A 57201-nucleotide genomic window follows, 5' to 3' on the forward strand; every position below is an offset into this window, starting at 1 on the left:
GTTTATGGTTGGCCGTGAACGTATCAATCCGATCCTGCAACAGATCAATTCCGCCTACAGTGACAAACCTTCCGGTTTGCTCAAAACCATAAGACAACCCCCCAGCACCACAAAATATGTCGAGAACGCGACGCCGGACCTCATTTCTCTCTAAAGGCTGCGCCGGATAGGTTACATCTACATTGCCTGCCTTACTTGTTACATAGCCCTCACCAGGCGTTGCAGTTTCCAAAAAAGCCTTATGTACAGATTGAACTAAAGAATCAGAAACACCCAGGGCCGCTCCGAGGCGGGTCGCGACATCCGGAGAGATCCCCCCAAGGCCTCGCTCAATCTTCTTTAAAGTGTTCAACGAGACTCTGGCTGAGTTAGCCAGATCTTCCAATTTAATTTTAGCCTGCGTTCTCAGTGATCGAATTCCGCCAAGGCCGTCGCCTAAATTAAAAAAATTATCTTCAAGCATTCTCTTTTCTCTATTGCTAATTTGGTTGACTTTCTTTTTGCAAGAAATCACAAACGCCCAGAACTTCTAACAAGAACTCTTCAGCCGCATAGCAATAATGTCGTATTTATTTGATTCCAAACGCCCCATAAGGATGAATAGACTCCTTATCAGCATTTTCCCACAGGAGCGTCTGACTGACCATCGACACGTCCAACCACGCGACGACATGAAAAGAAGGGGATGAATCTTTGGCATCTGCTCCACAACACGGCTTAGACACCACTCAACCGAGGCCTCCAATCGGTCAGTGGGGCGAGCGCGGGCTTCCGACGTGCCACAGGACGGGCCTGTTGGTAGCCTTAGCGCTGGGGATGACCATGGTCACGATCGTTGATTCCGATAGCTCGCAGGCTCAAGCAAGCGCCGCCCGACGAGCGCCCCATGCCAAAGCCCGCATGATCTTCAGTGTCTCTTCCATGGCTTCGGCCAACGTCAGTCCGCGGCTCTATTTGCTGCTCGAGAGCCTCAGATCGTTCAATCTGCCGGAGCAAAGCAAAGTCGATGTTTGGGCTTTAACCACGGCGACGATTCGTTCGGTCATCTGGCATCGAGTCGCAAAGCCCATGGGGCCAGGCGGTACATCGAAGGTTCATTGTGCTGGGTCAGCACGTCCTACATACACATTTCGACAAGGCCCATGGCGCTCTCCTACAAGTACGGGTCGTAGGTGCATCGTGTCGTGACGTGCCGAGTAAGGGAGCGGGGCAACTACTTGACTCCCACAATCTGCCGGTATAGTTGAGCGAGCCTCCGTTCGCTGATGCGACATTCCCACACGACGAAGACGTGCCAACCCAACGCTCTAAGTTGCCGGATTGAACGCCTATCGCGCGCGGAGTTCGTCTCGATTTTGTTCCGCCAGAACGCCTCACGGGTCTTAGGAACACGCGCCTTCCTGCAACCTGGGTGCCCATGCCAGAAGCAGCCGTGAACAAAAACCACTACCTTACGGGACTTGAAAACCAGATCAGGCTTTCCGACCAACCTGCGATCATGGAGCCGGTACCGTAGTCCTCGGGCATGCAGGTATAACCGCACCGCCATCTCAGGCTTCGTGTCTTGCCCCTTGATTTGGGACATCAGGCGACTGCGGGCCTCTGGGGTTAGGCGATCCATAAACTTGGTTGCGCTGGGCTATCGCAATTGAAGGCATTCCAATTTCAAATTAGCCGTTCTGGGCTGCCAAGCCTATGAAAATGAAGGGGCCGCCCGAATGGACGGTCCCCTCGAACACAGCCTAGCAACACCTGCTAGGACACGAAGGCCAGGTGAGCCAGATTGAAGGGCAATGCGTCGGCCTTGCACTTGGTGGCACGGTCCACGTACAGGTCCAACTGCCGGCAGTACGGCAAGCCGGTCAGCTCGGCGGCCTCGTCGAACGGCTCAGAACCGAACGGGACGCCGACCCGAGCAGCATGGTCGGCCAAGGCCTCCAGCAAACAGGTGCCAGTGCGCAGAACGATTGCAACGCCCACTAAGGCGATTGATACCGGATCCTGCGGCCCGTATTCATTCTGTCTAGTCACCATGTTTCAGCTCCTGGAGCACCTGAGCATCGATAGCCTGTGTCCGCATCGCCAGGGCCACGGTGTCGTATCCGTTGGACCTGCCTTGCTCCCAGGCGCGCACGGCAAGCACGATGCCCTGGAGGCGGGCGTCGCCGATCTTCAGATACTCGTGCACCTTCCTGAAATCATCGAGCAGCATGGCCGAGGCCAACGCCTGCGGGCTTACGGGACGATCCTTCGTCGGCATCGCGTCGAGCAGAGAGAGGACAGCAGCGGCAAGAGCCTCGTTCTTGGTACCCACGGCAACCTGGGCCATGTGGCCCAACTCGGCGGCTCCCGCATGAGCAAGCTGTTGTAGGTAAGCAGTACGGCGGGCATCGCCCAAGGCGACGCGGGACAGCACTTTGACCGGGCTGTCGTAGTACGGGCGTTGCGCGATGAGTTTCGAATGGGATGGCCCGGCCTCCTTGAACAGGCGGTCCAACTCGGCGCGGGAGTTGTCCTTGATCTGGCGGATGGCGGCCAGGGTTTCGGACTCCGCGAAGCGGGCACGATCCGCCTCCCCAATGCCGGCGGCCTTCCAGCGGCTCGCAATCTCAGCCTTACGGGCTGCGACATCCTTCTGCAGGCGCTCGATGGTCTTGAGAACACGGCCGTGGAGGGTATCCAGGGCGGAGGCGAGTTCGCCGATCTGCTGCGGACTCAGTAGTGGGATGTTGGTGAGTTCGATCTTCATGCTCGTTGGCTCCTCTGAGGTTGGTCTCCTCCGGTCGCAAGTAACGAGCGCATCCCCCAGCCGGGGTGGTCACGCGCCTATGCGCGACCGGATGCTTGCAATGTGTCGCGGTGCACTGGAGGCGCATGCCATCGATCATCGAGCCTGTTCCAGCCATGTTCACCCTCCGTCAGCCGCAGGTGCGGAACCTTGCGCCCCTTGGGTTCAGCTCTACTTGGCGCCCCGATTCGGTATCAGAGCATCACTCACGAGGGCTATTCCGCCGGCATTCATACTCCAGGCTGGCACGCTCCCAGGTCTCCTGGTCGAGCCGTGGCACGGGACCGATGCAGGTCATTTCGCTCAGATGAGGCAAAGCATCGCGCCCGCCCAAGTCGCGGACGACGTCGGGCGCGGTGCATTCCCAGACGTCCAGGTTGCGGTCGATCATCTCAGCTCGTTCTAGAACCTCAGCCACGGTCAATCTTTCAGTCCTCGCCATCGTCTTCCTCCTCCGACTTGTTGGCCTGGTACTTCGCCAGCAGTGCAGTGAGCTGCGCCCGCTCTTCGCTCGGCATCCTCAGCAGCGCGTCGGCATCGAGGCCCACCGAGTCCACCTTGACCTTGAGCCTGTCGGCCATCTGGTCTCCGTAACGAAACTTCAGCAACACCTCCAGCAGTCGGTCGCTGTGCTTGCGAACGGTGAGGGGACGTTCCTCGCCGCTCTCGGGATCGATAACCGTGGAGAGTCTGCCACCGTGAATCACCGGTTCTTCATAGCCCAGGGCCGCGCGCCGGTATGCCTCCTCCAGCAGCGCGTCGAGTGCGACCTCAAGGGCTTTGTCCCAGCGGCTGCGGAACTCGGGATCGTTGGCCTTGTGGTAGAACGCCGTCTGCCTGCTGATGCCCGCAGCGAGCGCCGCCTGCTTGGGCGAGCAGGTGTCTTCCAAGACCTGGAAGAACAGTTCGCGCCGCTCGGGCGTGAAGATGTTGGGAATCATGCCGCCGTCTCCAAAAATGGCTTACGGCGTGATCGTGTCGTGTCAGGCGCAAGCAAGGAGCCACTGTTCTCCCATGCAGATCAAGGGCATATAGGGAGCGGGTGCACTGCCTGACGATCAGGGGGCAAGTTCGGCCTGGCATTCGGCTCGCGCGCGAAGGACAAGACGAGCAGGGTCGGGCGGAAGTCCGACATCTTCCCCCCATCGGTCGCCAAGCCCGCCACGGTCGGCCAGGCTCTGGCCACGCCGATGCGGGGTCAGGCCGTCACGGACTGCCGTCCGTGCTGCCGCGGCATGTCCGTGCGACTAAAGGTATTGTTTTCATTGTCTTTCCATATTCTTCACAGCCTTCACAGACAATAAATATGATCAGACAAGAAAGCCCCTCCCAAAGCTAAATGCCCAAATGCTAAAGGCCGGCTCGGGCCATTTAGCATTTGGGCATTTAGTTCCGGCTCGTTATCTGGACGAACGCGGACGACGCATGAGAGTTCGATCGTCCGTGCCCGCGTACGGCAAGACCATGATCCGCAGAGAAAAAACGGCCGCCCAATCATTTCGATGGGGCGGCCGCAATGTCCGAGTCCGTGGCCGATTATGCGCTCTCAGCCGAGCTAAATGCCGCGGCCAGTGGCCCTGGCCCAGGTGGCCCGAGCGTCGTCGAGGCGGGGGAGCACCCACCGCCACACCCTGCGCCCGTCTTCGAGCGAGACCTGCCGATCCTTCCAGCCCGCCTTGCGCTTGAGCCTCATCGCGAAGCCCTTCTTGTCGGTCGGCCGCGCACCGAGCATCTTCGCGTGGGCCACGTAGTCGGAGTGGAGCTCGTCCCTGTCCACCTCAACAGCGGTCGAATGCCAGGCCTCATCCGAGAGGAAGTTCGGCAGACAGCCCGAGTCGAGCAGCCCGTCCCACCACGACTCCTCGGGGCCCTGGCTCCGCTCGATCTGCTCGACCAGGGCCTCGGTGCGCGGCACGCTGTCGCGCGGGTGCCAGTCGCGGATGTCCCGCCTCAGCATGTCGTGCAGCAGGCCGGCGAGCCCGCCCTCGTCGAGCTGGCGGTTCAGAGCGAGGAAGTACACCCGGTCCCCGCGGCGGCGCTCGTTGACGTTGAACACCGCGAACCTGCGTTCCCCATCCATTCCAGCCGGGACGACCCAGTCGTTGTTGGAAGCCATGATGATGTGCACGTGGTTCCGGCCCGTCACGGCGTCGCGGCCCTTGCCCTCGTAGGTCAGCGTCGGCTCAGTCACAAGCTGCTTGAGCACGGCCTCACCTGCCTTGTCCCCGGCCCAGAACGCCTCGTCGGCGAACAGGCACACGCAGTTCTGCAGGTGCGAGTTGAACCGGCCGACCAGGTGTCCCGGCGAGCTGACGTGGAGTCCACTAGCACCGGCCAGCTTGAACAGCGCGCGGCCCAAAGTGCCCTTGCCAGTGCCCTTCATGCCCTTGAATGCGATCGCGACCTCTGCGACCTTCTCGGGGTGCTGGAACATGAACGCCATCCAATTGAGCACGTACTCATAGGACGCAGCGTCACCGTCGGTCAACACCTCGCGGATCAGGGAGTCCAGCAACGACCAGTCGCCGGGCTTCTGATCGAGGGCCCAGCCCTTCCACATGTTGAGCCAGCCCTCGTGCTCGCGCTCGAGCGCCGGGTCGAAGATGACGCCCTTGTAGGCGCGACGATGCGAGCTCTTCAGCCAGACGTCGGCCTTGCTCACCAACTTGTTGTTTACCTCGACGAGTTGGTTCTCATAGGCGTAGCGGAAGTCGCTCCTGGACAAGCGCTGATAGCGGACGCGGCCGTCGAATATTGGGTCGGCTTCCTCGGTGAAAACCTGGAATCCACTATCCTGCACGACGTAATGCTTGGCGTTTAGCTCCTCGACGATGGCGTCAACAGAGCCGGTGACGGTCTTCGGCTCGGCGCGCAAAAGGTCGTCGTCCACGCCCCGGCCGAGGTCGGCCGTATCCTCCCAGACCTCGAAGTCGTCCTCGGGGGCGGTGCGCGCAACCGCACCGCCAGCTTCCTGCACAACCTTGTGGAGGTACTTCACGGTGATGGGACGACCCCGGCGCCCGCCAGTGGGACTCGCGTGCAGCGAATCCCACCGGCGGCCGATGATCCAGGCGTCGTCCTGGTACTTGGCGTCGCCGGTGGACCACTCGATGAACTCCTGCCGCCCCTCGCCGTTCGTGGCGTGGTGGCAGGCCATCATCAGGTCGCGCCAGCGGTCCTGGTTCTGGAAGTCCTCGGGGTCGAGCTGCTCCAGGGTCTCGGCGAGCATCTCCGGCGTCAGGTCGCCCAAGCCCGCGGCATCGCCGTGCGCCCTGGTGGGACGGCGGATGAGCCGGAGCAGCGACTCCGGCAGCGGCGGCATCTGCGACAGTGGCGGGGCCAGGTCGTCCCACTCGTAGTGGACGCCGCAGGGGTGCACGGAGCCGGTCGCGACGACCTGACGGCCGATGCTCTTGAACTCCACGCCGGGATAGTCCTCCAGGGAGTCGAGCAGCGACACGCCGGCGGGCTTGACGAACCAGTAGTGGTGACCGCCCGAGCCGGTCACTGTGTGGGGGCACAGGGAGAGGTCCAGGCGGGCGACGGCCACGAGCTCGGCCAGGCTGTCGCGTCCCTCGGGGAAGTTGCGCGGGTCGACGTCAAGGACCATCACCGTGGCGGGCAGCCGGACGCCGACGTTGGTGCCGTTCGCCTCGCAGCCCTTCAGGACGGCGTGGGAGTCGTAGTCCTTCGCCTGCCAGGCCCCGTCCCTCGGGGTCTTGCCGCGCTGGCGTCCCTTCTGGTCCACCGCGGCGTAGTGGCGCAGCGGGATCAGCTGTAGGCCGGCATCTATGTACGTGCGCATGTCCGTGATGCGTGGGCGCTTACTGGAAGTCGTCATTCTGACTGGACCTCCGCAACGTCGCGGGCGTTCTCTTTTGCATCCATGTTCAGCCCTCCCTGCCCGTACGGGCGGCAAGCATCGCGGCACCGACTTTGCGCATACCCTCGCCCATCGGTTGTCCCTTGGCGTACTCGCGCAAGTCGCCCATGCGATAGCGAATCAGCTTCTGACCGATGCGGACGAATTTGGGCCCACTGCCCTGGCAGCGATACCAAGACAAGGTGGCGTATTTGAGGCGAAGGAAGGCGGCTGCTTCCTGAGACGTAGCAAGTGCATCGTCGGGAAGTGCGTGGAGTTCTGAAAGTTCTTCGGGGGTGAGATTGGGGGCTTGATAAGTGGGCATGTCGGCGGCTCCGGTCAGAAGGCATCCATAAGAGGCGAAAACCAGCAAAAGACATCCGCCGCCTTGCGCAGCAGATTTGACCCTGACCTCTGTTGTCCTCCAGAGAGGGCCTCGGCTGTTCTTGCCACCGAAAGCACTTCTGGCCGCCATAGTCATCGCCGACGGCCCCCAGGGCTGCCTTGAGCACCGATTGCGCCACACATTACCAGAGCGAATCGCGCAAAGATTCCAACGTTTCACAGTCACCCAGGTGTACCCGAATCACCACGAATTGCTCCGAGCTATTCGGCATCAGGACACGGCATCCCGAATGTGATCTGGGCCACCTGGGGAGACCATTCGGCTATTCCTTGGGCATCGGCGGCCACTTTCCTGGCGTCCAGACCAGGCCGAGCGCATCAAGTACCTTGACCGATGCTTTCTCCTGCAAAGCCCGCAGGTGGTCGAGGCTAGGGTTGAGGTAACCCATGGTTACGTTGCCGATGGCATGGTTGAGCAGAAACTTCAGCTCAGCGATGGGCACGCCCGATTCGAGGGCCAAGGTCGCGTAGGTATGGCGCAGAGCATGCCCCGTCAGTTCGCCCAACTCGCACTGCTGGACCTCGGACACATGGCCCGACTTCGAGTCGGCAGGAAACAACCAGGGCGAGCGACGAAACACCTTTTTGTTGTTCTCCGACCTGTGGATAACCAAGTCCTTTAGAGGATCCGACAGCGGCAAGTCAAAGGCTCGAGCTGCCCCACCCTTGGGTTTCGGCACATGCAGCGCATCACCTACATCGTTTAAATGTTCGGTGCGAACCTCGCACGAGGCTGTGCGGCGCATGCCCGTCAGGATCATGAACAGGTGAAGGTCCCGCCGCACCGGACTACCCAATTTGACCACGGCCGTACCCCACGCCTTCAACTTTTCGCTGTTGGCGTCCACCTTGCGCCGGCGCACACCGTGGAAATCGACGTTGGTGGTCGGGTTCGTCGGCAGGTCAGGGTGCTCCCGCAGGCCGCGGTTGTATACGGCACGCAGGACCCGCATCACGCTGTCGGCCGTCGCCTTACCATGCTTGACCGTCATGGACGCATGCCTTTCGCGCACTGCCGAACGATTGGCGCCAAGTTCGACCAGTGGGCGGTCGAGCCAGTCGCTCAGGTACTCGTCGCAGTTGTAGCGGTAGCCCTCCTGGGTGCGCACCGAAAGCGCCTTGGCCGAAAGATGCAGATTGAGTGCCTCGCGCAGGGTGATCCCTTTCGCCCTGGCCTTGCGCTTCTCTTCGTTGGGATTGTTGCCGCTCCGCATGCTGACCAGCGTCTGGCGCGCCAGATCGCGGGCCTTCTTGGCGTCCATTGCGGGGTGATCGCCCACTTTGACCCGTACCTGTCGGCCGTTGACCAGGGACTGCACGTAAAAGGAACGCTTCGACGGCGTGACGATCAGGTAGAAGCCCCGCAACTCGGGGTCTGCATAGAGGGTGCTTTTGCCCCGGTCTGGAGCAGGAGCGCGTTCGACAAGCGACTGGGTGATCTTCGATTTCATGGTGCTGGCTCCGTGTGACGGGGCCACAACCAGAACACGCTTTGCCACCACAAGGTGCCAAGCACAATCAGCGTAGCCCCACTGATTTCTCACCATTAAGTCGTGGAAAATCAGTCACGTAAGCGCTTTTCAACACACAGAATCAAATCATGGCAAAATGCCTTAAGCCCAACTTGTAATCAGTAGGTCCCGGGTTCGACTCCTGGTGCCGGCACCATATAAATCAACGACTTAGGCTCACCTCGCGGTGGGCCTTTTTCGTTTATGGGCCTAGATTGGTCCACTACGCGGAACACTTCTCGAAAGTACCCCGCCACCCGGACAAAAGCGTGTTGCTCCCAAAGACCAGAACAACACGCTAACATCCAGTGAGCATGCGGCCTACGACCAGCAGGCCCACCTAGTCGGCGCAAAGGAGGTGCGTATGGGAACCATCGGCATGTTCGTCATGCTTGCCGTCGCGGTCATCATTTACTTTCTGCCCCTGATAGTCGCTAGCCTGAGACAGCATCCTTCAGCGGTCGCCATCGCTGCCTTGGATCTTTTGGCTGGTTGGACGGTCCTGGGCTGGCTTGCTGCGCTTGTGTGGTCGCTTTCTGCGACTGTGACAAAAACAACGGCTGACAGCCCGAAGCCCGCAAGCTCTGCGAGTGACCTCTACAAGCTGGCCGAGTTGAGGGAAAAGAGCCTGATAACTCAAGATGAATTTGAGCGCGAAAAAGCAAAAGTCATATAAGTGCTCAAAAAAACCCGGCGTTAACCGGGTTCTTACTGCCAGGTATTAATCACGCCCTACGGTCACAACCTGGTTGCGTGGCGTCAATGATTAAGTCCCCTTCAATTCGGTAGCCAATCGTGCCAACAAGGAATGAGTGGTTGAGCTGGCTCACCACCACATCCGTCAGGCCAACGGCGCACTTGTCCTGCTCAATCGCGTTATCCATTGCAGTCTTGACGTTTGGAATGCCAAGCGGGAACAGGATCACCGGATAGGTATCCTCGCCTGTTACGCGCTTGCCTTTGACAAATTTAGCTGAGTTGATGTTGTAATTTTTCGTGCTTCCTACGGTCATATCCGCCACACGCACAGTGCAGCCCGATGCGACTACAGCGCCCATAATTACTGCCAATGCTGTTTTTTTCATCCCGCCTCCTTAGTGAAAGACGCAGGATATACTTTGCCAACATGGAAGCGAAAGGCCATTACTACCGACTCTCTTATATGGCGCCGTGTTGAATACCGAAGCCTCCCCTAGCCCCCTCACAGCCTATCCCTCGACGGCCTCGGCGTGAAGTCTACGACGTCAGCGTGGACATCCGCCGCAGCTCGCCGAACTTCGGCAAGTGGGTCGGCGTGCACCTGTCGGCCGAGAACAAGCGCCAGCTGTGGGTGCCCGAGGGCTTCGCCCACGGCTTCCTGGTGCTCAGCGACTATGCCGAGTTCCTCTACAAGACCACCGATTACTACGCGCCGGCCCATGAACGCTGCATTCGCTGGGACGATGCGAGCCTGGCCATCGACTGGCCGCTGCACGGCCTCACCCCGCAGCTGTCGGCCAAGGACCGCCAGGGCCTGAGCCTGCAGGACGCCGAGACCTTCCCATGAAAATCCTGATCAGCGGCCATACCGGCCAGGTCGCCCGCGAGCTGCAGCTGGCCCTGAAGGGGCACGAGCTGCTCAGCCTGGGCCGCCAGACGTTCGACCTGTCGCGCCCGGACAGCCTGCGCGAAACCATCCTGCGCGAGCGCCCGGCACTGGTCATCAATGCCGCGGCCTACACCGCCGTCGACCAGGCCGAGCAGGAGCGCGAACTGGCCTTCGCCATCAATGCCGAGGCGCCGCGTGCCATGGCCGATGCCTGCTTCGAGCTGGATATTCCCCTGTTCCACTACTCCACCGACTACGTCTTCGACGGTAGCAAGAGCACGCCCTACCGCGAGGCCGACACGCCACGCCCGCTAGGCGTCTATGGTGCCAGCAAGGCGGCCGGCGAACAGGCGCTGCGCATCAGCGGTTGCGACCACCTGATCCTGCGCACCAGCTGGGTCTACTCGCAGCACGGGCGCAACTTCCTGCTGACCATGCAACGCCTGCTGCAGGAACGCGGGGAGCTCAGCGTGGTCGACGACCAGATCGGCGCGCCGACCTGGGCCGGCAGCATCGCCGCCGCCACCGCGGAGCTGATCGCGGCCTGGCAGGCGGGCAACCGCCACTGGGGCACCTACCACCTGACCTGCCGGGGCGAGACCAGCTGGTTCGGCTTCGCCAGCGCCATCGCCGAGCGCCTGCGCGCGACCGGCAAGCCCTGCGCCCGGCTTCGCCCCATCCCCAGCAGCGCGTACCCGACACCGGCGCAGCGCCCACTCAATTCGCGCCTGGACGGCAACCGCCTGGAGCAGGACTGGCAGGTACGCCTGCCGGACTGGCAAGTGGCGCTGGACCAGTGTCTGGGCACGCCGCCCCTGGGCTAGAGTGTCGCGGGGCCGTCCAGGCCGTGCGCACCAGCAGCTACCCTCGGTGCGCACGGCGCACCCTACGATCGCGCCAGGAAAGTGCATAATGCGCCGATCCTCCCGGCGCAGTTTTCCATGAGCACGACCCCCGCCACTCCCCGCCGCCTCCGCTGGCGCAGCCTGCTGCTGCTGGCGCTGCTGCTCGCCCCGCTGCTGTGGCCAGTGCATTACCTGGCCGAGCGTTACTACCGCGGCGTACTGATCGAGCAGAACCGGCAGACCCTGGATCTGTACGTCGCCAACCTGCTCGGCACCCTGCGCCGCTACGAGGTGCTGCCGCAGATTCTCGGCGACCTGCCGGGCCTGCGCGCCGCCCTGCACGCACCGGACGACGCCGCCGCGCTGGGCGAGGCCAACCGCCTGCTGACGCGGGTGCGCGAGCAGACCGGCGCCGACGTGATCTACCTGATGAACCCGCGCGGCCTGACCCTGGCCGCCTCCAACTGGGACAGGCCGGACAGTTTCGTCGCCGGCAACTTCGCCTTCCGCCCCTATTTCCGCGAGGCCATGGCCGGTCGCCTGGGGCGCTTCTTCGGTCTCGGTACCACCTCCGGCAAGCGCGGCTACTACTTCGCCTACGCGGTGCGCGAGGGCGAGCAGAACATCGGCGCGCTGGTGGTCAAGGTCGACCTCGACCACACCGAAACCCTGTGGGGCAACACTCCGGAACAGTTGCTGGTGACCGATACCAACGGCGTGGTGATCCTCACCTCGCGCCCGGACTGGCGCTTCCATGCCAGCCGCCCGCTGGACCGCGTCGAGCAGGCCGCCATCGCCGCCAACCAGCCCTATCCGACCCAGGCGCCGCCTGCACTGAATCTCGATCCCGACGCCTGGCTGACGCAGAGCCGCGCCATGGAAGAAACCGGCTGGACGGTGAGCATCCTCGCCCCGCGCCTGCTGCTCGACCGCCCGGTGCGCAGCGCCGTGGCGGTCGGCGCCGCCGCCCTGCTGGCCCTGCTGCTACTGCTCGGCCTGCTGATGCAGCGACGCCGCCACTACCTCGAGCGCATCGCCTTCGACGCCCGCGCCAAGGCCGAGCTGGAGCAGCGCGTGGCCGAGCGCACGCAGGACCTGGAGCTGCTCAACAGCCGCCTCAAGCAGGAGGTGCTGGAGCGCGAGCAGGCCCAGCAGGAGCTGGTGCGCGCCCAGGACGAACTGGTCCAGGCCGGCAAGCTGTCGGCCCTCGGCACCATGAGCGCGAGCATCAGCCACGAACTCAACCAGCCGCTGGCGGCGATCCGCAGCTATGCGGAGAACGCCAGCACGCTGCTCGACCACCAGCGCGGCGACGACGCCCGCGCCAACCTCAAGCTGATCAGCGAACTGACCGGACGCATGGCCTCGATCATCGCCCATCTGCGCGCCTTCGCCCGCCGCGATCACCACGCGCCGGAGCGGGTCGCCCTGCAGCCGGCGCTGGACGACGCCCTGGCACTGCTGGCCAAGCGCCGCCGGGCGATGGAGGTGGAGCTGATTCGTGACCTGCCGGACGCCACGCTGTGGGTCCAGGCCGGCGAGACACGCCTGCGCCAGGTGCTCGGCAACCTGCTCGGCAACGCCCTCGATGCGCTCGGCGCCATCGCGCCACCGCGGCGCATCTGGATCAGCGTGCAGCAGCAGGACGAGCATCTCGACCTGCTGCTGCGCGACAATGGCCCGGGCTTTTCCGCCGAATCCCTGGCGCGCGCCCGCGAACCCTTCTTCACCACCAAGACCAGCGCCCAGGGTCTGGGCCTCGGCCTGGCCATCTGCGACAGCCTGATGCGCGCGCTCGGCGGCGAGCTGCTGCTGGCCAACCACCCGGACGGCGGCGCCCTGATCACCCTGCGCCTGCGCCTGGCCAGCCCCGGCGTCAGCCTGCAACCCCCGGAGGACCCCTCGCCATGACCAGCGACAGCGCCATCGACAGCCACGTTCAGGTTCTGCTGATCGACGACGACGCCCACCTGCGCCAGGCGCTCAGCCAGACCCTCGATCTGGCCGGGCTCAGGGTGCTCAGCCTGGGCGACGCCCGCGGCCTGGCCGCGCGCATTCCACCCGGCTGGCCGGGGGTGGTGGTCAGCGATATCCGCATGCCCGGCATCGACGGCCTCGAGCTGCTGGAGCAGCTGCGCGAGCGCGACACCGAGCTGCCGGTGCTGCTGATCACCGGCCATGGCGACGTGCCGCTGGCGGTGCAGGCGATGCGCGCCGGCGCCTACGACTTCCTGGAAAAACCCTTCGCCAACGACGCCTTGCTCGACAGCGTGCGCCGCGCCCTCGACCTGCGCCGTCTGGTGCTGGACAACCGCAGCCTGCGCCTGGCGCTGGCCGACCGCCAGCAGCTGGCCGGGCGCCTGGTCGGCCAGTCGCCGGCGATGCAGCGCCTGCGCGAGCAGATCGGCGCCCTGGCCGGGATCGCCACCGACGTGCTGATCCTCGGCGAGACCGGCGCCGGCAAGGAGGTGGTGGCGCGCGCCCTGCACGACCTGTCCAGCCGTCGCGACGGCCCCTTCGTCGCCATCAATGCCGGCGCCCTGGCCGAGTCGGTGGTGGAAAGCGAGCTGTTCGGCCACGAGGCCGGCGCCTTCACCGGCGCGCAAAAGCGGCGGATCGGCAAGTTCGAGTTCGCCAACGGCGGCACCCTGTTCCTCGACGAGATCGAGAGCATGAGCCTGGACGTGCAGGTCAAGCTGCTGCGCCTGCTGCAGGAGCGGGTGGTCGAGCGCCTCGGCGGCAACCAGCTGATCCCGCTGGATATCCGGGTGATCGCCGCGACCAAGGAAGACCTGCGCCAGGCCGCCGACGCCGGGCGTTTCCGCGCCGACCTTTACTACCGCCTCAACGTCGCGCCGCTGGCGATTCCGCCGCTGCGCGAGCGCGGCGAGGACGCCCTGCTGCTGTTCCAGCATTTCGCCGAAGGCGCCGCCGCGCGCCATGGCTTGCCGCTGCGCGAACTGCAGCCGGCGCAGCGCGCGCTGCTGCTGCGCCACCCCTGGCCGGGCAACGTGCGCGAGCTGCAGAACGCCGCCGAGCGCTTCGCCCTCGGCCTGGAGCTGGCGCTGGACAGCAACGCACCGAACCTGCCGCCGGTCAGCGGCGGCCTCAGTGAACAGGTCGAGGCCTTCGAGCGGGCGCTGATCAAGGCCGAACTGAGCCGCCCGCACGGCTCGCTGCGCAGTCTGGCCGAGGCCCTCGGCATCGCGCGCAAGACCCTGCACGACAAGCTGCGCAAGCACGGGTTGACGTTCTCCGGCGCTGGCGGAAGCTCGCCAGAGGACTTCGACTGACTGGCGGCAAACCGCCAAAGTCTGCCTTTCCTCTTCCCGCTGCAGCCTTCGCCCGCCCGCAGCTGCGACCCGCCTCTTCCTCCGCCAGGGCCCGTAGCCACGGGCCCTGGCGTCAGCCACAGCCCTTCGCACGCGCCCTCGTCCAGCGGTCTGGCACAGGGGTTGCTCTAGACAAGCTCCAAGCGAACCCACAAGTACAAGTCCAGGCCTCGCTGCCGCCAGCCGGCGTTTTCCGCCAAGCCGCCTAGACTTGCTCTTGTCCGTTCGTCAGCAGCGCCCCCGGCGCCAATGCGATAAACACAACAAGAGGAAGCATCCGCATGTTCAAACTGACTGCCAAGGCGCTGGCTTGCGCCCTGTCCCTGTCCATCGCCGGCATGGCCCAGGCCGCCGATCCGATCGTCATCAAGTTCTCCCACGTGGTTGCCGAGCACACCCCGAAAGGTCAGGGCGCGCTGCTGTTCAAGCAACTGGCCGAGGAGCGCCTGGGCGACAAGGTCAAGGTCGAGGTCTACCCGAACTCCTCGCTGTTCGGCGACGGCAAGGAAATGGAAGCGCTGCTGCTCGGCGACGTGCAGATCATCGCCCCATCGCTGGCCAAGTTCGAGCAGTACACCAAGCAACTGCAGGTATTCGACCTGCCGTTCCTGTTCGATGACATGGCCGCGGTCGATCGCTTCCAGAAAGGCCCGGAAGGTCAGAAGCTGCTGACCTCCATGACCGACAAGGGCATCACCGGCCTGGACTACTGGCACAACGGCCTCAAGCAGCTGTCGGCCAACAAGCCGCTGCGCGAGCCGAAGGACGCCCGCGGCCTGAAGTTCCGCGTACAGGCTTCCGCCGTACTGGAAGAGCAGTTCAAGGCGGTGCGCGCCAACCCGCGCAAGATGAGCTTCGCCGAGGTCTACCAGGGCCTGCAGACCGGCGTGGTCAACGGCGCCGAGAACCCCTACTCGAACATCTACAGCCAGAAGATGCACGAGGTGCAGAAGTACATCACCGAGTCCAACCACGGCCTGCTCGACTACATGGTGATCACCAACACCAAGTTCTGGGACGGTCTGCCGGCGGACGTGCGTGACGAGCTGAGCAAGATCATGGCCGAGGTCACCGTCGAGGTGAACAAGCAGGCCGACGCCCTCAACCAGGGCGACAAGCAGCGCATCCTCGAAGCCAAGAGCACCGAGATCATCGAGCTGACCCCGGAGCAGCGAGCCATGTGGCGCGAAGCCATGCAGCCGGTGTGGAAGAAGTTCGAAGGCGAGATCGGCGCCGACCTGATCAAGGCCGCTCAGGCCGCCAACCAGCAGTAAGGCCGGAGAGCCGTAGGGTGGGCAGCGCTCGGCGCTGACCCACCGCGATGCCGGCCCGGCATCGTCATGCTGCAGCCGGTGGGTCGGTCGCTGCAGGCCGCCCCACCCTACGCCCTTTCCATTCGGGAGAACCGACCATGAACGCCTTGCGGCGCGTCTGGGAGCACTTCGAGGAAGGCTTCATCGCCTTCCTCCTGGCGGCCATGACGCTGATCACCTTCGTCTACGTGATCCTCAACAACTTCTACACCCTGTTCTATTGGCTGGGTGACTATTTCGGCGGCAACGAGTCCCTGCTGGGTATCGGTGACGCCATCCTCGACCTCGCCCAGGCCATGACCTGGAGCATCGCCCTGACCAAGGCGCTGTTCGCCTGGCTGATTTTCTTCGGCCTGGCCTATGGCGTGCGCACCGCCGGGCATATCGGCGTCGACGCGCTGGTCAAGCTGGCCCCGCGCGGCGCGCAGCGCGTCATCGGAGTGATCGCCTGCCTGTGCTGCCTGGGCTACGCCGGGCTGATCGCGGTCGGCAGCTTCGACTGGGTGCGCACCCTGTTCATCGCCGGCATCGGCGCCGAGGACCTCGGCCACTACGGCGTCGCCCAATGGCATATCGGCCTGATCGTGCCGTTCGGCTACGCCATGGTGTTCGTCCGCTTCCTCGAGATTCTCGTGCGCATCCTGCGCAACCAGCAGACCGGCCTGGGTCTGGCGGACGAGGCCGCCGACGCCCTGAAAGTGAACGAGCACGAGGAGCCCAAGCCATGACCGTTCTGTTCCTCTTCTTCCTGCTGTTCCTGCTGATGTTCATCGGCGTGCCGATCGCCGCCTCGCTCGGCCTGGCCGGCTCGGTCACCATCATGCTGTTCAGCCCCGACTCGGTGCGTTCGCTGGCGATCAAGCTGTTCGAGACCAGCGAGCACTACACCCTGCTGGCCATCCCGTTCTTCCTGCTGTCCGGCGCCTTCATGACCACCGGCGGCGTGGCCAAGCGCCTGATCGACTTCGCCAACGCCTGCGTCGGCCATATCCGTGGCGGCCTGGCCATCGGTGCGGTGCTGGCGTGCATGCTGTTCGCCGCGCTGTCCGGCTCGTCGCCGGCCACCGTCGCCGCGGTGGGCTCGATCGCCATCGCCGGCATGGTGCGTTCCGGTTATCCGCAGGCGTTCGGCGCCGGCATCGTGTGCAACGCCGGCACCCTGGGCATCCTGATTCCGCCGTCGATCGTGATGGTGGTGTACGCCGCCGCCACCGAGCAGTCGGTGGGCAAGCTGTTTATGGCCGGCGTCATTCCGGGCGTGATGCTCGGTGTGGCGTTGATGGTGGCGATCTACATAGTCGCAAGGGTCAAGAAGCTGCCGGCGCTGCCGCGCGCCAGCCTGCGCGAGTGGCTGCGCTCGGCGCGCGAGGCGATCTGGGGGCTGCTGCTGATGGTGATCATCCTCGGCGGCATCTATTCGGGGATGTTCACCCCCACCGAGGCGGCCGCGGTGGCGGCGGTGTACGCCGGCTTCGTCGCCCTGTTCGTGTACAAGGACCTGCGCGTCCGCGAGTGCCCCAAGGTGCTGCTGGAGTCCGGCAAGCTGACCATCATGCTGATGTTCATCATCGCCAACGCCATGCTCTTCGCCCACGTGCTGACCACCGAGCAGATCCCCCAGCAGATCACCGCCTGGGTGGTGGAACTGGGACTGCAGCCCTGGCAGTTCCTGCTGGTGGTGAACATCGTGCTGCTGATCGCCGGCGCCTTCATGGAGCCCTCGGCGATCATCCTGATCCTGGCGCCGATCCTCTTCCCGATCGCCGTGCAGCTGGGCATCGACCCGATCCACCTGGGCATCATCATGGTGGTGAACATGGAGATCGGCCTGATCACCCCGCCGGTGGGGCTGAACCTGTTTGTCACCTCGGCGGTGACCGGCATGCCGCTGACCTCGGTGATCCGCGCCGCCCTGCCGTGGCTGATGATGCTGATCGGCTTCCTCATGGTGATCACCTACATCCCGGCCGTATCCCTGGCCCTGCCGAACTGGCTGGGCATGAGCTAGGCCTGAAGCACGCTGCTTTGGTACTTTGTGTACCCACTCCGCCCGGCCTCAGTGCCGGGCTTTTTTTGTACCCTGCGGGCCGTCGCTGCGCGAGATCGGAAATCGCTCCCGGCGGTTTTTCGTGCCGGTGAGAACGAGCCCTGCGCAGTCTCTCTGGCGCAACGCGCCGGGACCATCGCCGTCGCGCCACGCCGAGGCGACTGCACGGTATCGCCCGACTTGGCGTAAAGTCGCCGCAACCTCGCGCTGGAGCCGGATGCATGATCAGAAGCAGCCTGAAATCCGTGGTCGCCACCTGGCTGACCGGACTGTTGTCCCTGCTACCCCTGGCGCTGACCCTGGCGCTGCTGGTCTGGCTGTTCAATCTGCTCAATCGCCTGGTCGGCCCCTCGACCCCGATCGGCCAGCTGTTCGCCGCGCTCGGCCAGCCGTTTTCCAGCAACAACTACCTGGCCTATCTGCTGGGCAGCCTGGTGCTGCTGGCCAGCCTCTACCCGCTGGGCCTGGCGGTGCAGCTCGGCCTGCGCCGGCCGCTGTCCTGGCTGCTGGACCGCACCCTGCGGCGCACGCCGCTGCTCGGCAACCTGTATAACCTGGCCGATCGTTTCGTCGGCCTGCTGGACAAGAGCAAGAACCCCGACATCACCACCATGGCGCCGGTCTGGTGTTTCTTCGGCGGCGACGGCGCCGCGGTGCTGGCCCTGCGCCCGAGCTCGGAAACGATCGAGCTGCAGGGCCGCGCCTACTGCGCCATCCTGGTGCCCACCGCGCCCATCCCGATCGGTGGCGGCCTGCTCTATGTGCCGCAGGAATGGATTCGCCCGGCCGAGATGGGCGTCGAGCAGCTGACCAGCATCTACGTCTCCATGGGCCTCACCGCGCCGCAGCAACGCGGCCGGGAGGATGCCCCGCGCGGCGGCGCCGAAGCGTAGGAAGTACGGGCCCGACCGCGTGACGCCAGCCACCTGGGCGAGCGGCTGTCGCCAGGCGGCTGGCTAGTCCAGCGGCAGGCTGGTGGTGGACTTGATCTCCGACAACGCGACGATGGAGTTGACCTCCTGGATGCCCGGCACCAGCGACAGCTTCTCGAAGAAGAAGCGCTCGTAGGCCTCGATGTCGCGGGTGACGATGCGCAGCATGAAATCCACCGCGCCCATCAGCACGTGGCATTCCAGCACCTCGGGGAACTCGCGCATGGCCTCGGCGAACTCGGTGAGATTGGAACGGCCATGGGCGTTGAGCTTGACCTGGGCGAACACCTGGGTGTGCAGGCCGACCTTCTTGCGTTCGAGCAGCGTCACCTGGCGGCGAATCACCCCCTCCTCCTTGAGCCGCTGGATGCGTCGCCAGCACGGCGATTGCGACAGACCGACGCGTTCGGCGATCTCGCCGGTGGAGAGGCCGGCGTCCTCCTGCAGCAGGGCGAGAATGCGCCGGTCGTAGACATCCAGAGTCACGGACATAAAAAATCCCAGTAATAGTCAGAATCAGGCAAGACTATCCATAAAGCCCGGATTATCACAGAAAACCAGGCAGAACTTTTGCCGCACGGGAGACGAAACTGGAGCAAACCCAGCGCGAGATGCCGCCATGCCCGACGTCACCCCCTTGCCCACTCCGCACCAGCGCCGCGATCCCTGGCAGGAGCGCCCCGAGCAGATCATCGAGTACCGCCTGCGCACCGAAGCCGAGGCCGATGTGCTGTGCCGCCTGCTCGGCCTGTTCGCCCAGCTGCAACTGCTGCCGCAGCGGATGGAGGTGCGGCGCCAGGGCAGCGACCTGCAGGTAGCGCTACAACTGCAGGGTCTGTCGCTGCACCGCGCCGGCGTGCTGGCGCAGAAGCTGCGCGGCCTGGTCTGCGTCTGGCAGGTGGACTGGCGGCCGCACGAACGCGATCTGCCGCACGCCGTGGAGTGCGCCGGGTAAGGGCGCTTCGCTCCGGCCGCGCTTTTCGGGCATCCTAGTGAGGCCGCCGCCAGAGCGCCCAAGCTACGCTTGCACCAGGCCGAATACCCGAGGAGCCCGCATGTCCGCCTTTGCCATCCCTGCCCAAGACCGCGTCCTGGATCTCGGCGACCTGCTGCGCGAGCTGGTCGCCCAGGGCCGGGTCGCCCAGGAGGTGGCCGAGCAGTGCCTGGCGATTCGCCGCAGCACGTCGAACAGCCAGCAGCACCCACTGGAGTTTCTCGCCGCGCAACAGGTCGACGACCTCGCCCGGCCCGGCAGGAAGCTCGATCTGGAGAGCCTCACCGTCTGGCTCGCCGAGTTCGTCGGCCAGCCCTACCTGCGCATCGACCCGCTGAAGATCGACGTGCCGGCCATTACCCCGCTGATGTCCTACGCCTTTGCCCAGCGCCACAAGATCCTCGCCGTGGCGGTGGACGCCGAGAGCGTCACCGTCGCCAGCAGCCAGCCGCTGGTGCACAGCTGGGAAGCCAACCTGGTGCACGTGCTCAAGCGCCCGATCAAGCGGGTGGTGGCCAACCCGGCGGACATCCAGCGCTTCACCCAGGAGTTCTACCGCCTGGCGCGCTCGGTCAGCGGCGCCACCGCCGGCGAGCAGAAGGTCAGCGGCGTGGGCAACTTCGAGCAGTTGCTCAACCTCGGCGCCCAGGACCAGGAGCCGGACGCCAACGACGCGCATATCGTCAATATCGTCGACTGGCTGTTCCAGTACGCCTTCCAGCAGCGCGCCAGCGATATCCACATCGAGCCGCGCCGCGAGCAGGGCAGCGTGCGCTTTCGCATCGACGGCGTGCTGCACACCGTCTACCAGTTCCCGCCGCAGGTGACCATGGCGGTGGTCAGCCGCCTGAAGAGCTTAGGAAGGATGAACGTGGCGGAGAAGCGCAAGCCGCAGGACGGCCGGGTGAAGACCAAGACCCCGGACGGCGGCGAAGTGGAGCTGCGCCTGTCGACCCTGCCCACGGCCTTCGGCGAGAAGATGGTGATGCGCATCTTCGACCCCGAGGTGCTACTCAAGAGTCCCGATCAGCTGGGCTTCTCCGCCGACGACCTGCGCCGCTGGGAGAGCATGACCCGCCAGCCCAACGGCATCATCCTGGTCACCGGCCCCACCGGCTCGGGCAAGACCACCACGCTGTACACCACGCTCAAGCAGCTGGCCACCGCCGAGGTCAACGTCTGCACCATCGAGGACCCGATCGAGATGATCGAGGGCGCCTTCAACCAGATGCAGGTGCAGCACAACATCGACCTGACCTTCGCCAGCGGCGTGCGCGCGCTGATGCGCCAGGACCCGGACATCATCATGGTCGGCGAGATCCGCGACCTGGAGACCGCCGAGATGGCGATCCAGGCGGCGCTGACCGGCCACCTGGTGCTCTCGACCCTGCACACCAACGACGCGCCGAGCGCCATCAGCCGCCTGCTCGAGCTAGGCGTGCCGCATTACCTGCTCAAGGCCACCGTGCTCGGCGTCATGGCCCAGCGCCTGGTGCGCACCCTATGCCCGCACTGCAAGGCGCCGGTGCAGCTGGACGAGGACGACTGGCAGAGCCTGACCCGACCCTGGAGCGCGCCGCTGCCGACCAGTGCGCAGCGCGCCGTGGGTTGCCTGGAGTGCCGCGACACCGGCTACCGCGGTCGCGCCGGGGTGTACGAGATCATGCTGCTGAACGACGCGATCAAGCCGCTGATCACCGCCGACACCGACCTCGTCGCCCTGCGCCGCGCGGCGTTCAAGGAAGGCATGCGCAGCCTGCGCCTGTCCGGCGCGCAGAAGGTCGCCGCCGGCCTGACCACCATCGAGGAAGTGCTGCGGGTCACGCCGCAGAGCGAACAGAAATAGCCTGGCCCGAAGCAATGCAGGGGCGGCTGGCGCCGTGTAGGGTGCGCCGTGCGCACCGCTGGCAAGCGCGGAGGCAACTCGCGATCGTCTTGCGCTCGCCTCAGCCTTCGCCGGCCGAACTCAGCCGCGCGGCCAGCGCCGCCATCCGCTGCGGCTTGCATTCCAGATAGGCGGAGCCCGCCAGCCAGCGCGGGTCGGAGTGCCAGGCGAAGAGGAACTGCCCCCCCTTGAGCTGGTCCACCACCATGCGTGCCACTTCGCGGCGCACCGCCGGGCAGCCCAGGCTGCGGCCGATACGGCCCTGGCTGGCGACCAGCCGCGGACTCACGTAATCGGCGCCGTGGACGACGATGGCGCGCTCGCGGGCGAGATCGTTGAGGCCCGGCTCCAGACCGTCCATGCGCAGGGAGTAGCCATGCTTGCCGCTGTAGCTCTCGGCCGTACGGAACAGGCCGAGGCTGGTCTGGTGACTGCCCAGACCGTTGGAGAAGGCCGCGGCGAAGTTCTCGCCGGAGCGCCGCCCGTGGGCGACGAAATCGCGCAGCAGCAGGCGCTTGCGCTGCAGGTCGAAGATCCACAGGCGGCGCTCGGTGGAGGGCCGCGAATAGTCGATCACCGCCAGGCGCTTGGCCGCACCGGCACCGTGGTTGACCGCACACTGCATCGCCGCCAGGGCATGGCGCAACGCCTGGGGTTCGAGGCCGGGCGCCTGCCGCGCCAGCTCATCGAACAGCCCATTCTTCGGCTCGGCCGTCGCCCACAGGGGAGCGCCAAGCATCCACAATCCCAGCAGACAGCATCGACCGATACGTCCCAACATCTGCGCAATGACCTCCAAACACAGACCCCCGGACGTCCTGTCGCAAAATTCCTCGGCGGCCCGCCTATACTGGGCGCGCAGCGCCAAGCGGCGCCCTTCTGAGCCAAGGACTGGAGCAGTATGTTGTTCAAAAAATGTGCATCTTACCTGAGTAGCCTGCTGCTCACCGTGCCGCTGGTCGCCAGCGCAAGCGTCGCCAGCGGTGACCTGCAGCCGCTGCTGGAGGCCCTGGCGGAACGCTGCCCGGCGTTACCGGAAAGCCTAGACGACGCCGCGTTGAAACGGTTGCGCGCGTTCTACGCCCAGCGCGATTGGCAATGGAGCTGGAACGACGCCAGCCGGCGGCGGCAGCTGCAGGTACAACTCGAGGCCGTGGCCGACGACGGCCTGGAGCCACGCGAGTATGCCCTCCGCGAGTGGCGCGCCGATGGCTGCTCCGAATTGCTGCACAGCCACAGCTATCTCCAGGCCCTGCTGCATCTGCGCCGCGGCCGCCTGGCGCCGCCCGCCCGGGAAGCCGTCTGGCACTCGCCCACGCAGCCGGCGCCCGATACGCAACTGGCGACCCTGTCCATCGCCCTGCTGCACCTGGACCAGCCGACGCAGGCCTTCGCCGCGGCCCGCCCGGCAAACCCGCTGTATCGTCGCCTGCGCGATGCCTACGGCGAGCTGCGCCAACGCCCCATGGGCAACTGGCAGGACCTGCCCGGCGGTCCGCTGCTCAAGGCGCAGCGCCAGGACCCTCGCGTACCGGCGCTGCGCGAACGGCTGCGCGCAGAGGGCTACCTGCGGTTCACCACGGCTTCCGGCAACAGCTTCGATCCGGCCACGGTGCTGGCCCTGCAGGCCTTCCAGGACGACCACGGCCTCAACCCCGACGGCATCCTCGGCCCGGCCAGCCTCGCCGAACTGAACGTCACGCCGCAGGTGCGCCGCGCCCAGCTGCGGATCAACCTGGAACGCCTGCGCTGGCTGGCCGACGACATGGCCGAGGCACAGGTGCTGATCAACGTCGCCGGCGCCGAGCTGATGGTACTGCGCCAGCAGCAGGTGCTCTGGCGCACCCGCACCCAGGTCGGCCGCCCCGGCCGCGAGACGCCCCTGCTGGCCTCGCGCATCCAGCGCCTGACGCTCAACCCGACCTGGACGGTGCCACCGACCATCCTGCGCGAGGACAAGCTGCCGGCGATCCGCGAGGACCTCGCCTACCTCGAGCGCCAGGAACTCAGCGTGCTCGACCGCGAAGGCAGGCCGCTGGATGCGCGACTGGTGGACTGGGACAATCCCGGCTCTATCTATCTGCGCCAGGCCGCCGGCGCGAACAATCCGCTGGGGCGGGTAGCCCTGCGCTTCGCCAATCCCTTCGCGGTGTACCTGCACGACACGCCGAGCCAGCGCCTGTTCGACAAGTCGCCACGGGTGTTCAGCTCCGGCTGCGTGCGTGTCGAAGCGGTGCAGACATTGCTGGCCTGGCTGCTCGAGGCGCAGGAACTGGAGCTGGTGCTGCAGCGCATCGCCAGCGGCAAGACCCGGGAGTACCGCATGCAGCGTCCCGCCCCGCTGTTGATCGCCTACTGGACGGTGGAAGTGCGCAGCGACGGCAGCCTGCGCTACGCACCGGACATCTACGACCAGGACGCCGCGCTGATCGCCGCCCTGGCCCGCGCCCAAAAGCTGAGCGCTCCGTCACGCCCCGAGCCGGTCGCCGGCGCCAATGCCGGGCACTGAGAAGGGGTTGGCGGCAATCGGCCAGCAGCTATGCTTAGATCTCGCCCCGGCCGCTGGCCCCGTCCAGACAGCCAATCGATCGCGCGCAAGAGGGAGATCGCATCATGGAAATCGGTGGCGTCCTGCTGCTGTTCGTCGGCCTGGCCCTGGCCATCGTCTTCATGGGTTTCAAGGTGGTGCCGCAGGGCTCGCAGTGGACGGTGGAGCGCTTCGGCCGCTACACCACGACGCTCAAGCCCGGGCTGAACATCATCGTGCCGGTGATGGACCGCATCGGCCGCAAGCTCAACGTGATGGAAAGCGTGCTGGACATCCCGCCGCAGGAGGTGATCAGCGCCGACAACGCCATCGTGCAGATCGACGCGGTGTGCTTCTTCCAGGTGATCAACGCCGCCCAGGCCGCCTACGAGGTGAACAACCTGGAGCACGCCATCCGCAACCTGGTGATGACCAATATCCGCACCGTGCTCGGCTCCATGGAGCTGGACGCCATGCTCAGCCAGCGCGACGCGATCAACGAGCGCCTGCTCAAGACGGTCGATGAAGCCACCGCGCCCTGGGGCATCAAGATCACCCGCATCGAGATCAAGGACATCAGCCCGCCCGCCGACCTGGTCGAGGCCATGGCCAGCCAGATGAAGGCCGAGCGCCTCAAGCGCGCGCAGATCCTCGAAGCCGAGGGCTCACGCTCGGCCGCCATCCTCACCGCCGAAGGCCACAAGCAGGCCGAGATCCTCCGCGCCGAGGGCGAGCGCCAGGCCGCCTTCCTCGAGGCCGAGGCACGCGAACGTGCGGCCCAGGCCGAAGCCGAGGCGACCCGCGTGGTGTCCCAGGCCATCGCCCAGGGCAACGTGCAGGCGGTCAACTACTTCGTCGCGCAGAAGTACATCGAGGCCCTCGGCCAGTTGGCCGCAGCCGACAACAGCAAGGTGGTGCTGATGCCGCTGGAGGCCAGCCAGGTGATCGGCGCGGTCGGCGGCATAGGCGAAATCGTGCGGGCCACATTCGGCAATGGCGGTCCTGGCGAGAAGCAGAGCTGACAGCATGATCCAATACCTGCAACACCTGTCGTTCTGGGACTGGCTGGCGCTGGCTACCTTGCTGTTGATCCTCGAAGTGTTCGGCGCCGGCGGCTACCTGCTGTGGATCGGCCTGGCCGCGGCCTGTGTCGGCGTGCTCAGCTACCTGTTCCCCGCGCTGCCCTGGGCCTGGCAGTTCTTCCTGTTCGGCGTGCTGGCGATCCTCACCGCCGTGCTCTGGTGGCGCCGCCAACGCAGCGCCGCCCGCCCCAGCGACCAGCCGGGGCTGAACCAGCGCGGCAGCGAACTGCTCGGCCGGCGTTTCCCCCTGCACGAGGCGATCATCGACGGCCGCGGCAAGATCAAGGCTGGCGACAGCCTGTGGCTGGTCAGCGGCCCCGACCTGCCGGTCGGCAGCCAGGTTCGGGTGGTGGCCCAGGATGGGGTGATCCTGCGGGTCGAGCGGGATAGATAAGCCAGGCTGTTCTGGCTCCAAATTATCGTTTCCGATGACTCCGATTCGTAGGCCGCCCCACCGGGCGCCCGCGCTGCGCACGGCGCTTGCCCCTCAGCCCCTGCCGACCGGCCATCGTCCAAGCGGAACCCGGCGCAGCGAGGGCGACTCCTACAGGTGAATAGAACCATAGGAGTACCTCCATGCGTGTATCGAGCCGAGCCGCCCTGGCGCTGGCCGCCTGCCTGATCGCACAGACCGCCGCAGCCGATGGCCTGCTGCGCGACATACTGTCCTCCGGGGCGACCACCGCCTCGACCTATCTGACCTTCAAGGACGACAAGCTGATCGTCGCCGCCGAGGAAGACGCCGGCAGCTTCGTCGCCAGCGCCGGCGAGATCCGCGGCCCGCACCTGGAAGCGGCCTTGCAACGCCTGCGCAGCGAGCATCCCGAACTGCAGGAGGCCGACGATATGGCGCTGGCCAGCGCCATCCTCGCCGCCTCGGCCGGCCCGCTCGAGGCCGGCGCCGCCGACCCACGCTGAAGCGAAAACCCGCGCATAAAAAATGCCCGCCTCCGGAAGGACGCGGGCACTTTTCATGGTTCTCGGAACGACAGGCTACAAAGGCCTTCCGGGCGCCTGCCGGGTTACATCAGCGGCAGGGTGTAGCTGACGATCAGGCGGTTCTCGTCGATATCGTTGGCGAAGTTCGAACGAACGGTCGCGTTGCGCCAGCGCACGCCGAGGTTCTTCAGCGCGCCTTCCTGGAACACATACATCAGCTCGGTGTTGCGCTCCCACTCGCGGCCTTCGGAAACGCCGTTGCCACGATCGACGTTGTCGCCGGTCAGGTAGCGGGTCATGAAGGTCAGACCGGGGATACCGATGGAGGCGAAGTTGAAGTCGTAGCGAGCCTGGTAGGACTTTTCGTCCTTGTTGGCGAAATCGCTGATCTGCACGTAGTTGACCAGGAACGGGTCGGTGCCATTGATGTAGGCGAAGCCGGTATCGCCGCTCATCTTCTGGTAGCCGAGGCCGAAGGCATGGCCGTCCAGACCGTAGGTGACCATGGCGCCGAAGGCCTTGTTGTCGACGTTGCTGCGATTGCCGTCGTCGGTGGAGCTGGCATAGCGGACGTCGGTCTTCAGGCTCTGCTTGTCACCCAGCGGCAGCACGTGCACGGCGTTGAACGAGTGCTGCTTGTACAGCTCGTCCAGGTTGGAATAGTAGTAGCCGGCGCTCAGGTCCTTGGTCAGCTTGTAGGTGCCGCCTACGAAGTCGAAGGAGTCGGTGGTGGCGCCGCCGCTCAGACGGATACCGCGAGCACCTACAGTGCCACGAGTGCTATTGAAGCTATTGGTGATGGCGATATCTTCATAGTCACCGGAGTTGCGGTGGTTGACCTCGCGCACATGGGCGGCTTCGAGCATCAGACCGTCGATTTCCTGGGAGACCAGGTGACCGGCTTCGAATACCTGCGGCAGCAGGCGGCCGTCGCTGGAGGCGATGGCGGCGTTCTTGAACTGCATCTGGCCGACGCGCAGGGTGCTGTTGGAGATCTTCGCCTTGGCCGCCACGGCCAGGTCCGAATAGTTGTCCTGCGAGCCACCCGAGCGATCCGGAACCAGCAGGCCGCTGCCGGCGGTGCCGTCACCGGAGTCCAGCTTGAAGCCGAACATGCCGATGGCGTCGGCGCCGAAGCCCACTGTGCCTTCGGTGAAGCCGGAGTTCATGCGCAGGATAAAGCCCTGCGCCCACTCGTCCTGCTTGGACTGAGTCGGGCGCGGAGTGTCGGTATGGCCCTGACGGAAATCCCGGTTGAAGTAGAAGTTACGCGCTTCCAGGCTGACCTTGGTGTCGCCGATCAGATCGGCAGAAGCCACTTGGCTCAGGGCCAGGGTGCTGGCGGCTACGGCCAGCGCCAGGGAGGTCTTTCTCATTATCTTTCTCTCCAGTGTGTTTTAGGTGATGCATCGCCCGGGCGCAGACTTCGGCACGAAGAGCCAGGCCCGGAACGAATGGGGCAAACGCACGGACGAACGAGGCCAGCGCAGCAGGCATCGCCGACGCGGTGCGCGAAAAACTCAGGCAAGACGGGACGACGGCGAACGCGGCGGGACGAACGGACGGGAACGGGCAGGATGGCTCATGGGATGGCTCTCACGTCGTTGTTATTGTGTGCCGGCATCCGGGCCGGCCTCTTGACGGAGGGCAAGGCAGATACTGTGCCAGAACGCGCGGCCCGGGCCAGGAGCCGTCTGCGGCGGGGAGTAACGCCCCTAGCGAACATGCCGAGCCCCAGGGGGCCGGCGGCCTAATAGGCGACTATCCGCCTACGCCGGGAGCGCAACGGGCGGAAAATCGCCAATCGTTCAACCCAGGGCGATCTGGTTCTTGCCCTGGCGCTTGGCCAGATACATCGCGGCGTCGGCGCGGGCGTAGAGCGCCTCGAGGCTGGCGTCGGCGGCGCGCATGCTGGTCAGCCCCTGGCTGACGGTGATGCCGAAGTCGACGCCCTCGTGCTGGAAGCTCAAGCGCTGCACCTCGCGCTGCAGACGCTCGGCCACCTGCAGCGCGACGTCCTGCTCGCAGCCCGGGAACACGGCGGCGAACTCCTCGCCGCCGATGCGGCCGAACAGGTCGCCGCGGCGCAGGGCGTTGGCGCCGCACTGCGCCAGGCGCTGCAGGACCTGGTCGCCGAGCTGGTGGCCGTAGCGGTCGTTGATCTTCTTGAAGTCATCCAGGTCGAGCAGCAGGAAGGCCAGCGGGCTGCCGTACTGCCGGGCATGCTCGAACTCGCGACGCGCGCATTCGAAGAAGTGCCGGCGGTTGCTGCTCTGGGTCAGCACATCGGTGGTGGCCAGGCGGTGCAGCTCGCCCTCCAGGCGCTTCTTCTCGGTGATGTCCTCGGCGATGCCGACTATCACCGGCCCCTTGGCCGTGCCCTGGTGCGGGCTGATGAAGCACTTGTCGCTGAGCCAGCGCAGTTGGCCATCGGCGCGGATGATGCGGTACTCGCGCGATTCCACCGCGCCCGCCTCGAGCACCTTGGCCAGGCTTTCGGCGGCGTACTCCAGATCGTCCGGGTAGATGCTGTTGCGCCACTCGCCGTAGTCGGCCAGCAGCAGCGCCGCGGAGCGGCCGAAGATGCGCTCGTAGGCCGGGCTGACATAGATCACCCGTTGCTCGCTCCAGTCGAAAGCCCAGAGCACCGCGCCCACGCTGCCGAGCAGGCTGCTGAATAGGTGTTCGCGCTCGCGCAGGCGCTCGACCTCGGCACGGCTGTGCAACAGGGCCAGGGTCAGTTCTTCCAGTTCGGAAACGGCGTTGCCTTGATCGTCCATTACAGCGGCCATCCAGTCCCTCGCATAAGCATTGCAATGAGCATAGTGCGAGCTGTTGGACAAGCACAAAGGCCCGCCGTTCGGCGTAATGCCGTTCATTTCACTCGTTTCGCCAGGCCCCGCGCAGAGCTGGCCCAGCCTCGCGACGAAACGCTCGCTTGCGCCCATGCGCCGCGGGGCGCGGCTGCCGCAATGGCAGGCAAAATGGCTCAGGCCGGCGTCTGCTGGCCGCGTCCTGTCAGGGATCGCCGGCAAGCCGGCCATGCCGGCGGGCTGAAAAAAGCCGCGCCCCTGTGCAGGGGCGCGGCCTTTCTCTCAAGTGAACGGCATGGTGCCGTTCGGCGGGCCGTGGTCAGGCAAGCAAGACGATCAGGCCATCGCGGCGGCGGGGCGCAACGAGTAGGTCTTGAGCTGTTCGGCGAACTCGCGCAGCGACTGGATGCCGCTGGCCTCGGCCTCGTGCACCCACTGTTTCATGGCCTCGAGCATGTCGTGGCCGTTGCTGCTGGTCTTGACCCAGATCTGCTGCAGCGCCAGGCGCTTCTCGTAGATCACCTTGAGCGCCTGGCTCTGCGCCAGCAGCTCGCTGATGCGCGCCTGGTGGCGCTCCTCCAGCAGGCTCGGCTCGCGCGACAGCAAGCGCTTGGCGCGGCGGAACAGGTGGCGCACCGACTCGTCGGCCTTGGCCACTTCCTGCTTGACCAGCGGGGCGATCACCAGCTTGCGGTACTGCGCCATGATCTGGAAGCGGTTGTTGAGGATGGCCATGGCGGTGTCCATGTCCAGCTGGCGCTTGCCTTCGACCCGGTGGGCGATCGGCGCGACACGCTGCACCCGGGCCAGACCGAGCAGGCTGAACAGCTGGATCCAGGCCCAGCCCATGTCGAACTCCCACTTCTTCACCGACAGCTTGGCGCTGTTGGGGTAGGTGTGGTGGTTGTTGTGCAGCTCCTCGCCGCCGATCAGGATGCCCCAGGGCACCAGGTTGGTGGCGGCGTCGCGGCATTCGAAGTTGCGGTAGCCGACGGCATGGCCGAGGCCGTTGATCACGCCGGCCGCCCAGACCGGAATCCACATCATCTGGATCGCCCAGACGGTCAGGCCAAGGGCGCCGAACAGGGCCAGGTCGATGATCGCCATCAGCGTCACGCCGGCGATGGGGTAGCGGCTGTAGAGATTGCGCTCGATCCAGTCCTCCGGGCAGTTCTTGCCGTAGATGCGCAGGGTCTCCTGGTTCTGCGCCTCTTCCTGGTAGAGTTCGGCGCCCTTGCGCAGCACGGTGCCCAGGCCCTTGATCACCGGGCTGTGCGGGTCATCGACGGTTTCGCACTTGGCGTGGTGCTTGCGGTGAATCGCGGTCCATTCGCGGGTGTTCATGGCGGTGGTCAGCCACAGCCAGAAACGGAAGAAGTGCTTGAGCGCCGGGTGCAGTTCCAGTGCACGGTGCGCCGAATAGCGGTGCAGGTAGACCGTGACGCTGACGATGGTCACGTGCGTCATCAGCAGAGTCGCAGCGACAAGCTGCCAGACCGACAGGTCGAGTAAACCGTTGTACCACATGGAACCGATGCCTCTTGAAGGGAAAACGCGGCTGTCCTACCAAGACGAGCCTCGTCGCATTATCACTGACCCCGGGCAGAAAACCAGTTGGTCTTTTAGATAAGAATGTTTCAGCGGGCGCCGGACTATACTGGCCCGCATTCACAGGGAGCGTCGCCGCCAGCCCATGTTCATCGACACCAAGGCCCTGCGCCTGACCTTGCTCTACCTATTGGTCGCCGCCCTCTGGATCGTTCTCAGTGACCATCTGCTGAACGCCCTCGGCCTGTCCGTCGAGCAGGCCGAACGCCTGCAATCGTACAAGGGACTGTTGTTCGTCGGCCTGACCGGCCTGCTGCTGTATCTGACCCTGCAGCGCCACGCCAGCCATTACCGTCGCGCCCGGCTGCAGCTGGCGACCAATGAAGAGCGCCTGCGCCTGGCCCTGGACGCCACCCGCGATGGACTGTGGGATTGGGACTTCGCCAGCCAGCGGGCGTTCTTCTCGGAGAACTATGCCGCGCTGCTCGGCCTGCGCCCGGACGCACTCGGCGACAGCCGCGAGGCCTGGGCCGAGCGCCTGCATCCGGACGATCGCGAGCGTGCGCTGCTGGCGCTCGACGTCGAAATGGCCGGCGCGCGTTACGAGAACGTCTATCGCATGCGCCACGCCGACGGCAGCTATCGCTGGCTGCACTCGCGCGGGCGCCTGCTGCGCGACGAGGCCGGCCAGCCACAGCGCTTCATCGGCATCGCCAGCGACATCACCCAGCGCCGCGCCGACGAGGACAGCCTGCGCCAGGCCGCCGCGGTGTTCGACGCCACCCAGGAAGGCGTGCTGGTCACCGATGCCGAGCAGCACATCGTCCACGTCAACCCGGCGTTCAGCCGCATCACCGGCTACGCCGCCGAGGAAATCCTCGGCCAGCAGCCGGCCCTGCTCAAGTCCGGGCGCCACGACGCGGCCTTCTACCAGAGCCTGTGGCATGCCCTGCAGAGCCGCGGCGCCTGGAGCGGCGAGGTGTGGAACCGGCGCAAGAGCGGCGAGATCTACCCGCAGTGGCAGTGCATCCGCGTCATCCGTGACGAGCACGGGCGCATCAGCCACTATGTCGCGGTGTTCTCTGACATCAGCGCGCTCAAGCGCTCGCAGCGCGAACTGGATTACCTGGCCCACCACGACCCGTTGAGCAACCTGCCCAACCGCCTGCTGTTCACCGAGCGTATCGCCCATGCCCTGACGCGCAGCGGTGACGAACAGGTGCACGGCGCCGTGCTGCTGATCGACCTGGATCACTTCAAGCACATCAACGAAAGCCTCGGCCACAACGTCGGCGACCTCCTGCTCAAGGAAGTCGGCGAGCGCCTGCAGCAGCAGTTGCCCAGCGGCAGCACGCTGGCGCGCCTGGGCGGCGACGAGTTCGGCCTGCTCAGCGAGAGCTGTCCCGACGCGGCGCAGGCGGCCGAGCTGGCGCAGCACCTGCTGCGCCGCCTGGAAGCGCCGTTTCGCCTGAGCGGCCACGAGCTGTACATCGGCGCCAGCATCGGCATCAGCCTGTTCCCCGCCGACGCCAGCAGCGTCGAGCAGGTGCTGCGCAATGCCGACTCCGCGCTGTTCAAGGCCAAGAGCAGCGGCCGCGAGGGCTATGCCTTCTATGCCCAGGAGCTGACCGACTATGCCCGCCAGCGGGTCGAGCTGGCCAGCAGCCTGCGCCATGCCCTCGACCACCAGGAACTGCGCGTCTACTACCAGCCGCTGCACGACCTGCACGATGGCGGCCCGGTCGGCATGGAGGCGCTGGTGCGCTGGCAACACCCGCAACGCGGCCTGGTGCCGCCTGCCGAGTTCATCCCGGTTGCGGAAGACAGCGGCCTGATCGGCGTCATCGATGCCTGGGTGCTCGAGCAGGCCTGTCGCCAGATGGTGCGCTGGAATGCCGAAGGCGGTCCGCTGCACTTCGTCGCGGTGAACGTCTCCAGCCGCCTGTTCGGCCGCGGCGAGCTGGACGCCCAGGTCGCCCGGGTGCTGGCCGAAACCGGGCTGAAGCCGGGACAGCTGGAGCTGGAGGTGACCGAGAGCGCGATCATGGAGAACCCCGACGCCGCGCTGGACCTGCTCACCCGCCTGCGCGCCCTAGGCGTGCGCCTGGCCATCGACGATTTCGGCACCGGCTACAGCTCGCTGGCACGCCTCAAGCGCCTGCCGGTGGACAAGCTCAAGCTCGACCAGAGCTTCGTCCGCGGCCTGCCCGACGATCCCGAGGACGCCGCCATCGCCCGCGCGGTGATCGCCCTCGGCCACAGCCTGGGGATCAAGGTGCTGGCCGAGGGCATCGAGCGGGCCGCGCAGGCCGACTTCCTTCGCGAGCTCGGTTGCCACTACGGCCAGGGCTATCATTTCGGTCGCCCGCAGGCGGTGGCGCAATACCAGGCCGACCGCGCCGGGCCGGTCGGTGGCGGCACCGACGAGCAGATCGCCAGGGATAACTGAGCATGCGTGTACTGATACTCGAAGACGATCCGTGGATCGCCGACCTGCTCAAGCAGATCGTGCTCAGCCTGCGTCCGGCGGCGCGGGTCGACTGCCGCGTGCGGGTCGCCGAGGCCATCGCCGCCTGGCAGCAGGAGACGGCGCAGCTGGTGATCGCCGACTGGAACCTGCCCGACGGCAGCGGCACCCGCCTGCTGGAGGCGGTGCGCAGCGACGACCGCGAGGTACCGCTGGTGATGGTCACCGCGCGCGCCGACCGCGACAGCGTGCTGGAGGTGCGCCCCCTGCGCGTCAGCGCCTTCATCAGCAAGCCCTTCCAGGTGCCCAAGGTGCTCGACTGCCTGCAGCGCCTGCTGCCCGGTGACGAGCCCGGCGCCTGCAGCGACCACGAGCACGGCGACTTCGCCGAGATCCTCGCCGCCCTGGCCGACGAGGATCTCGACCTGCCGCTGCGCGGCGATCTGCTCGAACAGTTGCGGCAAACCGCGCCGGCGCCGAGCACCCTGCAGCAGCTCGGCGAACTCTGGCCGCTCGACCCGGCCGTGCAGGCCAGACTGATCGCCGCCGCCAACAGCCCCGGCTACAACAGCGCCGGCCAGCCCTGCGTCAGCCTGGCCGGTGCGCTGCAGCGCCTGGGCCAGGCCACCGCGTTGAACCTGATCCAGGGCCTGGCGCTGCGACCAGTCGCCGCCCTGCAGGACGACGCCCTGGCGCAACGCGGGCAGGCGCTGCTGCAGGCCAGCCTGGCACTGCATCGCCGGGTGACCGAGCTGGCCGGGGCCTGCCGTATCGATCCGGCCCCGCTGCAAAGCGCGGCGCTGCTGCACCGCCTGGGCGAATGGGCGCTGCTGTACCAGGCTCAGCGCGGCTGCGCCCAGGGGCGCACGCTCGACGACGACGAGCTGCAACGAGCGCTGCAGGCACACAGCGGGCCGCTGGCCAACCGCCTCAAGGCGCACTGGCGGCTGCCCGTGCCGCTGCGCGAACTGATCGGCGCCTGCTATGCGCTGGTGCCCGGCAACACCCGGCGCGAGCCGATCCTGATGCGCCTGGCCTGCGCCGAACTGCAGGGCGCCGAACAGACCGAGCTGGAGCGTCTGCGCCGCCTGGCCGGGCTCGCCTGAGGCAGCCCGGATGCACGGCGCAACCACCCGTCGGGCCTTGCCGATTCGCTGGATCGTGATTGGCGGCAGCCTGTGCCTGGCGCTGTTCTTCGCCTTGCTCGGGCGCCAGGCGCTGAACGAGCGCGAAGCCCTTTGGCAGCTGCAGATGAGCAAGCTGGCGGAGGTCCAGCGCCTGGCACTGCAAAGCACCCAGCACGGCCTGCAAGAACGCGCCCAGTTGCTCGCCGAAACCACCGCCGCCGACGCCTGGGTGGCCGAGCTGGTGCGCCAGGCCCATGCCCTGCCGGCGACCGACCTGGACGGCCTGGCGAGCATCCGCAGCCAGCTCTACACCCGCCTGGCGCCGCGCTGGCGCAACCTGCAGGCGCAGCAGCCGTTTCAGCTGTACGTGCACCTGGCGCCGGACGTCAAGGTGCTGCTGCGGGTGCATGAGCCCGAGCACTTCGGCGATCTGCAGATCGGCTGGCGGCCCATGGTGCTGGAGGCGTTGCGTAGCGCCTCCAGCCAGGCCGGCCTCGGCCTGACCCGCGGCAGCATCGGCATGCGTGCCATCGCCCCGCTGCAGGTCGAGGGCAGCGACGGCCCCGTGGCAGTCGGCGCGATAGAGGTGGCCATGGGCGTGCTCGATGACCTCGCCCAGCTCGATCGCGACCTCGACGGCGGGGTTGCCCTGCTGCTGCGCGAAGACCTGCTGCTGCACGCGGACAGCGGCGAGGCGCGGCTCGGCCGGGGCAGCGGCGAGCAGCGCTGGCGCCTGATGGGCCATTCGCGCCCGCAGGTGCTGGCCTGGCAACTGCGCCAGGCGCTGCCCGCGCCGAGCGAAGGCGACGCCTTGCGCCTGCTCGACGATGGCGGGCGCCACTACCTGCTCAACCAGCTGGCCCTGACCAGCTATCGCCAGCGGCACGATCCGAGCGCCGAGCCGGCGGCGCTGGCGCTGATCTGGCGTGACGTCAGCGAGCAATACGAGCTTCACCGCGGCGACAAGCGCTGGCTGGTGCTGAAATGGCTGCTGGCCTGGCTCGGCGCCGAAGCGCTGCTGCTGCTCCTGCTGCGCGCGACCCGGCGCACTACCCAGAGCCTGATGCAACGCCAGCAGGCCGCACTGCGGGCGCTCAACGAAATCGCCGCGCTGCCCGGCCTGAACAGCAAGGAACAGCTGCGCCAGGCCCTGCGCCTGGGCGCCGCGCATTTCGGCATGCCGCTGGGGCTGGTCAGTCGCATCGAAGGCGAGCGCTACCAGGTGCTGGTGCAGGTCTCCCCCGCTGGGGCGCTGCACGACGACCAGTGCTTCGAACTGGGCGACACCTACTGCAACCTGGCGCTGCAGCAGGACGAGGCGCTGAGCATCACGCACATGGCCGAGTCGCCGCACCGTCGCCATCCCTGTTACCAGCTGTTCGCCCTGGAAAGCTACATCGGCACCGCCGTCTGGGTCGCCGGCCGGCGCTTCGGCACCCTGGCCTTCGCCAGCGCCGCGCAAGCGCCCCTTCGACGCCGCCGACCGGGAATTCCTCTGCCTGTTCGCACGCTGGGTCGGCGCCACCCTGGAACGCCAGCAGCAGGAGCAGGCCGTGCGCGAGGCGCGCGCCTACCTGCAGGCGGTGCTGGACTCGGCCACCGGCGTGTCGATCATCGCCACCGATCCACAGGGCCGCATCAGCCTGTTCAACTCCGGCGCCGAACGCCTGCTCGGCTACGGCGCCGATGAGATGATCGGCCGGCAGACCCCGGCCAGCTTCCATCTCGGCGAAGAAATCGACGCCCGCGCCGCCGCCCTGAGCGAGGCCAGCGGCACGCCCGTCGCCGGCTTCGAGACCTTCGTGCACAACGCCCGCAGCGGCGAGCCAGAGACCCGCCAATGGACCTACCGGCGCAAGGACGGCGGCCTGCGCCAGGTCAACCTGACCATCAGCGCCATGTTCGACGACGACGGGCAGATCACCGGCTTCCTCGGCATCGCCAGCGACATCAGCGAGCTGCAGCAGGCCACGCGGGCCCTGCAGAAGAGCGAGAGCCGCTTCCGCGGCCTGGTGGCCAACCTGCCCGGGGTGGTCTACCGCTGCGCCAACGACGCCGACTGGAGCATGCGCTACATCAGCGAGGGAATCCTCGGCCTCAGCGGCTATCCGCCCAGCGACTTCATCGACAACCGCGTGCGCAACTTCGCCAGCATCGTCCACCCGGACGACCTGGCCATCACCTACCGCGCCGGCGAGGCCGTCGAGCGCCAGGAAAGCTTCGAGCTGACCTACCGCCTGCGCCACGCCGACGGCCACAACGTCTGGGTGCGCGAGAAGGGCCGCGGCGAGTACGACGCCCAGGGCCGGCTGCTGTGGATCGACGGCTTTATCTGGGACATCAGCGAGCGCCAGGCTATGGAAGACGAGCTGCGCCTGACCCAGCAGCGCTTTCGCAACGCCTTCACCACCGCGCCGCAGGGCATGGCCCTGGTCGCCGCGGACGGCCGCTGGCTGGAGGTCAACGACGAGCTGTGCCGGATGCTAGGCTACAGCCGCGATCAGTTGCTGGCCAGCACCTTCCAGCAAGTCAGCCACCCCGAAGACCTGGACGCCGATTTGGAGAAACTGGCCGACCTGCTGGCCGGGCGGATCAACGCCTACCAGATGGAGAAGCGCTACCTGGACAAACAGGGCCGGGTGCTCTGGGTACTGCTCAGCGTCTCGCTGGTACGCGACGGCGAGGGCGTGCCGGTGCATTTCGTCGCGCAGATCCAGGACTTCAGCGACCGCGTCGCCGCCGAGCGCGCGGTGCGCGAGCGCGAGCACTACCTGCGCACCCTGCTCGACAACGTCATCGACGCCATTGTCACCATCGACGAGACGGGCCGCATCGAGACCTTCAACCACGCCGCCGAGCGCATCTTCGGCCACCGTCAGGAGGAGGTGGCCGGGTGCAACGTCCGCCTTCTGATGCCCGAACCCTATCGCAGCGCCCACGACGGCTATCTGCAGCGCTACCTGCGCACCGGCGAGGCGCGAGTGGTCGGTCAGATCCGCGAGCTTGAGGGCCTGCGTCGCAGCGGCGAGCGCTTCGCCATGGAGCTGGCGGTATCGCAGATCAGCCACCAGGGCCAGCGCCGCTTCATCGCGGTGATCCGCGACATCGCCGAGCGCAAGCGCATCGAGCAGATGAAGAACGAGTTCGTCTCCACCGTCAGCCACGAGCTGCGCACCCCGCTGACCGCCATCGCCGGCTCGCTCGGCCTGATCAACGGCGGCGCCCTCGGCGCAGTGCCCGAGGCCATGCGGCAGATGCTGGCGATCGCGCAGAGCAACAGCCAGCGCCTCAGCGCGCTGATCAACGACCTGCTGGACATGGACAAGCTGGTCGCCGGCAAGATGCACTTCGAGCTGCAGGCGCAACCGCTGCGCCCCCTGCTGGAGCAGGCGCTGCTGCACAACCAGCCCTATGCCGACCAGCACCGGGTGCAGCTGGCGCTGCAGGTGGAGGGCGACGGGCGGGTGCGCGTCGACCCCCAGCGTCTGGCCCAGGTGATGGCCAACCTGCTTTCCAACGCGGCCAAGTTTTCGCCGCCGGACGGCCGCGTCGAGGTGCGCCTGCGACGCTGCGGCGAGGTGCTGCGGGTCAGCGTCGCCGACCACGGCCCGGGCATACCGGAGGCCTTCAGGGCGCGCATCTTCAGCAAGTTCTCCCAGGCCGACGCCGGCGACACCCGGCAGCAGGGCGGCACCGGGCTGGGCCTGGCCATCTGCAAGGAAATCATCGAGCGCATGGGCGGCCATGTCGGATTCGACTCCGCGCCCGGCGAGGGTGCTACCTTTTGGTTCGAACTGCCGATCACAGGGAGTGAGCGATGAGCGAGGCCCCGATCCCCGACAACGAGCAGCAGCGCCTGGCCGCCCTGCAGGCCCTGGAGCTGCTCGACACCCCGGCCGAGGCGATGTTCGACCATGTCACCGCGCTGGCGGCGCAGATCTGCGATACGCCCATCGCCCTGATCTCGCTGGTCGACGCCCAGCGCCAGTGGTTCAAGAGCCGGGTCGGCCTGGACGCCGAACAGACCGCGCGCGAGCATGCCTTCTGCGCCCACGCGGTACACGCCGACGCCCCGCTGGAAGTGGACAACGCCCTGGACGACGCGCGTTTTCGCGACAACCCGCTGGTCACCGCCGCCCCGCACATCCGCTTCTATGCCGGCATACCGTTGCACGACAGCCAGGGCCTGGCCCTCGGCACCCTGTGCGTGATCGATCGCCAGCCGCGCCATCTCGACACGCACCAGCGCACCCAGCTGCAGCATCTGGCGCGGCTCACCGGCGAGCTGTTCGAGCTGCGCCTGCAGGCGCGCCGCCAGGCCGAGCAGAGCGCCATGCACCAGGCCATGCTGGCCAATGCCGGCAGCGCGGTGCTGGTGCTCGACCCGCAGGGCCGGGTGCAACGCAGCAATTCCGAGGCCCGGCAGCTGCTGGGCTACTCGGCCGAGGCCCTCGGCGAGCTGCACCTGCCGCAGTTGCTCACCGAAGCCGGCCAGTTCGAACGCCTGTGCCTGGCCTGCGGCGCGGGTCCGCAGAGCGCCGAGGGATGCCTGCGCGCCCGCGACGGGCAGAGCCTGCCGGTGCGCCTGAACCTGTCGACCATCCGCGCCGAGGGCCAGGCGCTGCAGGGTTACCTGCTGGTGGCCAACGACCTCAGCCAGCGCGAAGAGGCGCGCCTGCGCCTGCAGCGCATCGCCGCGCAGCTGCCGGGCATGGTCTACCAGTACCTGCTGCGCGCCGACGGCAGCAGCTGCTTCCCCTATGCCAGCGCCGGCATCCTCGATATCTACGGCTGCGCTCCGGCGCAAGTGCTCAACGATGCCGCGCCGGCCCTCGCCCGCCTGCACCCGGACGACATCGCCGAGGTGCGGGCGGCCATCCTGCGCTCGGCCGAGACGCTCGCCACCTGGCACCAGGAATATCGCGTGCGGCATCCGCGGCACGGGACGATCTGGGTCGAGGGACGCGCCGCGCCGCAACGCCTGCCCGGCGGCGAGGTGCTCTGGCACGGCTTCATCAGCGACATCAGCGAGCGCAAGCGTGGCGAGCAGCTGCAGAACGAGTTCGTCTCCACCGTCAGCCATGAGCTGCGCACCCCGCTGACCGCCATCGCCGGCTCGCTCGGCCTAATCAATGGCGGCGCCCTCGGCGAAGTGCCCGAGGCCATGCGGCAGATGCTGGACATCGCCGAGAGCAACAGCCAGCGCCTGCGCAAGCTGATCGACGACCTGCTGGACATGGACAAGCTGGCCGCCGGCAAGATGCACTTCGACCTGCAGCCGCTGGCCCTGCGGCCGTTGCTCGAGCAGGCGCTGCACAGCAACCAGCCCTACGCCGAGCACCACCGGGTGCGGCTGCGCCTGCTGCCCGGCGAAGACTGCCGGGTGCTGGCCGATGCCCAGCGCCTGGAGCAGGTACTGGCCAACCTGCTGGCCAATGCCGCCAAGTTCTCCGCCACCGGCCAGAGCGTGGAGCTGGCCGGCGCGCCGCGCGAAGGCTGGGTGCGGATCAGCGTGCGCGACCAGGGCGCGGGTATCCCGGCCAGCTTCCGCCCGCGGATCTTCAGCAAATTCGCCCAGGCCGACGCCGGCGATACCCGCCGCCAGGGCGGCACCGGGCTGGGCCTGGCGATCAGCAAGGAGATCGTCGAACGTCTCGGCGGGCGGATCGGCTTCGACTCGGTGGAGGGCCAGGGCAGCACCTTCTGGTTCGACTTGCCGCTGGCGGACGCTCGGCCATGAACGGCGCCATCGACCTGCGCCTGCAGCTGCTCGGCCGCCTGTTCAGCCGCGCCAACCTGCCGGCCTGGGGTGTGCTGGCGCTGGCCCTGGGCGCCACGCTGCTGGCGTGGCACCACCTGCGCCAGAGCCAGACCGAGAGCGCCACCCGCCAGTTCGAGCTGCTCGCCGACGAAGTCAGCGGGGCCATCGTCAAGCGCCTGCGCGAACAGGAGAACATCCTGCTCGGCGCGGCCGGCCTGCTCGAAGCCAGTGACCAGGTCACCCGCCAGGACTGGCACGGCTATGCCGAGCGCCTGCGCCTGAGCGAGCGCTACCCGGGCATCCAGGGGCTGGGTTTCAGCCAGGTGCTGCGCGCCGAGCAGCTGCACGGATTCGAAACCGAGATGCGCGCCGAGGGCTTCGTCAATTTTCGCCTGCACCCGCGCGGCGAACGCGCGCTGTATAGCGCCATCCGCTTTATCGAGCCGTTCGCCGGGCGCAACCTGGCCGCCTTCGGCTTCGACATGCTGTCCGAGCCGGTGCGCCGCGCCGCCATGCTGGACGCCGCGCGCAGCGGCCAGAGCCGGCTGTCCGGCCGCGTCACCCTGGTCCAGGAGACCCACGGCAAGGTGCAGCCCGGCCTGCTGCTGTACGTGCCGCTGTACTGGCCGGGACGGCCGCTGGACAGCCCCGAGCAGCGCCTGGCCGCCCTGCGCGGCTTCGCCTACAGCCCGTACCGGGCACATGACCTGATGCAGGGCATCCTCGGCGAACGCAAGCGCGAGCTGGATTTCCAGCTGTACGCCAGCCCGGCCGCCAAGCGCACCGAACTGCTCTACAGCAGCCGCGGCGACACGCCGGCCGCAGAGCCGGCCGCCAGCCAGCGCCAGCTGGAACTGTTCGGCCAGCGCTGGCACCTGGACTTCCACCATGCGCCCGGCTATCTCGAGCGCGAGCATCGCGGCGAAGGGCCGCTGCTAGCCCTCGGCGGCTGCGCCAGCCTGCTGCTGTTCTTCCTGATCAGCAGCCTCAGCCTGCGCCGCGTGCAGGTGCAGGAGCTGGCCGAGCGCATCACCGAGCAGCTGCATCGCAGCGAGGAGCGCCTGGCCCTGGCGCTCAAGGGCAGCAACGACGGCTGGTGGGACATCGACCTGCAAGCCGGCAGTTTCTTCGCCTCGCCCCGCGGCTGGCAGATGCTCGGCCATCCCGAACAGGGCCCGCCGGGCTTCGCAGGTGACCCGCTGGCCTGGGAACGCCTGGTGCACCCGGACGACCTGCCGGCCGCCCGCGCGCACCTGATGCAGGCCGTGCACGAGGGCGCCAGCAACTTCACCCTCGACTGCCGCCTGCTCTGCGTCGACGGCGCGTCGCTGCCCGTGCTGCTGCGCGGCTACATCCAGCGCGGCGCCGATGGCCGCCCGCTGCGCATCACCGGCACCACCATGGACCAGACCGAACGCAGGCGCGTCGAGCAGATGAAGAACGAGTTCGTCTCCACCGTAAGCCACGAGCTGCGCACCCCGCTCACCGCCATTGCCGGCTCGCTCGGCCTGATCAACGGCGGCGCCCTCGGCGAGGTGCCCGCAAGCATGCGGCAGATGCTCGCCATCGCCCTGGGCAACAGCCAGCGCCTCAGCCACCTGATCAACGACCTGCTGGACATGGACAAGCTGGAGGCCGGCAAGATGCCGTTCGAGCTGCGTCCCTGGCCGCTGGCCGCCCAGCTCGAGGAGGCGCTGGCCAGCAACCAGGCCTACGCCGCCCAGCACCAGGTGCGCCTGCGCCTGGCCGAGTGCCCGCCGATAGGCGTGCGCGCCGACGCCATGCGCCTGCAGCAGGTGCTGGCGAACTTCATTTCCAACGCCGCCAAGTACTCGCCGCCCGGCGCCGAGGTGCTGGTGCGGGCCAGCCGCCAGCGCGACCAGGTGCGGATCTGCGTCAGCGACCAGGGACCGGGCATCGCCGCCGAGTTCCGCGAGCGCGTCTTCGCCAAGTTTTCCCAGGCCGACTCCAGCGACAGCCGCAAGAAGGGCGGCACCGGCCTCGGCCTGGCGATCAGCAAGGAGCTGATCGAGCGCATGGGCGGCCGGGTCGGCTTCGACTCGGTGGAGGGCCAGGGCGCCAGTTTCTGGTTCGAGCTGCCGCTGCTCGATGCCACCGAGGAGAACCGCCCCGACGCGCAGCCTCGGCACAGCCTGCTGGTGGTCGAGGACGACCCCGACGTCGCCAGCGTATTGCGCCAGTTGCTGGAAGACGCCGGCTACCGGGTGCGCCTGGCGCACAGCCTGGCCGAGGCGCATGCATGCCTGAGCGAGGAGACGCCGCTGGCCATCAGCCTCGACCTTAAGCTGCCGGACGGCGACGGCCTGCAACTGGTGCGCGAGTTGCGCGCCGATGCGCGCTACCGCGAGCTGCCGATCCTGGTGGTATCGGCCGCCTGCGAGGAGGGCCGCCTGGCACTGGGCGGCGGCGTGACGGCGCTCGACTGGCTGAGCAAGCCGATCGACCCGCAGCGCCTGCTGGACAGCCTTGCCAGGGCCCTGCGCGACCTGCCGGAGCGGCCGCGGGTGCTGCACGTGGAGGACGACCGGGACCTGCACCGGGTGGTCGCCGAACAGGCCCGCGAGCTGGCCGAGTTCGTCGCCGCCGACAGCCTCAGCCAGGCGCGCCGGCTGCTCGCCGAGCGGCGTTTCGATCTGGTGCTGCTCGACCTCGGCCTGCCCGACGGCAACGGCCTGGAACTGCTCGACGAGCTGCAGCGCAAGCGGCCCGAGCTGCCGGTGCTGGTGCTCTCGGCCAGCGAGCTGGACGGCCTGCAGCTGGCCCGGGTGAGCGCCGCGCTGGCCAAATCGCGCGACGATGGACAACACTTCCTGCAACAGCTCACTCGCCTGCTACCTGCCAAGGAGACCGGCCATGTCTGAACTCAAGCGCATCCTCCACGTCGAGGACGACCCTTCGATCCGGGCGGTGGCCAGGGTGGCGCTCGAGGCCGTCGGCGGCTTCGAGGTGCTCAGCTGCGCCAACGGCCAGGAGGCCCTCGACCAGGTACTGGGGTTCGCCCCCGACTTCATCCTGCTCGACGTGATGATGCCGGGCATGGACGGCCCGCAGACACTGGAGCGGCTGCGCGAGCTGATCGATATCGACGAAGTGCCGGTGGTGTTCATGACCGCCAAGGTGCAGCCCGGCGAAGTGGCGCAGTACCGCAACCTGGGTGCCCGCGACGTGATCATCAAACCCTTCGACCCCATGCAGCTCGCCGCCCAGGTGCGGCAGATCTGGAGCCAGCGCCATGGATAAGCACGAAGAAGGCAACGCCATCCCCGAGGCCCTGCGAAAACACCTGGAGCAACTCGGCGAGCAGTTCGCCGAACGCCTGCGCCGGGAACTGCCGCAGCTGGCCGAGCAGGCCGAGCGACTGCTCGAAGCCGACGAAACGCAGCGCCCGTGCCTGCTGCAAGCAGTGCGTGAGCAGCTGCATCGCCTGGCCGGCAGCGCCGGCACCTTCGGCTTCAGCCAGCTCGGCCAGCAGGCGCGCGAGCTGGAACAGCAGAGCGATCTGTGGCTCGAGCGCCAGCAGCAGCAACGCCAGGCACTGCTCGAGTTGGTCACGGCGCTGCGGCAACTCGGCAGCCAGCCGCCGAGCGCCGACGCCCCCGGCGCTCAGCCCGGGCGCGCGAGCTGGGTGCCGCGCAGCGAGAGTGGCACGCAGCGCATCTACATACTCGAGAGCGAGGTCGAGGTGGGCGAAAGCATGCGCCAGACCCTGGACAATTTCGGCTACCGCGCCGAGCACTTCGACTCCATCGCCGGCCTCGACGCCGCCCTGCGCGAACAGCTGCCGGACGCCCTGATCATCGACGTCAAGCTGCCCGGCGAGACCTGCGACGGCCTGGAGTACGCCGCCGCGCTGCAACAGCGTCTGGACGAGCCGCTGCCCCTGCTGGTGCTGACCCAGCACGACAACTTCGCCACCCAGCTGCAGGCGGTGCGCGCCGGCGCCCTGGGCCTGTTCACCAAGCCGGTGGACATCCCGCAGCTGGAGAGCCGCCTGGAGCGTTGCTTCGCCCAGCAGAACGGCGCGCCCTACCGGGTGCTGGTCGTCGACGACGACCAGGACCTGGCCAGCCGCTACAGCCTGGTGCTGCGCGGCGCCGGCATGCTGGTGGAGGTGGTGCGCGACCCGGCGCAGATCTTCGCCCACCTGCAGAGCTTCAACCCCGAAGTGGTGCTGCTCGACGTCAACATGCCGGACTGCAGCGGCCCGGAGCTGGCCCAGGTAATCCGCTGCAACGACGAATGGCTGCGCATTCCGATCATCTACCTGTCGGCGGAAACCGACATCGCCAAGCAGTTCAACGCGCTGATCAAGGCCGGCGACGACTTCGTCACCAAGCCCATCTCCGACCACGCCTTGGTCACCACGGTGTTCTCCCGCGCGCAGCGCGCCCGCCTGCTGTCCAACGCGCTGGCGCGCGACAGCCTGACCGGCCTGCTCAAGCACAGCGACATCAAGGAGCAGGTGGCGCTGGAGCTGGAGCGCTCCCTGCGCAGCGGCCAGCGCGCCAGCGTGGTGATGCTCGACATCGATCACTTCAAGCAGGTCAACGACAGCCACGGCCATGCCGCCGGCGACAACGTCATCCGCGCCCTGGCCAACCTGCTGCGCCAGCGCCTGCGCCGGGTCGACAGCCTGGGCCGCTATGGCGGCGAGGAGTTCCTCGCGGTGCTGCCGGACTGCGTGCCGGAACAGGCCAAGCTGATCGTCGACGAAATCCGCGAACGCTTCGCCGAACTGCGCTTCATCGCCGGTGGCGGCGAGTTCTCCTGCACCCTCAGCGCCGGCATCGCCGGCACCGACGTGCACCATGACGCCGAACAGCTGCGCGAACGCGCCGACAAGGCGTTGTACGCCGCCAAGCACGGCGGGCGCAATCAGGTGCGGTTGGCCAGCTGAGGCCCTGGCTCGAGCTGCGCTTGAACGCCTGCTGGGCGCTAGGCGCTCAGCAGATGGAGCGCCAGCCCGACCAGGGCGCAGCCGGCGATGGTTTCGATCACCCCACGCTTGAAGCGCAGCAGCGCCAGCGCCGCTGCCAGGGCGATCAGCGCCGCCGGCCAGTCGAAGCGGCCAGCGAAGCCCTCCGGCCAGAGCACGTGGTAGCCGAAGAACAGCGCCAGATTGACGATCACTCCGACCACCGCGGCGGTGATGCCGGTCAGCGGCGCGGTGAACCTCAGCTCGCCGTGGGTCGACTCCACCAGCGGGCCGCCGGCGAGGATGAACAGAAACGACGGCAGGAAGGTGAACCAGGTGACCAGGCAGGCCGCCAGCACGCCGCTGGCCAGCGCCGAATCGCCGCCCAGCACCGGCTGCCCATAGGCACCGACGAAGGCGACGAAGGCCACTACCATGATCAGCGGCCCCGGCGTGGTCTCGCCCAGGGCCAGTCCGTCGATCATCTGCGTCGGCGTGACCCAGCCGTAGTGGCCGATGGCGCCCTGATAGACGTAGGGCAGCACCGCGTAGGCGCCGCCGAAGGTCAGCAGCGCGGCCTTGGTGAAGAACCAGGCCATCTGCGTCAGGCTGCCCTGCCAGCCGAACAGCGCGGTCAACGTGGCCATCGGCAACAGCCAGAGCAGCACGCCCAGCAACAGGATCAGCGCCAGGCGCGGCCAGCGGAAGCGGGTATGGGCCGGCGCCGGGGTGTCGTCGTCGATCAGCGCCGGGCCATAGGATCTGTCCGCCGCGCCGTGACCGCCGCCGACGGCGAAATGCTGCGGCATCAGGCGGCCGCCGAGATAGCCGAGCAGCGCCGCGCCGAGCACGATCAGCGGGAACGGCAGCTGCAGGGCGAAGATGGCGACGAAGGCCGCCGCCGCAATCGCCCACAGCCAGCGGTTCTCCAGCGCGCGCCCGCCGATGCGCCAGGCCGCCTGGAGGACGATGGCGGTCACCGCCGGCTTGATGCCGTAGAAGATCCCGGCCACCAGCGGCACGTCACCGAAGGCCAGGTAGACCCAGGACAGGGCGATCAGGATCAGCAGCGACGGCAGCACGAACAGCGCCCCGGCGATCACCCCGCCCCAGCTGCGGTGCAGCAGCCAGCCGATGTAGGTGGCCAGCTGCTGCGCCTCCGGCCCGGGCAGCAGCATGCAGTAGTTCAGCGCATGCAGAAAACGCCGCTCCGACAACCAGCGGCGCTTCTCGACCAGCTCCTGGTGCATGATCGAAATCTGCCCGGCCGGGCCGCCGAAGCTGATCAGGCCGAGCTTGAGCCAGAACCAGAAGGCCTCGGCCAGGCTGACGGGGGCGGGACGTTCGGACATGGCGGCGCGGTCTCCAGGCGGATGCGAAGGCGCACTATAACCGGCGCCGGTTCATTGCAGATGACACCGAGGTGACGCGGCGCAACGCGACGGGCCGACGCTACGCGCCGAACGGCTGACGCAGATCGGCGTGCCGGACACGAACGCTCGCCGGGAACGCGTTCTGACCTCGCCTGCGACGGCCCGCAGGGTTGCCGCCATGGATGGCGGAAAACAAAAAACCCGCCTGGCGGGCGGGTTCTTCGTGGCCTGCCGCCCTCAGATGGGGCGGCTGCCGTATTTGCTGTCGGGCTTCTTGGGCGGGTCGGCGACCACGTTGGGTTCCACCTCCTGCACCTTGCCGCCGCGGGCGAGGAACTCCTCCATCGCCCTGGCCAACGCGTCGCGTTCCTTCTGCTTGGCCTCGATGCTCGGCAGCTCGTCGACTTCGACGGCCTTGGCCTTGCTCTTCTTGCCGCTGGCTACGGCCCCGCCGTCGCCCTCGTCGTCGCCGCTGTCGCCGTCGTCGGCAGCCGCCAGCTCCTCACCGTCGTCCTCGTCGGCTCCGTCCAGGTCGTCTTGTTCCAGGTCTTCGTCGCTCATGTTCAACCTCATGACTTGCGAAAAGCAGGTTAGTTATAGCCCAGTCGCGCAGCCTTCACTGCCCGAGCGGAAAAAATTCAAATGGCCTCGCCATGCAGGGTCGCCAGCACCCGCCGCACGCCGCCATGGTCGCGGTGCTCGCCGAGATAGATGCCCTGCCAGGTGCCGAGCGCCAGGCGCCCGTCCTGTATCGGCAGCTGCAGCTGAACGCCCAGCAGGCTGCTCTTGAAGTGCGCCGGCAGATCGTCCGGGCCTTCGTCGTCGTGTTCGTATCCGGCCTCGCCCTGGGGTGCAAGGCGATTGAAGAAACGCTCGAAATCACGGCGCACCGCGGGGTCGGCGTTCTCGTTGACGGTCAGCGACGCCGAGCTGTGCTGCAACCACAGGTGCAACAGACCGATACGCAGGTCTTTCAGTTCCGGCAAGGCGCCCAGCACTTCCTCGGTGACCAGGTGGAAACCGCGGCTGCGCGGGCGCAGGCTGATGACGCGTTGCTGCCACATCCTCGATTGCTCCCGATGGCTCCAGCGCGCGCATTCTAGCGCGCCGCCAGAAAAAACAAAGGGCGCCCGTAGGCGCCCTTTGCGATTTACCGGAGCGTCACTTGTTGGTGAATTCCGGGTAGGCCTCCATCCCGCATTCGGCGAGATCCACGCCCTCGTACTCTTCCTCTTCGCTGACGCGCAGGCCCATCACCGCCTTGATGATGCTCCAGACGATCAGGCTGGCGACGAAGACCCAGGCGAAGATGCAGCCGATACCCAGCAGCTGGGCGCCCAGCGAGGCGTCGCCGTTGGTCAGGCACACCGCCAGCAGGCCCCAGATGCCGACCACGCCGTGCACCGAGATGGCGCCGACCGGGTCGTCGATCTTCAGCTTGTCCAGGCCGAGGATGGAGAACACCACCAGCACGCCACCGACGCCGCCGATCAGGGTCGCCTGCAGGGCGCTGGGGGTCAGCGGCTCGGCGGTGATAGCCACCAGGCCGGCCAGGGCGCCGTTCAGGGCCATGGTCAGGTCGGCCTTGCCGAACAGGATGCGCGCCACGATCATCGCCGCGATCAGGCCGCCGGCGGCGCCCATATTGGTGTTGACGAACACCTGGGCCACGGCGTTGGCGTCCTCGATGGTGCTCATCTTCAGCTGCGAGCCACCGTTGAAACCGAACCAGCCCATCCACAGGATGAAGGTGCCGAGGGTGGCCAGCGGCAGGTTGCAGCCGGGAATGGCGTTGACCTGACCGCCCGCGCCGTACTTGCCCTTACGCGCACCGAGCAGCAGCACGCCAGCCAGTGCGGCGGCGGCACCGGCCATGTGCACCACGCCGGAACCGGCGAAGTCGAGGAAGCCGGCTTCGTTGAGGAAACCCGAGCCCCACTTCCAGAAGCCCTGAACCGGGTAGATGAAGCCGGTCATGACCACGGCGAAGGCGAGGAAGGCCCACAGCTTCATGCGCTCGGCCACGGCGCCGGAGACCACCGACATGCAGGTCGCGGCGAACACGATCTGGAAGAAGAAATCCGAACGGGACGAGTAGTAGGGCGCATCGTCGCCACCGGCGAGCACCGACTCGACGCTGTTCTCGTCGCCGATCAGAAAGCCCAGGCTCGGCAGGATGCCGCCTTCCGGGCTGGAGTACATGATGTGGTAACCGATCACCAGGTACATCACGCTGGCGATGGCGTACAGGGCGATGTTCTTGGTGAGGATCTCGGTGGTGTTCTTGGCGCGCACCAGGCCGGATTCGAGCATGGCGAAACCTGCCGCCATCCACATCACCAGGGCACCGCAAATCAGAAAGTAGAAGGTATCGAAGCCGTACTGCAATGCAGTCAATGCTGTGTTGTCCATTTTTCACCTCTTGCCGGCGCTTATAGTGCGCTGTTCGGTTAAGACGCCCGGGTTGGCTCCGGTCGCGTTCCGCATGCTTTACAGGTAATTGCCACGCTCGGTCTGGATCGCTGATACCGCCCCTGCGGCAACGCGGCCAGGCATGCCCATCACTAGGGGGAGCGCGAGACCTGAAAGGGTCAGGCACAGCTGGGTGGCGAGGTGCTCGCCAACCCCGGCACTCGTCCTCGAACGCGGCGCAGCGCCGAAAAACGGGGACAAAAGGGCTCCTAGCCCTGCGAGAATTCGCAGAGTCATGGGTTTACTCCTGGGGCGTTGGGTTCGGAGGCTTAGATCGCGTCGGTATCGGTTTCGCCGGTACGGATACGGATCGCCTGTTCCAGGTTGACCACGAAGATCTTGCCGTCACCGATCTTGCCGGTGTTGGCCGCCTTGGTGATGGCCTCGATGACGCGGTCGAGCTGATCGTCGGCGATGGCCACGTCGATCTTCACCTTGGGCAGAAAATCGACCACGTACTCGGCGCCGCGATACAGCTCGGTGTGGCCCTTCTGCCGACCGAAGCCCTTGACTTCGGTGACGGTGATGCCCTGCACGCCGATCTCCGACAGCGACTCGCGCACGTCGTCCAGCTTGAACGGCTTGATGATGGCAGTGACTAGCTTCATGAAACTTTCTCCCGTGTAAGGTGACTTGCCCCAGGAATTGCGAACCCGGCTCAAGTCTAAGCGCAGTGTCTGGCTTTTGTAATGCACCGACCGCCCCATCCCGGCAATGGCCGATGCGCACCAACCGCTCCCGACGAAACACGCCTGCGCTCCGTCTAACGCACCGGTACTGCATCGGTGCATGCGTCGCTAGGCCCTAAGCAGAAAGCTTGCCAGTTCCCCTAAAAACGCCGCGCTTCAAGGCCTTAGCCCATTTCCTGGTCGCCGAGGCGGTGTTTCGCCAGGCGCCACCGCACAAACTTGGTGCGGCATGCGCCCTGGCAGTGCTCAAAAATTGTGCGACACGCCGGCAAACGCCCCGCCATCGCCCCCGTGCTACACTGCCGGCCGTCTGTATCCGGAACCCGATCATGCTGCCGCCCAAAGCCCTGCTCGACACCCTCAGTAGCCACGCCTCGCGCCTGTTCGGCGGCGACAGCCCGCTGCCGCGCGCGGAACTGGAAGCCCAGTTCAAGGCCCTGCTGCAGAGCGGTTTCAGCAAGCTGGAGCTGGTCAGCCGCGAGGAGTTTGACAGCCAGATGGTGGTACTGGCGCGTACCCGCGCCCGCCTGGAGGCGCTGGAAGCCAAGGTTGCCGAGCTGGAAGCCAAGCTCAACCCGTCCGCCGACTGAGCCAGAGCGCCTGTTCGTTCCTCAGCGAACCAGCGCCAAGCCGGCGGGATCGATCAAGGAGTGATCATGTCCCTGGCCATCGTCCACAGCCGCGCCCAGGTCGGCGTCGAAGCCCCGGCCGTCACCGTCGAGGCGCACCTGGCCGGCGGCCTGCCGGCGCTGACCCTGGTCGGCCTGCCGGAAACCGCGGTCCGAGAAAGCAAGGACCGCGTGCGCAGCGCCATCCTCAACGCCGCCTTCGACTACCCCAACCGTCGCATCACCCTCAATCTGGCACCCGCCGACCTGCCCAAGGACGGCGGACGCTTCGACCTGGCCATCGCCCTGGGCATTCTCGCCGCCAGCGGCCAGGTGCCGGCCGCCGCCCTGCAGGACTGCGAGTGCCTCGGCGAACTGGCGCTGTCCGGCGAGGTCCGCCCGGTGCAGGGCGTGCTGCCGGCCGCACTGGCCGCCCGCGCCGCCGGACGCACATTGCTGGTGCCGGCGGCCAATGCCGAGGAAGCCAGCCTGGCCTCGGGGCTGACGGTGATCGCCGTCGATCACTTGCTGCAGGTCGCCGCGCACTTCAACGGCACGGCGCCGATCGCGCCCTATGAGGCGCAGGGGCTGCTGCGGCAGAGCCTGCCCTATCCGGACCTGGCCGAGGTGCAGGGCCAGCTCGCGGTAAGCGCGCCCTGCTGGTGGCCGCCGCCGGCTCGCACAACCTGCTGCTTAGCGGCCCGCCAGGCACCGGCAAGACCCTGCTGGCCAGCCGCCTGCCCGGGCTGCTGCCGCCGCTGGACGAGAACGAGGCGCTGCAGGTGGCGGCGATCCACTCGGTGGCAAGTCACGCGCCGCTGCAGCACTGGCCGCAGCGACCGTTCAGGACGCCCCATCACAGTGCTTCGGGGCCGGCGCTGGTCGGTGGCGGCAGTCGCCCGCAGCCCGGCGAGATCACTTTGGCGCATCAGGGCGTGCTGTTCCTGGACGAGCTGCCCGAGTTCGACAGAAAGGTCTTGGAAGTGCTGCGCGAGCCATTGGAGAGCGGTCATATCGTCATCGCCCGGGCCCGCGACAAGGTGCGTTTCCCCGCGCGCTTCCAGCTGGTGGCGGCGATGAACCCCTGCCCCTGCGGCTACCTGGGCGATCCGAGCAACCGCTGCCGCTGCACCCCGGAGCAGATCCAGCGCTACCGCGCCAAGCTGTCCGGGCCGCTGCTCGACCGCATCGACCTGCACCTGACCGTGGCGCGCGAAAGCACCGCCCTGCAGGTGCCGACCCAGGACGGCGAAAGCACCGCGCAGGCCGCCGCCAAGGTGGCGAGCGCCCGCCAGCGCCAGCTGCAGCGTCAGGGCGTGGCCAACGCCTTCCTCGACCTGCCCGGGCTGCGTCGCCACTGCGCGCTGAACGAGGCCGACCGTCACTGGCTGGAAAACGCCTGCGAACGCCTCGGCCTGTCGTTGCGCGCCGCGCACCGGGTGCTCAAGGTGGCGCGCACCCTGGCCGACCTGGCGGACGAGGAGCAGATTGCCCGCGCGCATCTGGCCGAGGCGCTGCAGTATCGGCCTGGGATGGGATGAGCGCTTGCCACTAGGCCGTGCGCACCAAGGAACGCGGTACCAGCCCCTTGCCCTACAACCGCTCCACCTCCGGCAGGCGCATCGCCGCCACCTCGGCCAGCAGGTAGTCGCGCAGCCTTTGCAGGCGTGCCTGGGCGCGGTGCGTCCTGGGCCAGACCAGGTAGTAGCTGTCGCCGCTGCAGACCGCCTGCCGCCAGGGCAGGCCGAGGCGGCCGACCTGCACGTCCTCGGCCACCATCAGCAGATCGCCAATCGAAACGCCATAGCCGCGCGCCGCCGCGACTATGCCCTGTTCCAGCATGTCGAACAGCTGGCCGCTCTTCAGCGGCACCTGCTCGCTCAAGCCGGTGGCCTGCAACCAGCGCCGCCAGTCGCGGCGGTCCGGGGTCGGGTGCAGTTGTTCGGCCGCCTGCAGGCGCGCCAGCGGCCAGGGGCCATCGGCGGCATCCGCGGTAGCGCAGACCGGGATCAGCCATTCCTCGAACAGCAGCACGCTGTCCCACTCCTCCGGGAACTGACCGTCGGACAGCAGCACCGCGCAGTCGAAGGGCTCGTGGCGGAAGTCCACCTTGTCCACGTCCATCCAGGCGCTGGTCAGCTGCACCTCGCTGTCCGGGTAGGCCAGGCGAAAGTGCGACAGCCGCGCCAGCAGCCAGCGCATGGTCAGGGTCGAGGGCGCCTTCAGGCGCAGCACGCCGTCGTCGGCGCGCAGTGCGCCACAGGCCCGTTCCAGCGCATCGAAGCCGTCGCTCAGGCCGGGCAGCAGGGCGCGCGCCGGGTCGGTCAGCTGCAGGCTGCGGCCGCGGCGCTCGAACAGGCGGCAGGCGAAGTGCTCCTCGAGGGTACGGATATGCCGGCTCACCGCGCTCTGGGTGATGGCCAGCTCCTCGGCGGCGCGGGTGAAGGAGGCATGCCGCGCCGCCGCCTCGAAGGCGCGCAGGGCGTAGAGCGGCGGCAGGCGCCGGTTCATTGCTTCATTGCATGAGTTTCAATCATGCCTGACATGGCTATTTTCCTTTTGTGGCTACGCAGCTCGAACCAGAGAATAGCCTTAATCACCTATCCCCTGACAGATCGGGGGATGCCTCCTCTGCCGAAGTTTTACTCATCATGAAGAATGCCCTTGGCCACGAGCTGGGCGCGCTGCTGCGCCTGGCCGGCCCGCTGATCTCCGCCCAACTGGCCCATGCCCTGATGATTTTCACCGACACGCTGATGATGGCGCTGCTCGGTCCGCAGCAATTGGCCGGGGGCGCGCTGGGCGCCACCTGCTACTTCATCTTCTCGATCTTCTGCACAGGGGTGATCGCCGCCGTGGGCAGCCTGGTCGCCATCCGCCATGGCGCCGGCGACCCGCGCGGGGTCACCCGCCTGATTCAGAACGGTCTGTGGCTGGCCCTGCTGCTGGGCATCGTCAGCGCACTGTGCCTCAACGGTCTGGGCCCGCTGCTGCCGCGCCTGGGCCAGGCGCCTGACGCCGCCAGCCTGGCCATGGAGTTTCTCCACCCGCTGTCGCTGGCCCTGCCCGGCTATCTGTGCTTCATGGCGTTGCGCGGCTTCACCAGCGCCATCGGCCATCCCGGCCCGGTGATGGCCATCAGCATCGTCGGCACGGCGGCCAACTTCGTCATCAACTATGCGCTGATCGAGGGCTGGTTCGGCCTGCCCAGCCTGGGCCTGAGCGGCATCGGCATGACCACCGCGCTGGTCAGCAGCGGCATGGCCCTGGCGTTGGCGCTGTACATCCTGCTCGCCCCTCCCTACCGCCTCTACAGGTTGCGCAGCGGCCTGGGCCGTCCGCAGCGCGCGGAGATGCGCGCCCTGCTGCATCTGGGCCTGCCCATCGGCGGCACCTATGCCGCCGAGCAGGGGCTGTTCACCTTCGCCACCCTGTGCATGGGCGCCCTCGGCAGCGTGCAGCTGGCGGCCCACCAGATCGCCATGCAGACGGTAGCGCTGGCCTTTATCGTGCCGCAGGGGCTGTCCTACGCCGTGACCTTTCGCGTCGGCCTGCATTACGGCGCCGGGCGCCTGCAGCTGTCGCGCCTCAGCGGCCATCTGGGCATGGCCCTGGGGGCGGCGTTGATGCTGCTGTTCGCCCTGCTGTTCTGGCTGCTACCGGAATCGATCATCGGCCTGTTTCTCGACCGCCACGACCCGGCCTTCGCCGAGATCGTCACTTTGGCGGTGAGCCTGTTGGCGGTTGCCGCCTGGTTCGAGCTGTTCGATGGCCTGCAGAGCATCGCCATGGGCGCGATCCGCGGGCTGAACGACGGTCGCACCACCCTGCTGATCGGCCTGAGCGGTTACTGGTGCGTCGGTGCGCCACTGGCCTGGCTGCTGGCGTTCGCCCTCGGCTGGGGCGCCGCCGGCGTCTGGTGGGGGCTGGCGGCTGGCCTGGCGGTCACCGCGAGCGGCCTGGTGCTGGGCTTTCAGTGGAAGACGGCTCGCTTGCAGCGGCCGGACAAGCTAGGCGGCGAGGTTTGCCTGTCCTGATGGTAGAGGCGGTGCGCGCGACGCACCCTAGGGCGTCAGGCGGGTTGCATCGGCCCTATGCATGCGCAGACAGACCGTTCTTACGATGGCGTTCCGCTCAGCAGCGGCTGGCGCAGGCCGAACAGTAGAAAGCGGGCCAGCTCGCTCAGCGGCACCGCCTTGCTGATCAGGTAGCCCTGCACCTGGTTGCAGCCGAACTGGCGCAGCAGGTCGAGCTGTTCGATGCTCTCCACCCCTTCGGCCACCACCTCCAGATCGAGGTTGTGCGCCAGGTTGATCATCGCCCGCACCAGTTGGCGGTTCTCGGCGCGCGCGCCCATGCCGGCGACGAAGCTGCGGTCGATCTTCAGCAGGGTGATCGGCAGGCTGTTGAGGTGGACGAAGGAGGAGAAGCCGGTGCCGAAGTCGTCCAGCGAGAAGCGCACGCCGAGGCGGCCCAGCGCCAGCATGGTCTGCTGCACCTGGTCGCTGCGGCGCATCACCGCGGTCTCGGTCAGCTCGAATTCCAGCCACTGCGCATCCACCCCGCGCTCGTCGATCAGCCGACTGAGGGTCGGCAGCAGCTGGCCGTCCTGGAACTGGCGAAACGACAGGTTGATCGCCATGTGCAGGGCCGGCAGGCCGCGCCCGCGCAGCCACTGCATGTCGCGCAACGCGCGGGCGATGACCCAGTAACCGAGCGGCACGATCAGCCCGGTTTCCTCGGCCAGTGGCACGAATTCGCTCGGCGCCAGCAGGCCGCGCTCCTCGTGCCGCCAGCGCACCAGTGCCTCCAGGCCGACGATGCGCCCGCTCTGCAGGCACAGGCGCGGCTGGTAGTGCAGTTCCAGTTCGTCGCGGCGCAGGGCGCGGCGCAATTCGCCTTCGAGGTCGGTCTGGCTGCGCGCGCTGCGGTTGATGCGCTCATCGTAGACATGGAACACGCAGCCCTGCTGGCTCTTGGCCTGCTGCATGGCGATATGCGCGTGCCACTGCAATGGGTCCGCGCCCTCGTCGGCGCGGGCATGGGCCAGGCCGAGGCTGCAGCCGATCAGCAGGCTCTCGCCGTCGATCCAGTAGGGTTCGGCCAGTACCTCGGTGATGCGCTCGCCCAGACGCTCGGCGCGTTGCGGGTCGCGACGGCTGTCGAGGAGCAGGGCGAACTCGTCGCCGCCCAGGCGCGCCAGCTGGTCGCTGGGCTGCAGCAGCCCCTTCAGGCGCGCCACCACCTGCAGGATCAAGTGGTCACCGGCCTGGAAGCCGAGGGCGTCGTTGGCGTGGCGGAAGTTGTCCAGATCGAGATGGCCGAGCACCAGGCCGCGCCCGCCGCACTCGGCCAGGCGCGCGGCGAGCAGGGTCTGGAAGCCCTGGCGGTTGGCGATGCCGGTCAGCGGGTCCTGCTCGGCCAGGCGCTGCAGGGTGCGCTTGAGATTGCCCTGCTGGCGCACGTAGCGCAGGCAGCGGCGCAGCACCTCGGCATCCAGGCTGCCGGCCAGCAGCCAGTCGCAGGCCCCGGCGGGCTCCGCGGCGGGCTCGGCGTCCAGCAGCAGCACGACCGGCAGGGCGCAGGTCTCGGCTTCCGGCTGGCAGTCGGGCGTGCAGAACACCAGGCCCTGGCCGCCCTCGTCGAACAGGCTGCTGGCGGCCGCCCAGGACGGCGCGGTGATCAGCCCCGGCGCCTCGTCCAGCGCCTCGACGGCCCGGCGCAGGCGCTGCAGCCATTCGCCGGACTCGGTCAGCAGTATCAAACGCATGGGTTCGACGGAATCGGACACTGAGCTTCCCCGGAACACAGGCGTGAGCGCCAGCGGCGATCACGGCGGCGCCAGGTACCGGCGCTGATTATTTATCTCGGCGCATCCTGCGTCGATGTGCGGTCGAGACACCGTCACTGTGCCGACAAGCTAACCAAGTGCGCGCCCGCTCACCAGCGCCGCGCGCGGAACTGTGAGTGAGTTCAGATTCTGTGGCGAGGGCGCTGGCTCGCGCCTCTCGGAGGGGTCAGGCGGAAATCGACTGCAGCTGACCGGCGCGGGCGATGCGGCCGCGAAGGTACTGTTGCAGCTCGGCCAGCGGCAGCGCCTTGCTGATCAGGTAGCCCTGGCCCTGGTCGCAACCGAACTGGCGCAGCAGCTCCAACTCGGCCTCGGTCTCCACGCCCTCGGCGACCACCTCCAGGCCGAGGTTGCGCGCCAGGTTGATCATGGCGTTGACCAGCCGGCACTGCTCGTCATGCACCGCCATGCCGGAGACGAAGCTCTTGTCCAGCTTGAGCAGGGTGATCGGCAGGCTGGCCAGGTGGACGAAGGAAGAGAAGCCGGTGCCGAAGTCGTCGAGGGAGAAGCGCACGCCCAGCTCGCCGAGGGTGCGCATGGTGTCGAGCACGTAGTCGCTGCGGCGCATCACCGCGGTTTCGGTCAGTTCGAATTCGAGCCAGCCGCCATCGACCCCGCAACGCTCGATCAGGCGCTGCACGGTTGGCAGCAGCTGGCTGTCCTGGAACTGGCTGAATGACAGGTTGACCGCCATGTGCAACGGCAGCTGGTGCTGCATCAGCCACTCCAGGTCGCGCAGGGCGCGGGCCACCACCCAATAGCCGAGCGGGATGATCAGGCCGCTCTGTTCCGCCAGCGGGATGAAGTGCTGCGGGTAGAGCAGGCCGCGGGTCGGGTGGCGCCAGCGCACCAGGGCCTCGAGACCGACGATGGCGCCGCTGGCCAGGTTCATCCGTGGCTGGTAGTGCAGCTCCAGTTCGTCACGGCGCAGGGCGCGGCGCAGCTCGCTCTCGAGGTCGGCGATGCTGCGCGCCTCGCTCGAGGTGCGCTCGTCGTACAGGTGATAGGTGCAGCCCTCGCGCGCCTTGGCCTGCTGCATGGCCATGTGCGCATGCCACAGCAAGGGGTCGGCGTCCTCGCCGGCGCGGCAGTAGGCCAGGCCCAGGCTGCAGCCGAGAGTCAGGCTCTCGCCATTGATCCAGTAGGGTTCGGCCAGCGACTCCATCAGCGCCTGGGCCATGGGCTCGACGCGCTTGGCCGAGCGGCTGACGTCCAGCAGCAGGGCGAACTCGTCGCTGCCCACCCGCGCCAGGCCGTCCCCGGGCTCGAGCAGCAGGCGGATGCGCTCGGTGACCTGCTGGATCAGCTGGTCGCCGGCCTGGTGACCGAGGCTGTCGTTGGCGTGGCTGAAGTTGTCCAGATCGAGATAGCCGAGCAGCAGACCGCGGCCACGGTTGACCTGCAGGCGCTTGTGCAGCAGGCTCTGGAAGCCCTGGCGGTTGGCGATGCCGGTGAGCGGATCGCGCTCGGCCAGGGTCTGCAGAGCCTGGCGCTGTCGACTGTATT

Annotated in this window: 46 protein-coding genes and 2 pseudogenes (2 of these 48 cut by a window edge); 25 read left to right on the top strand and 23 right to left on the bottom strand. The window is 67.1% G+C overall.

Annotated elements, in window-relative coordinates; all coding sequences use genetic code 11:
- The 9 genes from dcm to ACUTAF_RS19695 all read right to left on the bottom strand — a co-directional run.
- Positions 1-463 carry the 5' portion of a DNA (cytosine-5-)-methyltransferase gene (gene dcm, locus ACUTAF_RS19655; protein ID WP_445581559.1) on the bottom strand. Its footprint begins 998 nt before the window's first position, so the window shows 463 of its 1461 coding nt (coding positions 1-463); it begins with the start codon at positions 461-463; the stop codon falls past the left edge of the window.
- A gap of 750 nt (positions 464-1213) precedes the next feature.
- Complete coding sequence (locus tag ACUTAF_RS19660) at positions 1214-1621, bottom strand: very short patch repair endonuclease (protein ID WP_445581560.1); 408 nt, start codon at positions 1619-1621, stop codon at positions 1214-1216.
- Positions 1622-1755: 134 nt separating this feature from the next.
- Positions 1756-2034, bottom strand: a complete 279-nt coding sequence (locus tag ACUTAF_RS19665) for a hypothetical protein (protein ID WP_445581561.1) — start codon at positions 2032-2034, stop codon at positions 1756-1758.
- Positions 2024-2749 (bottom strand): hypothetical protein, encoded by a 726-nt coding sequence (locus ACUTAF_RS19670; protein ID WP_445581562.1) that lies wholly within the window; start codon positions 2747-2749, stop codon positions 2024-2026. The genes ACUTAF_RS19665 and ACUTAF_RS19670 overlap by 11 nt, the downstream gene beginning before the upstream one ends.
- A 241-nt stretch (positions 2750-2990) precedes the next feature.
- Entirely contained in the window at positions 2991-3179 is a 189-nt protein-coding gene (locus ACUTAF_RS19675) for a hypothetical protein (protein ID WP_445581563.1), read from the bottom strand.
- Positions 3180-3216: 37 nt separating this feature from the next.
- Entirely contained in the window at positions 3217-3729 is a 513-nt protein-coding gene (locus tag ACUTAF_RS19680; RefSeq protein ID WP_445581564.1) for a hypothetical protein, read from the bottom strand.
- Positions 3730-4343: 614 nt separating this feature from the next.
- Positions 4344-6629 carry a bifunctional DNA primase/polymerase gene (locus ACUTAF_RS19685; protein ID WP_445581565.1) on the bottom strand — a complete coding sequence of 762 codons (2286 nt, stop codon included), beginning with the start codon at positions 6627-6629 and terminating at the stop codon, positions 4344-4346.
- Between the two features lie 49 nt (positions 6630-6678).
- Positions 6679-6975: a helix-turn-helix transcriptional regulator gene (locus ACUTAF_RS19690; protein ID WP_445581566.1), complete on the bottom strand. Its 297-nt coding sequence runs from the start codon at positions 6973-6975 to the stop codon at positions 6679-6681.
- A 343-nt stretch (positions 6976-7318) separates the two neighbouring features.
- A complete protein-coding gene (locus ACUTAF_RS19695) occupies positions 7319-8506 on the bottom strand; it encodes a tyrosine-type recombinase/integrase (protein ID WP_445581567.1) in 1188 nt (395 codons plus the stop codon).
- A gap of 424 nt (positions 8507-8930) precedes the next feature.
- Here ACUTAF_RS19695 and ACUTAF_RS19700 point away from each other — a divergent pair, with 424 nt between their 5' ends.
- Positions 8931-9242, top strand: a complete 312-nt coding sequence (locus ACUTAF_RS19700; RefSeq protein WP_445581568.1) for a superinfection immunity protein — start codon at positions 8931-8933, stop codon at positions 9240-9242.
- A 49-nt stretch (positions 9243-9291) separates the two neighbouring features.
- Here the strand turns inward: ACUTAF_RS19700 and ACUTAF_RS19705 are convergent, their stop codons facing one another.
- Positions 9292-9651: a hypothetical protein gene (locus ACUTAF_RS19705; RefSeq protein ID WP_445581569.1), complete on the bottom strand. Its 360-nt coding sequence runs from the start codon at positions 9649-9651 to the stop codon at positions 9292-9294.
- Between the two features lie 146 nt (positions 9652-9797).
- On the opposite strand from ACUTAF_RS19705, the pseudogene ACUTAF_RS19710 reads away from it, so the two are divergent.
- From ACUTAF_RS19710 to ACUTAF_RS19745, 8 genes and pseudogenes are all read left to right on the top strand, one after another.
- Positions 9798-10112: pseudogene (locus ACUTAF_RS19710) on the top strand (dTDP-4-dehydrorhamnose 3,5-epimerase family protein); the annotation flags it as partial.
- On the top strand, positions 10109-10978 hold the full coding sequence (gene rfbD, locus ACUTAF_RS19715) for a dTDP-4-dehydrorhamnose reductase (RefSeq protein WP_445581570.1): 870 nt from the start codon (positions 10109-10111) through the stop codon (positions 10976-10978). The pseudogene ACUTAF_RS19710 and the gene rfbD, both read left to right, overlap by 4 nt.
- Positions 10979-11095: 117 nt before the next feature.
- Positions 11096-12910: a sensor histidine kinase gene (locus ACUTAF_RS19720; RefSeq protein WP_445581571.1), complete on the top strand. Its 1815-nt coding sequence runs from the start codon at positions 11096-11098 to the stop codon at positions 12908-12910.
- Entirely contained in the window at positions 12907-14292 is a 1386-nt protein-coding gene (locus ACUTAF_RS19725; protein ID WP_445581572.1) for a sigma-54-dependent transcriptional regulator, read from the top strand. The genes ACUTAF_RS19720 and ACUTAF_RS19725 overlap by 4 nt, the downstream gene beginning before the upstream one ends.
- Before the next feature lie 320 nt (positions 14293-14612).
- The gene (dctP, locus tag ACUTAF_RS19730; RefSeq protein WP_445581573.1) at positions 14613-15605 is read left to right on the top strand and encodes a C4-dicarboxylate TRAP substrate-binding protein DctP; all 993 of its coding nucleotides are present in this window, start codon (positions 14613-14615) and stop codon (positions 15603-15605) included.
- Positions 15606-15742: 137 nt separating this feature from the next.
- Positions 15743-16372 (top strand): TRAP transporter small permease, encoded by a 630-nt coding sequence (locus ACUTAF_RS19735; protein ID WP_445581574.1) that lies wholly within the window; start codon positions 15743-15745, stop codon positions 16370-16372.
- Positions 16369-17652 carry a C4-dicarboxylate TRAP transporter large permease protein DctM gene (dctM, locus tag ACUTAF_RS19740; RefSeq protein WP_445581575.1) on the top strand — a complete coding sequence of 428 codons (1284 nt, stop codon included), beginning with the start codon at positions 16369-16371 and terminating at the stop codon, positions 17650-17652. Before ACUTAF_RS19735 ends, dctM begins: the two co-directional genes overlap by 4 nt.
- 260 nt (positions 17653-17912) lie before the next feature.
- Positions 17913-18584 (top strand): DUF502 domain-containing protein, encoded by a 672-nt coding sequence (locus ACUTAF_RS19745; RefSeq protein WP_445581576.1) that lies wholly within the window; start codon positions 17913-17915, stop codon positions 18582-18584.
- Between the two features lie 63 nt (positions 18585-18647).
- On the opposite strand, the gene ACUTAF_RS19750 is transcribed toward ACUTAF_RS19745, so the two are convergent.
- The gene (locus ACUTAF_RS19750) at positions 18648-19115 is read right to left on the bottom strand and encodes an Lrp/AsnC family transcriptional regulator (protein WP_445581577.1); all 468 of its coding nucleotides are present in this window, start codon (positions 19113-19115) and stop codon (positions 18648-18650) included.
- A gap of 127 nt (positions 19116-19242) precedes the next feature.
- Here ACUTAF_RS19750 and ACUTAF_RS19755 point away from each other — a divergent pair, with 127 nt between their 5' ends.
- Both ACUTAF_RS19755 and ACUTAF_RS19760 read left to right on the top strand, forming a co-directional pair.
- Entirely contained in the window at positions 19243-19578 is a 336-nt protein-coding gene (locus ACUTAF_RS19755) for a hypothetical protein (protein WP_445581578.1), read from the top strand.
- A 100-nt stretch (positions 19579-19678) separates the two neighbouring features.
- Entirely contained in the window at positions 19679-21463 is a 1785-nt protein-coding gene (locus ACUTAF_RS19760) for a type IV pilus assembly ATPase TfpB (RefSeq protein WP_445581579.1), read from the top strand.
- Positions 21464-21563: 100 nt separating this feature from the next.
- On the opposite strand, the gene ACUTAF_RS19765 is transcribed toward ACUTAF_RS19760, so the two are convergent.
- Positions 21564-22283, bottom strand: coding sequence for a murein L,D-transpeptidase catalytic domain family protein (locus ACUTAF_RS19765; protein WP_445581580.1), 720 nt, complete (start codon positions 22281-22283; stop codon positions 21564-21566).
- A gap of 120 nt (positions 22284-22403) precedes the next feature.
- On the opposite strand from ACUTAF_RS19765, the gene ACUTAF_RS19770 reads away from it, so the two are divergent.
- The 4 genes from ACUTAF_RS19770 to ACUTAF_RS19785 all read left to right on the top strand — a co-directional run bounded on the left by ACUTAF_RS19770 (position 22404) and on the right by ACUTAF_RS19785 (position 26029).
- Positions 22404-24011: a L,D-transpeptidase family protein gene (locus ACUTAF_RS19770; protein WP_445581581.1), complete on the top strand. Its 1608-nt coding sequence runs from the start codon at positions 22404-22406 to the stop codon at positions 24009-24011.
- A 104-nt stretch (positions 24012-24115) separates the two neighbouring features.
- Entirely contained in the window at positions 24116-25051 is a 936-nt protein-coding gene (locus ACUTAF_RS19775) for an SPFH domain-containing protein (protein ID WP_445581582.1), read from the top strand.
- A gap of 4 nt (positions 25052-25055) precedes the next feature.
- A complete protein-coding gene (locus ACUTAF_RS19780) occupies positions 25056-25505 on the top strand; it encodes an NfeD family protein (protein WP_445581583.1) in 450 nt (149 codons plus the stop codon).
- 182 nt (positions 25506-25687) lie between these two features.
- Complete coding sequence (locus tag ACUTAF_RS19785; protein ID WP_445581584.1) at positions 25688-26029, top strand: DUF2388 domain-containing protein; 342 nt, start codon at positions 25688-25690, stop codon at positions 26027-26029.
- A gap of 104 nt (positions 26030-26133) precedes the next feature.
- Here the strand turns inward: ACUTAF_RS19785 and ACUTAF_RS19790 are convergent, their stop codons facing one another.
- The 3 genes from ACUTAF_RS19790 to desA all read right to left on the bottom strand — a co-directional run bounded on the left by ACUTAF_RS19790 (position 26134) and on the right by desA (position 30390).
- Positions 26134-27426, bottom strand: coding sequence for an OprD family porin (locus ACUTAF_RS19790; RefSeq protein ID WP_445581585.1), 1293 nt, complete (start codon positions 27424-27426; stop codon positions 26134-26136).
- A 432-nt stretch (positions 27427-27858) separates the two neighbouring features.
- A complete protein-coding gene (locus tag ACUTAF_RS19795) occupies positions 27859-28830 on the bottom strand; it encodes a GGDEF domain-containing protein (protein WP_445581586.1) in 972 nt (323 codons plus the stop codon).
- 369 nt (positions 28831-29199) lie between these two features.
- Positions 29200-30390, bottom strand: coding sequence for a delta-9 fatty acid desaturase DesA (gene desA / locus ACUTAF_RS19800; RefSeq protein ID WP_445581587.1), 1191 nt, complete (start codon positions 30388-30390; stop codon positions 29200-29202).
- Positions 30391-30556: 166 nt separating this feature from the next.
- Here desA and dibA point away from each other — a divergent pair, with 166 nt between their 5' ends.
- The 7 genes from dibA to ACUTAF_RS19835 all read left to right on the top strand — a co-directional run bounded on the left by dibA (position 30557) and on the right by ACUTAF_RS19835 (position 44684).
- Positions 30557-32860 (top strand): phosphodiesterase DibA, encoded by a 2304-nt coding sequence (gene dibA, locus ACUTAF_RS19805; protein ID WP_445581588.1) that lies wholly within the window; start codon positions 30557-30559, stop codon positions 32858-32860.
- Between the two features lie 2 nt (positions 32861-32862).
- Positions 32863-33984 carry an HDOD domain-containing protein gene (locus tag ACUTAF_RS19810; protein ID WP_445581589.1) on the top strand — a complete coding sequence of 374 codons (1122 nt, stop codon included), beginning with the start codon at positions 32863-32865 and terminating at the stop codon, positions 33982-33984.
- 1574 nt (positions 33985-35558) lie between these two features.
- Positions 35559-37826 carry a PAS domain S-box protein gene (locus tag ACUTAF_RS19815; protein ID WP_445581590.1) on the top strand — a complete coding sequence of 756 codons (2268 nt, stop codon included), beginning with the start codon at positions 35559-35561 and terminating at the stop codon, positions 37824-37826.
- Positions 37823-39745, top strand: coding sequence for an ATP-binding protein (locus tag ACUTAF_RS19820; protein WP_445581591.1), 1923 nt, complete (start codon positions 37823-37825; stop codon positions 39743-39745). The genes ACUTAF_RS19815 and ACUTAF_RS19820 overlap by 4 nt, the downstream gene beginning before the upstream one ends.
- Positions 39742-42648, top strand: a complete 2907-nt coding sequence (locus tag ACUTAF_RS19825; RefSeq protein ID WP_445581592.1) for a CHASE domain-containing protein — start codon at positions 39742-39744, stop codon at positions 42646-42648. The genes ACUTAF_RS19820 and ACUTAF_RS19825 overlap by 4 nt, the downstream gene beginning before the upstream one ends.
- Positions 42641-43027, top strand: coding sequence for a response regulator (locus tag ACUTAF_RS19830; RefSeq protein ID WP_445581593.1), 387 nt, complete (start codon positions 42641-42643; stop codon positions 43025-43027). The genes ACUTAF_RS19825 and ACUTAF_RS19830 overlap by 8 nt, the downstream gene beginning before the upstream one ends.
- Positions 43020-44684: a diguanylate cyclase gene (locus tag ACUTAF_RS19835; protein ID WP_445581594.1), complete on the top strand. Its 1665-nt coding sequence runs from the start codon at positions 43020-43022 to the stop codon at positions 44682-44684. Before ACUTAF_RS19830 ends, ACUTAF_RS19835 begins: the two co-directional genes overlap by 8 nt.
- 38 nt (positions 44685-44722) lie before the next feature.
- On the opposite strand, the gene chrA is transcribed toward ACUTAF_RS19835, so the two are convergent.
- The 5 genes from chrA to glnK form a co-directional block, all read right to left on the bottom strand.
- Positions 44723-46054: a chromate efflux transporter gene (gene chrA, locus ACUTAF_RS19840; RefSeq protein ID WP_445581595.1), complete on the bottom strand. Its 1332-nt coding sequence runs from the start codon at positions 46052-46054 to the stop codon at positions 44723-44725.
- 258 nt (positions 46055-46312) lie between these two features.
- Positions 46313-46636, bottom strand: coding sequence for a transcriptional regulator SutA (sutA, locus tag ACUTAF_RS19845; RefSeq protein WP_445581596.1), 324 nt, complete (start codon positions 46634-46636; stop codon positions 46313-46315).
- Positions 46637-46713: 77 nt separating this feature from the next.
- Complete coding sequence (locus tag ACUTAF_RS19850; protein WP_445581597.1) at positions 46714-47139, bottom strand: secondary thiamine-phosphate synthase enzyme YjbQ; 426 nt, start codon at positions 47137-47139, stop codon at positions 46714-46716.
- A 97-nt stretch (positions 47140-47236) separates the two neighbouring features.
- A complete protein-coding gene (locus ACUTAF_RS19855; protein ID WP_445581598.1) occupies positions 47237-48487 on the bottom strand; it encodes an ammonium transporter in 1251 nt (416 codons plus the stop codon).
- A gap of 329 nt (positions 48488-48816) precedes the next feature.
- Positions 48817-49155, bottom strand: a complete 339-nt coding sequence (gene glnK / locus ACUTAF_RS19860) for a P-II family nitrogen regulator (protein WP_003096476.1) — start codon at positions 49153-49155, stop codon at positions 48817-48819.
- Between the two features lie 410 nt (positions 49156-49565).
- Between glnK and ACUTAF_RS19865 the strand changes: the two genes are divergently transcribed.
- Both ACUTAF_RS19865 and ACUTAF_RS19870 read left to right on the top strand, forming a co-directional pair.
- Positions 49566-49826: an accessory factor UbiK family protein gene (locus tag ACUTAF_RS19865; RefSeq protein ID WP_445581599.1), complete on the top strand. Its 261-nt coding sequence runs from the start codon at positions 49566-49568 to the stop codon at positions 49824-49826.
- A 66-nt stretch (positions 49827-49892) separates the two neighbouring features.
- Positions 49893-51385, top strand: a pseudogene (locus ACUTAF_RS19870) (YifB family Mg chelatase-like AAA ATPase).
- A 52-nt stretch (positions 51386-51437) separates the two neighbouring features.
- Here the strand turns inward: ACUTAF_RS19870 and ACUTAF_RS19875 are convergent.
- Positions 51438-52355 (bottom strand): LysR substrate-binding domain-containing protein, encoded by a 918-nt coding sequence (locus ACUTAF_RS19875; protein ID WP_445581600.1) that lies wholly within the window; start codon positions 52353-52355, stop codon positions 51438-51440.
- 140 nt (positions 52356-52495) lie between these two features.
- Here ACUTAF_RS19875 and ACUTAF_RS19880 point away from each other — a divergent pair, with 140 nt between their 5' ends.
- Positions 52496-53881 carry a NorM family multidrug efflux MATE transporter gene (locus ACUTAF_RS19880; protein WP_445581601.1) on the top strand — a complete coding sequence of 462 codons (1386 nt, stop codon included), beginning with the start codon at positions 52496-52498 and terminating at the stop codon, positions 53879-53881.
- An 80-nt stretch (positions 53882-53961) separates the two neighbouring features.
- Here the strand turns inward: ACUTAF_RS19880 and ACUTAF_RS19885 are convergent, their stop codons facing one another.
- Both ACUTAF_RS19885 and ACUTAF_RS19890 read right to left on the bottom strand, forming a co-directional pair.
- The gene (locus ACUTAF_RS19885) at positions 53962-55635 is read right to left on the bottom strand and encodes a putative bifunctional diguanylate cyclase/phosphodiesterase (RefSeq protein WP_445581602.1); all 1674 of its coding nucleotides are present in this window, start codon (positions 55633-55635) and stop codon (positions 53962-53964) included.
- A gap of 226 nt (positions 55636-55861) precedes the next feature.
- On the bottom strand, positions 55862-57201 hold the 3' portion of the coding sequence (locus ACUTAF_RS19890; protein WP_445581603.1) for a putative bifunctional diguanylate cyclase/phosphodiesterase. It continues 322 nt past the right edge of the window; 1340 of the gene's 1662 nt are visible here — the last part of the coding sequence; its start codon lies beyond the right edge, outside the window; it ends in the stop codon at positions 55862-55864.

This window comes from Pseudomonas sp. SP16.1 (assembly GCF_052682975.1).

Excerpts from the sequence above, each read along its gene's own strand:
- ACUTAF_RS19705 (WP_445581569.1), bottom strand. The coding sequence starts at position 9,651 with ATGAAAAAAACAGCATTGGCAGTAATTATGGGCGCTGTAGTCGCATCG.
- ACUTAF_RS19880 (WP_445581601.1), top strand. The coding sequence starts at position 52,496 with ATGAAGAATGCCCTTGGCCACGAGCTGGGCGCGCTGCTGCGCCTGGCC.
- ACUTAF_RS19760 (WP_445581579.1), top strand. The coding sequence starts at position 19,679 with ATGTCCGCCTTTGCCATCCCTGCCCAAGACCGCGTCCTGGATCTCGGC.
- dctP (WP_445581573.1), top strand. The coding sequence starts at position 14,613 with ATGTTCAAACTGACTGCCAAGGCGCTGGCTTGCGCCCTGTCCCTGTCC.
- ACUTAF_RS19700 (WP_445581568.1), top strand. The coding sequence starts at position 8,931 with ATGGGAACCATCGGCATGTTCGTCATGCTTGCCGTCGCGGTCATCATT.
- ACUTAF_RS19725 (WP_445581572.1), top strand. The coding sequence starts at position 12,907 with ATGACCAGCGACAGCGCCATCGACAGCCACGTTCAGGTTCTGCTGATC.
- glnK (WP_003096476.1), bottom strand. The coding sequence starts at position 49,155 with ATGAAGCTAGTCACTGCCATCATCAAGCCGTTCAAGCTGGACGACGTG.
- ACUTAF_RS19665 (WP_445581561.1), bottom strand. The coding sequence starts at position 2,034 with ATGGTGACTAGACAGAATGAATACGGGCCGCAGGATCCGGTATCAATC.
- ACUTAF_RS19850 (WP_445581597.1), bottom strand. The coding sequence starts at position 47,139 with ATGTGGCAGCAACGCGTCATCAGCCTGCGCCCGCGCAGCCGCGGTTTC.
- ACUTAF_RS19795 (WP_445581586.1), bottom strand. The coding sequence starts at position 28,830 with ATGGACGATCAAGGCAACGCCGTTTCCGAACTGGAAGAACTGACCCTG.
- sutA (WP_445581596.1), bottom strand. The coding sequence starts at position 46,636 with ATGAGCGACGAAGACCTGGAACAAGACGACCTGGACGGAGCCGACGAG.
- dctM (WP_445581575.1), top strand. The coding sequence starts at position 16,369 with ATGACCGTTCTGTTCCTCTTCTTCCTGCTGTTCCTGCTGATGTTCATC.
- ACUTAF_RS19865 (WP_445581599.1), top strand. The coding sequence starts at position 49,566 with ATGCTGCCGCCCAAAGCCCTGCTCGACACCCTCAGTAGCCACGCCTCG.
- rfbD (WP_445581570.1), top strand. The coding sequence starts at position 10,109 with ATGAAAATCCTGATCAGCGGCCATACCGGCCAGGTCGCCCGCGAGCTG.
- dibA (WP_445581588.1), top strand. The coding sequence starts at position 30,557 with ATGTTCATCGACACCAAGGCCCTGCGCCTGACCTTGCTCTACCTATTG.
- ACUTAF_RS19750 (WP_445581577.1), bottom strand. The coding sequence starts at position 19,115 with ATGTCCGTGACTCTGGATGTCTACGACCGGCGCATTCTCGCCCTGCTG.
- ACUTAF_RS19735 (WP_445581574.1), top strand. The coding sequence starts at position 15,743 with ATGAACGCCTTGCGGCGCGTCTGGGAGCACTTCGAGGAAGGCTTCATC.
- ACUTAF_RS19785 (WP_445581584.1), top strand. The coding sequence starts at position 25,688 with ATGCGTGTATCGAGCCGAGCCGCCCTGGCGCTGGCCGCCTGCCTGATC.
- ACUTAF_RS19680 (WP_445581564.1), bottom strand. The coding sequence starts at position 3,729 with ATGATTCCCAACATCTTCACGCCCGAGCGGCGCGAACTGTTCTTCCAG.
- ACUTAF_RS19775 (WP_445581582.1), top strand. The coding sequence starts at position 24,116 with ATGGAAATCGGTGGCGTCCTGCTGCTGTTCGTCGGCCTGGCCCTGGCC.
- ACUTAF_RS19780 (WP_445581583.1), top strand. The coding sequence starts at position 25,056 with ATGATCCAATACCTGCAACACCTGTCGTTCTGGGACTGGCTGGCGCTG.
- ACUTAF_RS19770 (WP_445581581.1), top strand. The coding sequence starts at position 22,404 with ATGTTGTTCAAAAAATGTGCATCTTACCTGAGTAGCCTGCTGCTCACC.
- ACUTAF_RS19670 (WP_445581562.1), bottom strand. The coding sequence starts at position 2,749 with ATGAAGATCGAACTCACCAACATCCCACTACTGAGTCCGCAGCAGATC.
- ACUTAF_RS19875 (WP_445581600.1), bottom strand. The coding sequence starts at position 52,355 with ATGAACCGGCGCCTGCCGCCGCTCTACGCCCTGCGCGCCTTCGAGGCG.
- ACUTAF_RS19835 (WP_445581594.1), top strand. The coding sequence starts at position 43,020 with ATGGATAAGCACGAAGAAGGCAACGCCATCCCCGAGGCCCTGCGAAAA.
- ACUTAF_RS19675 (WP_445581563.1), bottom strand. The coding sequence starts at position 3,179 with ATGATCGACCGCAACCTGGACGTCTGGGAATGCACCGCGCCCGACGTC.
- ACUTAF_RS19790 (WP_445581585.1), bottom strand. The coding sequence starts at position 27,426 with ATGAGAAAGACCTCCCTGGCGCTGGCCGTAGCCGCCAGCACCCTGGCC.
- ACUTAF_RS19830 (WP_445581593.1), top strand. The coding sequence starts at position 42,641 with ATGTCTGAACTCAAGCGCATCCTCCACGTCGAGGACGACCCTTCGATC.
- desA (WP_445581587.1), bottom strand. The coding sequence starts at position 30,390 with ATGTGGTACAACGGTTTACTCGACCTGTCGGTCTGGCAGCTTGTCGCT.
- ACUTAF_RS19685 (WP_445581565.1), bottom strand. The coding sequence starts at position 6,629 with ATGACGACTTCCAGTAAGCGCCCACGCATCACGGACATGCGCACGTAC.
- ACUTAF_RS19690 (WP_445581566.1), bottom strand. The coding sequence starts at position 6,975 with ATGCCCACTTATCAAGCCCCCAATCTCACCCCCGAAGAACTTTCAGAA.
- ACUTAF_RS19695 (WP_445581567.1), bottom strand. The coding sequence starts at position 8,506 with ATGAAATCGAAGATCACCCAGTCGCTTGTCGAACGCGCTCCTGCTCCA.
- ACUTAF_RS19765 (WP_445581580.1), bottom strand. The coding sequence starts at position 22,283 with ATGTTGGGACGTATCGGTCGATGCTGTCTGCTGGGATTGTGGATGCTT.
- ACUTAF_RS19755 (WP_445581578.1), top strand. The coding sequence starts at position 19,243 with ATGCCCGACGTCACCCCCTTGCCCACTCCGCACCAGCGCCGCGATCCC.
- ACUTAF_RS19720 (WP_445581571.1), top strand. The coding sequence starts at position 11,096 with ATGAGCACGACCCCCGCCACTCCCCGCCGCCTCCGCTGGCGCAGCCTG.
- ACUTAF_RS19810 (WP_445581589.1), top strand. The coding sequence starts at position 32,863 with ATGCGTGTACTGATACTCGAAGACGATCCGTGGATCGCCGACCTGCTC.
- ACUTAF_RS19825 (WP_445581592.1), top strand. The coding sequence starts at position 39,742 with ATGAACGGCGCCATCGACCTGCGCCTGCAGCTGCTCGGCCGCCTGTTC.
- ACUTAF_RS19745 (WP_445581576.1), top strand. The coding sequence starts at position 17,913 with ATGATCAGAAGCAGCCTGAAATCCGTGGTCGCCACCTGGCTGACCGGA.
- ACUTAF_RS19855 (WP_445581598.1), bottom strand. The coding sequence starts at position 48,487 with ATGGACAACACAGCATTGACTGCATTGCAGTACGGCTTCGATACCTTC.
- ACUTAF_RS19660 (WP_445581560.1), bottom strand. The coding sequence starts at position 1,621 with ATGGATCGCCTAACCCCAGAGGCCCGCAGTCGCCTGATGTCCCAAATC.
- ACUTAF_RS19820 (WP_445581591.1), top strand. The coding sequence starts at position 37,823 with ATGAGCGAGGCCCCGATCCCCGACAACGAGCAGCAGCGCCTGGCCGCC.
- chrA (WP_445581595.1), bottom strand. The coding sequence starts at position 46,054 with ATGTCCGAACGTCCCGCCCCCGTCAGCCTGGCCGAGGCCTTCTGGTTC.